Annotated in this window: 47 protein-coding genes, 1 tRNA gene and 1 pseudogene (1 of these 49 running past the window's edge); 8 read left to right on the forward strand and 41 right to left on the reverse strand. The window is 32.5% G+C overall.

Annotation, left to right across the window (positions count from 1 at the left end; genetic code table 11):
* Positions 1–544: 544 nt before the first annotated feature.
* The 3 genes from CHB67_RS17455 to CHB67_RS05090 are packed head-to-tail and all read right to left on the reverse strand — an operon-like array spanning position 545 to position 977.
* Positions 545–664 carry a DUF6943 family protein gene (locus CHB67_RS17455; RefSeq protein ID WP_394335356.1) on the reverse strand — a complete coding sequence of 40 codons (120 nt, stop codon included), beginning with the start codon at positions 662–664 and terminating at the stop codon, positions 545–547.
* 26 nt (positions 665–690) lie between these two features.
* A complete protein-coding gene (locus tag CHB67_RS17460; RefSeq protein ID WP_394335353.1) occupies positions 691–780 on the reverse strand; it encodes a DUF6943 family protein in 90 nt (29 codons plus the stop codon).
* Positions 781–788: 8 nt separating this feature from the next.
* A complete protein-coding gene (locus CHB67_RS05090; RefSeq protein ID WP_089380688.1) occupies positions 789–977 on the reverse strand; it encodes a hypothetical protein in 189 nt (62 codons plus the stop codon).
* 273 nt (positions 978–1,250) lie between these two features.
* Here CHB67_RS05090 and CHB67_RS05095 point away from each other — a divergent pair, with 273 nt between their 5' ends.
* The gene (locus CHB67_RS05095) at positions 1,251–1,592 is read left to right on the forward strand and encodes a helix-turn-helix transcriptional regulator (protein ID WP_089380689.1); all 342 of its coding nucleotides are present in this window, start codon (positions 1,251–1,253) and stop codon (positions 1,590–1,592) included.
* 1,063 nt (positions 1,593–2,655) lie between these two features.
* Here CHB67_RS05095 and CHB67_RS05100 read toward each other — a convergent pair.
* The 3 genes from CHB67_RS05100 to CHB67_RS17305 all read right to left on the reverse strand — a co-directional run bounded on the left by CHB67_RS05100 (position 2,656) and on the right by CHB67_RS17305 (position 6,146).
* A complete protein-coding gene (locus tag CHB67_RS05100; RefSeq protein ID WP_089380690.1) occupies positions 2,656–3,510 on the reverse strand; it encodes a sialate O-acetylesterase in 855 nt (284 codons plus the stop codon).
* Positions 3,511–3,519: 9 nt separating this feature from the next.
* Positions 3,520–5,526 carry a glycoside hydrolase family 97 protein gene (locus CHB67_RS05105; protein ID WP_089380691.1) on the reverse strand — a complete coding sequence of 669 codons (2,007 nt, stop codon included), beginning with the start codon at positions 5,524–5,526 and terminating at the stop codon, positions 3,520–3,522.
* A 428-nt stretch (positions 5,527–5,954) separates the two neighbouring features.
* Positions 5,955–6,146 carry a hypothetical protein gene (locus CHB67_RS17305; protein WP_217900254.1) on the reverse strand — a complete coding sequence of 64 codons (192 nt, stop codon included), beginning with the start codon at positions 6,144–6,146 and terminating at the stop codon, positions 5,955–5,957.
* 1 nt (position 6,147) lies between these two features.
* Between CHB67_RS17305 and CHB67_RS05115 the strand changes: the two are divergent.
* Positions 6,148–6,656: pseudogene (locus CHB67_RS05115) on the forward strand (endo-1,4-beta-xylanase).
* Positions 6,657–7,011: 355 nt separating this feature from the next.
* Here the strand turns inward: CHB67_RS05115 and CHB67_RS05120 are convergent.
* Positions 7,012–7,215 carry a hypothetical protein gene (locus CHB67_RS05120; protein ID WP_089380693.1) on the reverse strand — a complete coding sequence of 68 codons (204 nt, stop codon included), beginning with the start codon at positions 7,213–7,215 and terminating at the stop codon, positions 7,012–7,014.
* A 159-nt stretch (positions 7,216–7,374) separates the two neighbouring features.
* On the opposite strand from CHB67_RS05120, the gene CHB67_RS05125 reads away from it, so the two are divergent.
* From CHB67_RS05125 to CHB67_RS05140, 5 genes are read left to right on the forward strand one after another with little or no spacing between them, the layout of a single operon-like run.
* Positions 7,375–8,130 carry a hypothetical protein gene (locus CHB67_RS05125; protein WP_089380694.1) on the forward strand — a complete coding sequence of 252 codons (756 nt, stop codon included), beginning with the start codon at positions 7,375–7,377 and terminating at the stop codon, positions 8,128–8,130.
* Complete coding sequence (locus tag CHB67_RS05130; protein WP_089380695.1) at positions 8,130–8,525, forward strand: DUF5675 family protein; 396 nt, start codon at positions 8,130–8,132, stop codon at positions 8,523–8,525. Before CHB67_RS05125 ends, CHB67_RS05130 begins: the two co-directional genes overlap by 1 nt.
* A 2-nt stretch (positions 8,526–8,527) precedes the next feature.
* Positions 8,528–8,770 (forward strand): hypothetical protein, encoded by a 243-nt coding sequence (locus CHB67_RS05135; protein ID WP_089380696.1) that lies wholly within the window; start codon positions 8,528–8,530, stop codon positions 8,768–8,770.
* The gene (locus CHB67_RS17170) at positions 8,757–8,933 is read left to right on the forward strand and encodes a hypothetical protein (protein WP_176461221.1); all 177 of its coding nucleotides are present in this window, start codon (positions 8,757–8,759) and stop codon (positions 8,931–8,933) included. The genes CHB67_RS05135 and CHB67_RS17170 overlap by 14 nt, the downstream gene beginning before the upstream one ends.
* A gap of 55 nt (positions 8,934–8,988) precedes the next feature.
* Complete coding sequence (locus CHB67_RS05140; protein WP_176461222.1) at positions 8,989–9,498, forward strand: tRNA (adenine-N(6)-)-methyltransferase; 510 nt, start codon at positions 8,989–8,991, stop codon at positions 9,496–9,498.
* 56 nt (positions 9,499–9,554) lie between these two features.
* Here CHB67_RS05140 and CHB67_RS05145 read toward each other — a convergent pair whose 3' ends face one another.
* The 26 genes from CHB67_RS05145 to CHB67_RS05275 form a co-directional block, all read right to left on the reverse strand.
* Positions 9,555–10,151 (reverse strand): mobile mystery protein B, encoded by a 597-nt coding sequence (locus CHB67_RS05145; RefSeq protein ID WP_089380698.1) that lies wholly within the window; start codon positions 10,149–10,151, stop codon positions 9,555–9,557.
* On the reverse strand, positions 10,142–10,603 hold the full coding sequence (locus CHB67_RS05150; protein ID WP_089380699.1) for a mobile mystery protein A: 462 nt from the start codon (positions 10,601–10,603) through the stop codon (positions 10,142–10,144). Before CHB67_RS05150 ends, CHB67_RS05145 begins: the two co-directional genes overlap by 10 nt.
* A 238-nt stretch (positions 10,604–10,841) precedes the next feature.
* A complete protein-coding gene (locus CHB67_RS05155; protein ID WP_089380700.1) occupies positions 10,842–11,189 on the reverse strand; it encodes a DUF2493 domain-containing protein in 348 nt (115 codons plus the stop codon).
* A gap of 88 nt (positions 11,190–11,277) precedes the next feature.
* Positions 11,278–11,682 (reverse strand): DUF6943 family protein, encoded by a 405-nt coding sequence (locus CHB67_RS05160; protein WP_089380701.1) that lies wholly within the window; start codon positions 11,680–11,682, stop codon positions 11,278–11,280.
* Between the two features lie 1,414 nt (positions 11,683–13,096).
* Positions 13,097–14,299 (reverse strand): mannose-6-phosphate isomerase, class I, encoded by a 1,203-nt coding sequence (gene manA / locus CHB67_RS05170; protein WP_089380703.1) that lies wholly within the window; start codon positions 14,297–14,299, stop codon positions 13,097–13,099.
* 103 nt (positions 14,300–14,402) lie between these two features.
* A complete protein-coding gene (locus CHB67_RS05175; protein WP_089380704.1) occupies positions 14,403–15,512 on the reverse strand; it encodes an ROK family protein in 1,110 nt (369 codons plus the stop codon).
* Positions 15,513–15,519: 7 nt separating this feature from the next.
* Positions 15,520–16,671, reverse strand: coding sequence for an MFS transporter (locus tag CHB67_RS05180; protein ID WP_089380705.1), 1,152 nt, complete (start codon positions 16,669–16,671; stop codon positions 15,520–15,522).
* A gap of 156 nt (positions 16,672–16,827) precedes the next feature.
* The gene (locus CHB67_RS05185; protein ID WP_089380706.1) at positions 16,828–19,155 is read right to left on the reverse strand and encodes a GH92 family glycosyl hydrolase; all 2,328 of its coding nucleotides are present in this window, start codon (positions 19,153–19,155) and stop codon (positions 16,828–16,830) included.
* Positions 19,156–19,164: 9 nt separating this feature from the next.
* Positions 19,165–20,034, reverse strand: a complete 870-nt coding sequence (locus CHB67_RS05190) for an NHL repeat-containing protein (protein WP_089380707.1) — start codon at positions 20,032–20,034, stop codon at positions 19,165–19,167.
* Position 20,035: 1 nt separating this feature from the next.
* Positions 20,036–20,923 carry a sugar phosphate isomerase/epimerase family protein gene (locus CHB67_RS05195; RefSeq protein WP_089380708.1) on the reverse strand — a complete coding sequence of 296 codons (888 nt, stop codon included), beginning with the start codon at positions 20,921–20,923 and terminating at the stop codon, positions 20,036–20,038.
* Positions 20,924–20,944: 21 nt separating this feature from the next.
* Positions 20,945–22,174, reverse strand: coding sequence for a hypothetical protein (locus CHB67_RS05200; RefSeq protein WP_089380709.1), 1,230 nt, complete (start codon positions 22,172–22,174; stop codon positions 20,945–20,947).
* Positions 22,175–22,205: 31 nt separating this feature from the next.
* The gene (locus CHB67_RS05205; RefSeq protein WP_089380710.1) at positions 22,206–23,798 is read right to left on the reverse strand and encodes a sulfatase-like hydrolase/transferase; all 1,593 of its coding nucleotides are present in this window, start codon (positions 23,796–23,798) and stop codon (positions 22,206–22,208) included.
* 22 nt (positions 23,799–23,820) lie between these two features.
* The gene (locus tag CHB67_RS05210) at positions 23,821–25,425 is read right to left on the reverse strand and encodes a sulfatase-like hydrolase/transferase (protein ID WP_089380711.1); all 1,605 of its coding nucleotides are present in this window, start codon (positions 25,423–25,425) and stop codon (positions 23,821–23,823) included.
* A gap of 59 nt (positions 25,426–25,484) precedes the next feature.
* Positions 25,485–26,405, reverse strand: coding sequence for a family 43 glycosylhydrolase (locus CHB67_RS05215; RefSeq protein WP_089380712.1), 921 nt, complete (start codon positions 26,403–26,405; stop codon positions 25,485–25,487).
* Positions 26,406–26,510: 105 nt separating this feature from the next.
* On the reverse strand, positions 26,511–27,497 hold the full coding sequence (locus tag CHB67_RS05220; protein WP_217900255.1) for a family 43 glycosylhydrolase: 987 nt from the start codon (positions 27,495–27,497) through the stop codon (positions 26,511–26,513).
* Positions 27,498–27,522: 25 nt separating this feature from the next.
* Positions 27,523–30,873, reverse strand: coding sequence for a glycoside hydrolase family 2 protein (locus tag CHB67_RS05225; RefSeq protein ID WP_089380713.1), 3,351 nt, complete (start codon positions 30,871–30,873; stop codon positions 27,523–27,525).
* A complete protein-coding gene (locus CHB67_RS05230; RefSeq protein WP_089380714.1) occupies positions 30,866–31,714 on the reverse strand; it encodes an exonuclease/endonuclease/phosphatase family protein in 849 nt (282 codons plus the stop codon). The genes CHB67_RS05225 and CHB67_RS05230 overlap by 8 nt, the downstream gene beginning before the upstream one ends.
* Positions 31,711–33,012 (reverse strand): glycoside hydrolase family 71/99-like protein, encoded by a 1,302-nt coding sequence (locus CHB67_RS05235; RefSeq protein WP_089381103.1) that lies wholly within the window; start codon positions 33,010–33,012, stop codon positions 31,711–31,713. The genes CHB67_RS05230 and CHB67_RS05235 overlap by 4 nt, the downstream gene beginning before the upstream one ends.
* Positions 33,013–33,022: 10 nt before the next feature.
* Complete coding sequence (locus CHB67_RS05240) at positions 33,023–35,332, reverse strand: GH92 family glycosyl hydrolase (RefSeq protein WP_089380715.1); 2,310 nt, start codon at positions 35,330–35,332, stop codon at positions 33,023–33,025.
* Positions 35,333–35,551: 219 nt separating this feature from the next.
* Positions 35,552–36,955, reverse strand: coding sequence for a sulfatase-like hydrolase/transferase (locus tag CHB67_RS05245; protein ID WP_089380716.1), 1,404 nt, complete (start codon positions 36,953–36,955; stop codon positions 35,552–35,554).
* Positions 36,956–37,002: 47 nt separating this feature from the next.
* Positions 37,003–39,243 carry a GH92 family glycosyl hydrolase gene (locus tag CHB67_RS05250; RefSeq protein WP_089380717.1) on the reverse strand — a complete coding sequence of 747 codons (2,241 nt, stop codon included), beginning with the start codon at positions 39,241–39,243 and terminating at the stop codon, positions 37,003–37,005.
* Between the two features lie 180 nt (positions 39,244–39,423).
* Positions 39,424–41,694, reverse strand: a complete 2,271-nt coding sequence (locus CHB67_RS05255; RefSeq protein WP_089380718.1) for a GH92 family glycosyl hydrolase — start codon at positions 41,692–41,694, stop codon at positions 39,424–39,426.
* 109 nt (positions 41,695–41,803) lie between these two features.
* The gene (locus CHB67_RS05260) at positions 41,804–43,135 is read right to left on the reverse strand and encodes a glycoside hydrolase family 71/99-like protein (protein ID WP_089380719.1); all 1,332 of its coding nucleotides are present in this window, start codon (positions 43,133–43,135) and stop codon (positions 41,804–41,806) included.
* Positions 43,136–43,227: 92 nt separating this feature from the next.
* The gene (locus tag CHB67_RS05265; protein WP_217900256.1) at positions 43,228–43,914 is read right to left on the reverse strand and encodes a DUF3823 domain-containing protein; all 687 of its coding nucleotides are present in this window, start codon (positions 43,912–43,914) and stop codon (positions 43,228–43,230) included.
* A 34-nt stretch (positions 43,915–43,948) separates the two neighbouring features.
* Positions 43,949–45,835 carry a RagB/SusD family nutrient uptake outer membrane protein gene (locus tag CHB67_RS05270; RefSeq protein ID WP_089380721.1) on the reverse strand — a complete coding sequence of 629 codons (1,887 nt, stop codon included), beginning with the start codon at positions 45,833–45,835 and terminating at the stop codon, positions 43,949–43,951.
* 12 nt (positions 45,836–45,847) lie between these two features.
* Positions 45,848–49,015, reverse strand: coding sequence for a SusC/RagA family TonB-linked outer membrane protein (locus tag CHB67_RS05275; protein ID WP_089380722.1), 3,168 nt, complete (start codon positions 49,013–49,015; stop codon positions 45,848–45,850).
* A gap of 246 nt (positions 49,016–49,261) precedes the next feature.
* On the opposite strand from CHB67_RS05275, the gene CHB67_RS05280 reads away from it, so the two are divergent.
* The gene (locus CHB67_RS05280; protein ID WP_089380723.1) at positions 49,262–51,787 is read left to right on the forward strand and encodes a hypothetical protein; all 2,526 of its coding nucleotides are present in this window, start codon (positions 49,262–49,264) and stop codon (positions 51,785–51,787) included.
* Positions 51,788–51,972: 185 nt separating this feature from the next.
* On the opposite strand, the gene CHB67_RS05285 is transcribed toward CHB67_RS05280, so the two are convergent.
* From CHB67_RS05285 to CHB67_RS05320, 8 genes are all read right to left on the reverse strand, one after another.
* Positions 51,973–52,653, reverse strand: a complete 681-nt coding sequence (locus tag CHB67_RS05285) for a P-loop NTPase family protein (RefSeq protein ID WP_089380724.1) — start codon at positions 52,651–52,653, stop codon at positions 51,973–51,975.
* A gap of 248 nt (positions 52,654–52,901) precedes the next feature.
* Complete coding sequence (locus CHB67_RS05290) at positions 52,902–53,591, reverse strand: hypothetical protein (RefSeq protein ID WP_089380725.1); 690 nt, start codon at positions 53,589–53,591, stop codon at positions 52,902–52,904.
* Positions 53,588–53,875 carry a helix-turn-helix domain-containing protein gene (locus tag CHB67_RS05295; RefSeq protein ID WP_089380726.1) on the reverse strand — a complete coding sequence of 96 codons (288 nt, stop codon included), beginning with the start codon at positions 53,873–53,875 and terminating at the stop codon, positions 53,588–53,590. The genes CHB67_RS05290 and CHB67_RS05295 overlap by 4 nt, the downstream gene beginning before the upstream one ends.
* Before the next feature lie 484 nt (positions 53,876–54,359).
* A complete protein-coding gene (locus tag CHB67_RS05300; protein ID WP_176461223.1) occupies positions 54,360–55,205 on the reverse strand; it encodes an RteC domain-containing protein in 846 nt (281 codons plus the stop codon).
* Positions 55,206–55,262: 57 nt separating this feature from the next.
* Positions 55,263–56,531, reverse strand: a complete 1,269-nt coding sequence (locus tag CHB67_RS05305) for a site-specific integrase (protein WP_089380728.1) — start codon at positions 56,529–56,531, stop codon at positions 55,263–55,265.
* Positions 56,532–56,867: 336 nt separating this feature from the next.
* Positions 56,868–56,952: transfer RNA gene (locus CHB67_RS05310), tRNA-Ser, on the reverse strand.
* A 13-nt stretch (positions 56,953–56,965) separates the two neighbouring features.
* Positions 56,966–57,496: a ribosome maturation factor RimM gene (gene rimM / locus CHB67_RS05315; protein ID WP_089380729.1), complete on the reverse strand. Its 531-nt coding sequence runs from the start codon at positions 57,494–57,496 to the stop codon at positions 56,966–56,968.
* Between the two features lie 16 nt (positions 57,497–57,512).
* Positions 57,513–57,671, reverse strand: the final stretch of a protein-coding gene (locus tag CHB67_RS05320) for a 30S ribosomal protein S16 (RefSeq protein WP_089380730.1). The gene runs 420 nt beyond the window's last position; the window shows 159 of its 579 coding nt (coding positions 421–579); its start codon lies off the right edge, out of view; the stop codon is at positions 57,513–57,515.

The following is a 57,671-nucleotide window of genomic DNA, read 5'->3' on the forward strand; positions in this document are numbered from 1 at the left end:
TTAGCGGCTGCAAATGTACAACCTTTTTCCTTTCCTAAACAAACTTTTTATCTGGTTTTTATTAAGTTTTTTTGAAGTGAAATATACAGCGCTGAAAACGTGTAACTTATAATACATACTTCTATTTGAATTCTAACATTTAAATTTTTAAAGACTCATAAAACAATCCTTTTTTTTATTTCTTCTAAAAAATAAAAGCAATCCTACATATTTTAAACTCCTGTTAAAGGAATAAAATTTTACAAATACTTAATTCTATCACATCAATTTGGCTTTTAACTAATGACTCTCTTAAATACAAATCAATAAATGGACTACCTATTAAATTTGGGTCTATTTTTTTAGACTACTATTTTATTAACTCCTTTTAATTTTAGTTCCATCTCTAAAGGAACTAGATATTAGAGTATCTACCTTTGTTGTGACCAGATTTCAATTATGGTCCTAATAATTTTAGGACCTCAACAGTGTAATTTTTAATTTTTAAATTGCTACGAGTTGTTGCTGTAGGTTTTCTTCAAAAAGCATTGATTTTTTTAAGTTTTTAAAAGTTGGTTTTCCATTGTTGTTGCTCATAGTTTTGTACGGCTTTATTGAGCACTGCACGTGTATCGTTTATGCATATAAACGGAATTACATTTCCTTTTAAATAATAGTTGAAAATCGACCGGTTTTAAGAGATAGGCATAACTAATACAGGGATTCCCGGGCTTCTTTTGAAGGCGTTGTAATTACAAAACAATTAGGGCAAGGCTGATCTAGCGGCTTGCCACTGTTCAAGCCTTTGTTTAAAATAAAAAAATGCGGTGCGTTGTAGGTTTACCTTTTCTATGAGTTTTAATTTCATAAGTTGGTATTCTTGTACATTTAAAATTAAATGCCTTTGCGCCATCTGGCTCTTTTGCTAAAAGTGTCCAGTGAATACTTTCTTTACGCTCAGTCCTGCTTCTGTGGGTTTTGATTTCATACGTTAACATTGTTCTCCAATTAAAATTATACGCTTCGCGTATATAATTTTCGGAAGAGAAAGAAAAAAGAAAGCACGTATTTTGGTGGCGAGGGCTCTGCTGTCAAGGTTTTTGAGAAAAATACGACCTGTGGTTTTGTATACATTGGAAGCGAACTGAAAGTAAGGTGGATACTTTTTTCAAAACCCATAGTGACCTTGAAAGAATTTTAGCGGCTGGAGATGGGAGTTACCAATTTTTGCTATCTTTTTTGTTTTTATTATTAACTATAAACAACCTTTTATGGAAAATCCTTTTGAAATTATCATTAAAAAACTAACTGTTATTGAAAAACGACTTACATCAATTGAGCACAAATTAGGAACTAAATATAATGATGATGACTATAAAGAAGTTATGAATTTAAAGCAGTTATGTGGCTATTTAGAACTTTCAAAAAGTCATATTTATAAACTAACAAGTACACGAGAAATTCCACATTATAAAAGTGGTGGTAAAAAATTGTATTTTAATAAATATGAAATTGATAAATGGGTATTAAAAAATAAGGTTGATACCAATGATGAAATTAATACAATGGCTGCTAATTATATAATGAATAGTAAGTTTAAATTTAAGAAATAGCGAAGCAACGGCGAAGCTAACTGCGATTTGAACGAAGGGTGCTGGGGCACGTGCAACAACTACGTGTTACAAGCAAAGGGTGGCAGTGTTTTTTACTACTTTTTTTGTTCAGATAGTATGTGTAGGTAATGGCAAGGGCAAGGAATGGATTGGTTTTAAGTAGCTTTTATTCATTTTTTACTCATCCTTTATCTATTTTTTATTGGAAATCATGATGTGCTTCGCAGTTGCTTGTCCAAAAAATGAACCAAAAAAAGATACTTTTTAGTAGGAATTTCTGCTGTGCAGAACCGTCCTTAAAACTTCGCTTCACTGCATTCCTGATTTCGAAGCTTTTAAGCGCATATTCTTAATAAAAAGATTAAAACAACGAGAAAAACGTGAAGTTTTAAGGGGGTTTGGTTAACCCCTCCGCCTTTAGCACCTCCCCTTAAAAGGTTAGGAGTTGTAATTTAATTTATTTACTTAGACACCCTTGTAATTATATTTTATGGAACAAAATGGAGCGTATTGTGAACACCTTATTACCTGCACGGATGTTTCTGGCTTGTCGTATTGTTTCATATGGAAACGGATTAAAAAGAGGGTAAATGCAAAAAGTAAATACTACCTTTTTCGGTGGTTTTTACCGTGCGGAATTGGAAACTTTATGGAATACAAAGTGTTAACAGAATGCAGTACTACTGAGGTTTGAAGGCTTTTCATTATCTAATAAATAAAATTACTAGCCATTTTTATACCCTTTTTTCTAAACAAATATCAACTTAAATATATTTAAAACTAGTGAATCTAATTACTTATATAATACTAATTTAAAATTCATTTTTCAAAACAACTTCTCCTTTACCAAATCATTTAAAAACATTACTTTTTACCAAAAATTTTCTTTTCCATTTCTTCTACAATGACTTAATTTAATATATCAAATGAAACTAATCTAATATGATAACAAGAAGAAAAGTAGATTCCTAAATACTTATAAAATCATCATTAGAAGTAAAAAATCATTTAAAGACAATCTGTATTCTGTTTGAACAAAACCTGCATCTATATATTTAGGTTATCAATTACTTATCATTTTATACTCATTTAATTCAAGCACTTTTAATGCATATCGTTTACCCAATTCTCTTACACCTTCAGAATTAAAATGAATATTATCTTCTCTCGCCTTACAACCACTTGAAGATATTACGTGAGCTGTAGAAACTACTTCTGGAAGTCTGTTTATAATTAGATTCATTTTAGCACATTTCCCCCCTTGATCTTCCCCCACTAACTCACCTGCTAAAAGTGGAACTTCTGTAGCTTTTAGTGAAAGATCTTTTAGTATATTGTTGTAAACCTTCTTTACATATAAAGGCCAATTTTCATCTTCATTATTGGTCTCACCTTGATGTAATATTACTCCTTTAATAACTCCATCTTTTTGAGCTTGCTTTGCTAGATCTATCAATCGATGATAAGGATTTCCGCCATACCCTTTAATTTTATTCAGAAACCATTCTTCAGGGTAAGAAGCCGTATAGTCTTGGTAATTTTCTTTATCAAATAAGCGGATATCACATCCGCCAATAGCTACATTAATTACACCTACTTTTATACTGTCAGGTAATTTTTCAATCATAGTTTTTCCAAAATAATCTGCAGGAGAAAGACCAGCATAGCATTGACTTAAAGGCGGAATAGCAGGATGCCATTCTCCCTTTCTTTTTTCAAGATTTGAGCAATCCATAGATTGCATCATTACAAAACGTTCATTAGCTATTTTATCTTGATCTTCAATTTTAGCGGAACCTTCCATATTTGATTGACCAAAACATAAATAAATATGGAAATTTTTGTCTTGTGAAAACATATTTATTGTAACAAAAAGAAATAGTGATAATGCTATTTTTTTAATTTTATTTTTCAGCATTATTTAATTTTATTTATCTTTTTTCTTAAATCTAATAGCGGCTCCACCTCCTTCAGCTAAGTTAATTTGTAACGTATCTGAGGCTGTTACTTCTTTTGTCGAAATTACAACTTCGGAAGCATTTTTATTCCAGGTAATTCCCTTAGCATCTGCATAAATTTGAGCTTCATAAATTGCGTTTGAGTCGAGGAATGATAACTCAATATCAAATAAACGACTTTTTTCATTGGTTAAACTTCCTAGGTACCAATCATCACTAAATCTATCTTTACGAACGGTAGTTATGTATTCTCCAATTTCAGCATTTAATACTTTGGTATCTTCCCAATCTACGGGAACATCATGTAAAAATTTAAAAGCAGGATTGCTATCATAATTTTCTGGCAAATCTGCTAACATTTGAATTGGAGAATAAAGTACAACATATAATGCTAGTTGTTTTGCAGCCGTAGTATGCACATCTCTTCCTTCAAAACCTTGATTAATTTCAACATCCAACACTCCAGGTGTAAAATCCATAGGACCTGCAAGCATTCTTGTAAAAGGGATTGTTGCTGTATGACTTGGCGGATTACCATCGCTCCAAGCATTGTATTCTTGTCCGCGGGCACCTTCACGAGCCATCATATTTGGGTAGGTTCTGCGTTCACCGGTATCTTTTATTGGTTCGTGAAAGTTTACAGTTAATTGATATTCTAATGCTTTTTCTAAAACAAAACGATAATAATTAACTCCAAATTGTCCGTGATGCCATTCCTTCATATTTAAACGAGAGCCAACCTGACCTATTTTTACATCATGAATACCAACATCTTTATACAGTTGCATTCCCGCATCAATTTGATCTAAATAATTAATAATGTTTGAACCTGTTTCGTGGTATCCAATAATATTTACTTCATTTTTTTTTGCATAATCCGTTACTTTTTTTAGGTCGAAATTATCTGCCTCTTGGGTAAAGCTAAACTTATGCATGGCATTTTCATACCAAGCAGTAGTCCAGCCTTTATTCCACCCTTCAATAAGTAAATGATCTATGCCTAACTTTTTACAATAATCAATATACTTAAAGGCGTTTTTTGTTGTTGCACCTTGTGTTTCACTTTCCCAAAAAGTATATTTTCCAATATGCATTCCCCACCAAATACCTAAATATTTACTTGGTTTTATCCAACTAGTGTCTTCAATTTTATTAGGATCATTTAAGTTTAAAATTAAATATGAAGTAATTAATTCTCCAGGGGTTTCTGCGATTTGTAGTGTTCTCCAAGGAGTTTTAAAAGTTCCATTGGTTTTTACTCTATCTCCATCGGCCCAAGGCACTAAATCTACTTTCAACTCAGTTCCTTTCGTTTTTCCCAAAGTCATACTTGCAAAATCTTTTAAGTTTGCTTCGTGAAAACTTAATGATAATCCGCTGTTACTTTTGATAGTTAACGGTGTATGAACGGTATCTAAATCACTTACAAGGGATTTGGTAGTTAAATATTCATATCGATTATCTTGATAAGCGCCAATCCACCAAGCATCTCCATCGGCACTTAAATTAAACGATGTCAACTCATCCATAATAACAAGATGATCAATACCCTGTTGCGGAAATATATAGCGCAACGCAATTCCGTCATCAAAAGCTCTAAATTGAATTTCTATTTTTCTTTTATTAGCAGTTTTTTCTTGAAGTGTAACTGATAATTGATTGTAATTATTTTGAATGAATTGTTTTTCGCCCCAGACCTGTTCCCAAGTTTTATCAAAAGTACTTTCTTCAATAGTTAGCACTTCAAAGTTTTCACATAGAGAATCATTGTTTTTAAATACAAACCCTAAATTAGAGTTATTTAACACATTTATATCACCGTGTTTAACACTATAAGTAGGATTTCCGTTTGTTAATTCAAATGTAATTTCATTATTAGCTTTTGGTGAGCTTACTTTGTGTGTGCTATTTTTTTCTTCTTGAGAACAAGAAATACATATTATTATTAGTAAAATTATGCTTAACGGTTTTATCATTTTTTTAAAAATTTAAAGCAAATTACACAAAATAATACTTGTAAATATTTATATGTAACTATGTTTACTGATTTGTATGTTTAAATTTAATATTACTTATTCATTTAAAATGATACTATTTCGGCATTCTCCTATACATTTTCTTAGAATAAATCATTTAATTTTAAAATTAAACAATTTATCTCAAAAGATACTTTTATTATAAATAATAAAGGAATTTTAAGTATTTAATTCGCATAGGTTTTAATCCTTTATGAATTCGTTTTAAAACAAGATAAAAGAGGGTGAATTCAATAAAATGTTTTTACCCTCCCATTTTAAAGACTATTGCAACAAATGTACTATCAATTACCGTTTTCGTTTCAGTAAAATAATAGCTATTCAGCTAATTTTACATCATAGTTTTTATTCAGATACATTAAAACTTTTTATAATAAATAACCACCATAAACCAGTAGCATGGTACATACAGCTAAAACCTTTTCACTATTAATTTTAATTACACTTTGTATTAGTTGCAATACAGAGAAAAAAGAAAAGTAAGCAATTAAAGAAACAACTTCACTGAAAGAGAATTTTAAAAATAAATTTCTTATTGGTGCTGCTATAAACGATAACATTATTTTAGAAACAGATACGCTTGCTGTAAACGTTCTTAAAAGTGATTTTAACACCATTACACCTGAAAATATTATGAAATGGATGTATATCCGCAGCCTGATACATTTTATTTTGATATGACTGATAAATATGTGGCTTTTGGAGAAAAGAACAATATGAATATTGTTGGTCACACCTTGGTATGGCATTCTCAAATTGCACCTTTTATGAATGAGGTTAAGGATAGTGCAGTTATGGCGAAACATATAGAAAACCAAATAAACACTATTGTTGGTAGATATAAAGGACGAATTCACACTTGGGATGTGGTTAACGAAGCTTTAAATGAAGATGGAACATTCAGAGAATCTAATTTGTTCAAAGTAATGGGCGAAAATTATATTGAGCAGGCTTTTAAGTTAGCTGCCAAAGCAGATCCAGAAGTAAAATTAGTGTATAACGTAGGTTGTTTTGTGGTGCTAAGTGCAGTAGTAATTGCATTAGTGATGTTTTACCGCATCTACGAGTAGATAGGAGTCACTTAACCAAAATTTTTAACAGACTCCTATTTGGACTCTTTTTTTTTAGTTTTTTTAGTTTTTAATGGTTTTCAGGGAGAATACTGAGTATTAAAAAACCCTATAAACATAGGGTTTATGGGGTTTTGTTGTTTTTCAGTCTCTTTTGACTTTGTTTTCGCAGAGAGGAAGGGATTCGAACCCTCGCTGACTTCCCTTTATATATAAGGACTTCCCTACTCTATTTTATTTTTGTTGACCGATTTGTTGACCTAACCATTGATATCAATTAATTAGATTTGACTTTCAATCTTAACTCAAAGATACGATTTTCAATGTATTAAATAAGTACAATTAAGGTTAAATTCTATGACACTTTTCTCAAATACTCATTCACAATTTCCAGGTTAATACCAGAATACTCTGCAAATTCTTCTGAAGTAATAAACTGGTATGGTTCTTTTCCAAAATGAATTTTAATTCTATTTAAAAGTTTTCTTCCATAGCGTTCACTTCTGCCAGTGATGCATTGAATGTCTTTTGGGTATATACAAGCTCTTACTATTTTCATTTTAATGCATTATCCATACTTTATCCCACCAGTACCTATTGATTGTCCATATACCACAAATTGGTTAAAAAGGATGTTTTCGGAATGGATGGATTGTTGTTTTTGATTTCTTATATAAAGATAGTTTCATTTGTTGAGAATTAAAAATTTTATAACATTATGGCCAAACAAACTGGTATTATTAGATTGAAAGGAACTATTGGAGGTATTTCCTTTTACAAAACTGCAGATGGACACCTTGCCCGTGAAAAAGGTGGTGTAGATGCATCAAGAATTAAAAATGATCCTGCGTTTCAAAGAATACGAGAAAATGGTGCTGAATTCGGTGCTGCTGGAAAAGGTGGTAAAGTATTGCGTAACGCAATTCGGCTTCTTTTACAAAATGCAAAAGACAAAAGAGTGGTTAGTAGATTGACTACTGATTTGTTGAAAATTGTAAAAACTGACACAACAAATGCTCGTGGTGCTAGAACAATTGAAGATGGAAATATTGAACTTTTGGAAGGTTTTGAATTTAACGCTAACGGGAAATTAGGTGCGACTTTATTTGTTGCAACTGTGAATGCATTTGATAGAGTTACTGGAGACGCCACAGTAAGTGTTGCTCCTTTTGCACCAACTGTTAGAATTGCTGCTCCTGCAGGAACTACTCATTTTAAAATGGTAATGGGAGCTGCTGAGGTTGACTTCATCAATGAAACTTCTGTTTTTGAAAGTGATGAAACTGCTGTATTACCTTATGACAATGCTTTAACTGCTCAAATTGATTTGAGCGCTGTTGTAACTGCTAATTCTACGAAACCTGTTGCTCAGGTTTTAGGAATTGAGTTTTATCAAGAGGTGAATGGGCAAATGTATTCATTGAAAAATGGATCTTACAATGCCTTGTCTATTGTTGATATAGACACTGTTTAATGCATTTACTATTACACAGAACTTATTTTAAAGAGGGCACCAATGGTGCTCTCTTTTATAAAGGACACTTTTTAGGTTTTGTTATTGAATTGCCTTGGCTGGATAACAAAAGAATTATTTCTTGTATTCCTGAAGGCGTATACACTTTGAAACCACGGTTTTCAGAAAAGTTTAAACATCATTTACAAGTTGAAAATGTTCCTAACAGAAATTTGATTTTAATTCATCCTGCCAATGATGCAAAACTTGAATTGGAAGGTTGCCTCGCTCCAGTTACGAACTTAATTGGCATTGGAAAAGGATTGTATTCCAGACCATTATTTCAAAAAATAATTGCCCTATGCTATCAGGCATTCGACAGAAAAGAAACCATCACATTAACCATTAAATCTTAATTATGAACTTAACTCAACGCTATACAAAAAAGACCCCTAGATTTTTTAGAACACTAAGAAATATTGGTATTGCTTTAGCTACTGCAGGAGGTGTTATTATTGCAGCTCCAATTTCTTTACCGGCTATTGTAATATCTATTGCCACTTATTTAACAGTTGCGGGAACTGTGGCTACGGCTGTAAGCCAAGCAGTCGTTTCTGACACTAAAAATGATACAGTATCTAAAAAGAATGGCAACAAATAATTTTCAACTGAAATCTGGTGTGTTTGGGGGCACACTTTTATCTACGGTATTCAATATTAGCTTGCACGATATTTTATTTACTATTGTAATGGCTTTTATTGGGGCGGTGGTTAGTTTCTTTGTATCGTTTATGCTTCGGAAATTATTTTCAGATAAAAATTAAAGTTTTAAAAGCACCTGATGGGTGCTTTTTTTCATAAACACATTCACAAAAAATTATGAACAGTAAAGAAATATTGTATAGTAAAGGTAAGAATGATAAGTGTTACACTCCTGCGTATGGAGTTACTCCCATTTTAAAATACATTCCAAAAAATGCCATTGTTTGGTGTCCGTTTGATACCTCAGCAAGTGAATTTGTAAAGCAAATTAGCCAACAAAACAAAGTAGTGTTTAGCCATATTGAAACTGGACAAGATTTTTTTGATTATGAACCTAAACAGTGGGATGTTCTTATAAGTAATCCACCTTTTTCTAACAAACGTAAATACTTTGAAAGGGCTTTGTCGTTTAATAAACCTTTTGCACTGATTATGACAAATACCTGGTTAAATGATGCAGCTCCAAAACAACTTTTTAAACACAAAGAATTGCAACTCTTACTATTTGATAAACGTATGAAGTTTCTTAATAAAGGAATTATTGAACATAAAATTACGTTTAGTAGTAGTTATTATTGCTGGAATTTTTTACCTCAGCAACTAATTATTGAGGAGCTAATAGAATGATTTAATGCAAGAAAATTTGGGGATTTGAAAACGCAATTTTCCTATATTTAATTTTTTTAGTTTTTAGCAAACTCAATTAGTGGGTTTATAACTCCATTGTCAGCTTCTCTTAACGCAGCAATGTAGCTTTTTCTTGTTTCGTCTGCTTTTACCATATTTGACTTGTACCAAGAAAATATTTCTTTCCCAAAAACAGATTCCATAATAATGTCAGCCATCATTCTTGAATGCCTTCCATTTCCATTGGGAAAGCAATGAATTGCTACAATTCTGTGTTTAAATCTAATTGCAATTTCTTCAGGCAAATATGTTTTATTTTCTATCCAATACTTGGTGTCATCAATGAGATTTTTTAACTCTATTCCTATTTGAGTCCAATTTATTCCAATGTTTTTATTAGATCTTCTAAACTCACCTGCCCATTTCCAAACATCACCATACATTTTCTGATGTACATCTTTAATAAATTTTTCAGACATTATTTTTTCAGGTTTCAAATTAGCGTGAATAGTCCATTCTACTGCTTTTTCAATATTTAACTGTTCAAACTCATCTAGTTCCTTTTGTGTTGTTATTGATTTTATTTTTAGCCCTTCTTTTTCGTCTTCATCTAAAGGCGTTTGCCCATCAGTATATTTTAGATTTAATCCCATAATGACTTTCTCATTTCTCTTTTTATTTCATCAGCCAAGTCTATAATTGAATCATTAATTTTCTTATCTCCGATTCCTTGGTCTTCTAATTTCATATTTTGATTGGTCCTCAACACAATTTTTCTGGCCAATTTTTCAGACTTTGAGTTAATTAAGTTATCAATGGTTCCGTCTTTAGGAACGAATCCATACACAAATTTTAAATCCAATACCTCTGCAATATCTTTTAATGAATTAAGAGATATTGTGCCTTTCGCTTCGCTTTCCTCTATACTTTTCACACCTTGTCTAGTGATATTAAGCTTGGCTCCTAGTTGTGCCATAGTCATATTAAGTGCCATACGAATGGTGTTTATCCATCCTTTGTCTGGGACCAGAACCATTTCTGTTTTTTGAAAATGCTTTAGTTTTTGGTCCAATTGTTCAATTAATAGTTTCTTTTTGTTTCTCATTATTTGTAATGATTAAAGTTTACAAATTAATTATAATGTAATCTTATATGTTTACAAATATACAAAAAAGTTAACACGTAGGTTTACAAACTATATAAAATTAACTTATTTTGACAAATTCAGTATTTAAGAAAATCACAAAAAACTTAATTAAGGAATTACTATTTTAATTTTTAATAGAAAAACTTAAATAGCGAAGTGTCTTTATTAAGATTTTTAATTTAGAATAACTATAGAATTAATGATAACAAATCAGAATATCTAAATTACACCTATTTGCTAATTGAATCATATTGTTGGTTCCTTTACTTTTTCCATTCCAAAAGGCAATAAGGGCATCGGCATAATTTGCCATTTGCTGGTTTCGTATTGGTCCAGCTGCTTTTCCGTATTTATTCCAGTCTGCAGGGAATCGGGTTATTTTATAACCTCTCTCTTTTGCGTATTGCTCGCCAAGTTTATCTGCTCCTCTGCATGTACCACTTACAATATCAATATTGTTTTGATCCCGGAGGAATTTGTCACAGGTTTCTTTTAATTTTTGGCAATCGGTAAAGGATCTGGATCCTGCTATTATTATTTTCATTTTCTTTTAGTTTTAAATGATGAGATCCCCCAGTCGAGCTGAGGGTGACATTTTGAGATTCCTGCCTTCGCAGGAATGACAAGAGAGTTTAAGACTTCAACAAAGCAATTTTTAATTTTGAAATTGCTACTAGTTGTTGCTGTAGACTTTCTTCAAAAGCATTAATTTTTTTAAGCTTTTCAACCTTGGTCTTCCACTGTTGTTGCTCATAGTTATGGAGTGCTTTATTGAGTACTTTTTTAGCATCTGAAATACAGATAAATGGAATGACACTTCCTTTTAAATAGTATGCGAAATACTTGCCGATTTTAAGAGATAAGCATAAATAATACAGCGATTCCCGGGTTTCCTCCAAAGGTGTTGTAATGACAAAACAATTTGGGCAAGGCTTCTCCAGTGGCTTACCACTGTTTAATCCTTTATTTAGAATAAAAAAGTGCGGTGTATTATAGGTTCTTCCGCTTCGGTGGGTTTTGATTTCATAAGTTGGCATAGCTACGCATTTAAAAATTTACGCTTCGCGCATATAAATTTTTAAACAAAAAGAAAAAAGAAAGCACCCGTGTTGGTTGTGTGGCAAAGGCTGTCAAGGTTTTTGTAAAAAATACAACCGGTGTTTTTTATAAAAATTTGAAACGAGCTGTAAATGAGGTGGAGATTTTTTTCAAAACCCGAAGGGCTTGACCTTGAAAGGCTACGTGCGGCTGGAGAAGGGAGCAACCGATTTTTGCGACCTTTTTTATTTTTTAAACCTCGATTATTCTTTGAAATGATTATAAGAATGTTCATTTCAGCAGGTAATGGTAAGCCTAATGCGGTAGCATTAACGCGAGCCGCCGCGAGTAGGAACAAGGGTGTTGGGGCAAAAGTACGTTGAGGTTCGAATAAGTACGTGCAACAACTACGTGGTACACGCAAGGGTGGCGGTGTTTTTGATGCTGCTGGAAAGGCAAGGGCAATTTATGGAGTGGTTTAATTGTACTTATTCATTTTTTACTTGTCTAAAAAACGAATCAAAAAAGGACACTTTTTAGCAGGAATTTCTGCTTTGCAGAACCACCCTTAAAACTTCGCGTCACTGTGTTCCAAGTCTCGAAGCTTTTAAGGATCTATTCTTTCTAAAAAGATTTTACAAAACAAAAAGTGAAGTTTTAAAAATAGCAGTGTTCTTTTTTTGTGAGTTGAGGTTTTTAGTATATTTCTACCTTTTGGAGTACAATGTTAACGGAATACATTGCTCTTGTGCGCGTTTGCAATATGTTTTAATTGCGAGTGTTAAGGAGTAATTAAATTATATGCAAAATGGAGGTCTTCAAAAACTGTGACACCCTTTTTTTAGCCCGAAGTGACCAAGCAGGCGAGCCAAATTGTGTAATAGCGGTTTGCCCCTAATAGTAATGAATTCATACTTTATTGGGTTTTAGGGGCAAAAGATAGCTATGCGTGAGGAATACGTGGAATGTGTGCAATAAAGTAAATAAATTGTGCTAAATGAGGACTTTGGACGATTAGTGCAATTTATGGTAAGTACAAGGGATTTATCTACTATAATTTAGGTTAAATGAAAAGATTACTTCACTACGTACGTAATGACGTTTATTTACTTAAATGCCTTTGTAATTGTATTTTATGGAACAAAATGGAGAGTGTGACGAACACCATATTACCCGCACGAAAGTTTGTGGTTTGTTCTAAAGTTTGTTTTGGAAATGGATTTAAAAAGCGCAAAGGCTAAAAGTAAGTGCCACATTTTTTGTGGCTTTTACTGCGCGGAATTGGAAGCTTTATGGAATGGAGTGCTAACGAAATGGAGTAGTGCTGGAGATAAGGACATAAAACAGTTCACATCCGAATATTTTTACAAAATGAAAGATAAATAATTATAGATTTTTAAACATTTTTAATTCTTACGGGGCAGTTGCTTTATATATGATTCCTGATGAAGGAGAGGAAATATAATACTCACTTCCGGCTGCTAAAAAAGCAGATTCTCCTTTGGCAAGATTCAATACTGTATCGCCTTCTACAATTGTGGCTGTACCTTCAATTACAATCATAATTTGAGCCGTTTTTGCTTTCGTTTTATACTTACTTGATACCGTTAATTCAATTTGACTCAATTCAAAATCTGGAGCAGAAGTGGAATATATTCGCTCAACACCATCCTCTTGTAGTGCTCCAGGCATAATCTCTGGTATTGTTTGCTCAAAAGTCACATGCTTTAATAACTCAGGTACATCAACATGTTTTGGTGTTAAACCTCCTCGTAATACATTATCAGAGTTTGCCATCAGCTCCATGTTTTGACCCTCCAAATATGCATGAGGAACTCCAGCGTCTTGAAATACAGCTTCTCCTTTATTCACCTTAACAATATTGAAAAAATAGATAGAATAAATTCCTTTGTCAATAGTTGTTTTATCAATTGCCAAATCCACTGCTTTAGCTGCCCAATAATCTGGACTTGATTTATCTAATTCCCCTCGCAAATATAAAGGCATAATACGGTTCACTAATGGCGTTAACATTTGATTACTTTCTTCATTAGACTGTTCCATGACCTTTTTATAAAGACTATAATATCCTTCTTCTTCAAAAACGGAAAGCAAACCAATAAATTCCGGCGTATTATTAAGTATTTGACTTAATATATTCTTTGACAAAAACCCGTGCAACAACCAAAACTCACTAAGAGCAACCATAATTTCAGGCTTATGGTTATCGTCTTTATAATTTCTATTTGAAGCATTCAAAGGTATCCCCAGTCCATTTTCATATTTAAAGCCTTTTTCAGCTTCAAATTTAGATGGATGTACTTGAATAGACAGCATGTCTTGTACATCTAACACCTTAAATAAAAAAGGTAATCTTCCAAATTTACTAGCGATATCAACTCCCAAATTCTTAGATAGATTAGAATTTAAATAGACATTTAATTCCTTATCTCCATTTAAAGTTCTTATAACTGAAGGAGCGTTCACATGCGCTCCTAGCCAATATTCTGCATATTTTTTACTGCTTTCTTTAATACCTAACAGCTTAGGAATATATTTTGTACCACCCCAAACGTAATGTTGAACAGTTCCTTTTAGTGAAAATAATTTAGTCATTTCTTTTAGTGTGATTATCGAATTTAATTAAAAAGAGAAATCTCATATGTATAAATACATCCCACATCTCTCTTTTTGATTTTAATTTGAGGTTTAAATTAACTTACTCATCAAGCTTATTAATAGCAAAAGCGTATGCTCCCAATCCAATTATATTACTGGTGCTATTTTTTGAAATTCCAACTCCAGTTCTTAAAAATGGGTCATAAGCTATCTTCTTATTGGTCCCTGGAATTTCTAATTCTTTTTGTTGCCCTTCCAATAATCTACTTTTACTTATTGCATCTTCTAAATTAAACACCCTAGGAACAAGTCTATGCAAGGAATTACCATCATGTAGTTTAAAATTTGATTCCATTTGCTCAAACATGGCTGGAGCAAAAAGATCATAAGCACCTGAAACTCCACCACCAAGAATAACAATTCCATCAAAAAGGGTAATAATTATTGAAAGTGCCTCACCCAATGCGGTTCCAAAATCATTGTATGTAGCTATTGCGGCCTGTTTATCTCCTTCTAATTTACCTATGGCAATGTCATGAATTTCTTGAGGCATACCAACATCACTTAACGGTATATTGGTTTTTTTAGCAAAACTTCTTCTTATTCCCTCTCTACTAATGTGTTCTTCAGCATGGTAATCTGGACTCAAAACATCTCTTAATAACCAAGCTTCACCTCCATTTGAGTTGTCACCTGTAATCAACTGATTATTAGCAACCAACCCAACTCCAAATCCTGTTCCAAGTGTAACACCAATTAGGTTTTTAAATCGTTTCGAGCTATTTACTTCTTCAAGATTTTTGTTGATTTCAGGTAAAAAACCGAATAGCGCTTCGCCATAAGCAAATAAATTACCATCATTATTAATAAAAACTGGGATCTCGAAATGATGTTCTAACATTGGACCTAGTGCAACACCACCTCTAAACGCTGGAAGGTTTGGCAAGTCTCCAATGATACCATTTGGATAATCCGCAGGTCCAGGGAAAGCAAAACTTATTGCCACCGGAGCTTCCTTTAATTCTTTTTTTACTATTTCAAAACCAGAAATAATTGTCTCGAGGCATTTATTTAAATCTTCCGAATTGGGATATAGCCTAATTGGAGTGATAATTTGTTTATTCCCTTGAATTGCAGAGAAAACAAAGTTTGTTCCTCCCGCATCCAATGTCATTACAATCCTTTGATCTTTATCTATAGAATATTCCATAATGCTATTATTTTTTTGAGTTTACAAAAGAAATTAAGAACAAGTAAACCATACAAATTACAAGTACCAATAAACTTATTAGAAATCCAAAACTTTCACTTATTGCTCCCATAATAGGTGGAATAAAAGCACCCCCAGAAACAGCCATAATCATCAATCCAGATATTTCATTTGAACGATCTGGCATTTTATCTATAGTTATTGAAAATATTAGAGGAAATAAATTTCCAGAACCAAAACCAACTAAGAAAATAGCAATTAATCCAATCGTTGGATTAGGGGCTACAAACAACAAAATTACACTCAACAAAGCAATAGCTGTAGTAATGATTAAAAATAAACGAGGCTTAACAAAGTTTAGTAATACAGCGCCAAGAAAACGACTTATCATTAAAGCAATAAAGTACACACTTATTCCAAGAGATGCTTTTTCAATATCCCATCCAAATCCGTTCATCATATAATTTTGAATGTTTGAATTCATACCTACATCAGCACCAACTGTTAAGAAAATCCCAACAACCATCATTAAAATAAAAGGGTTTTTAAGTAATGAAAAACAAGATTTAAATGTCGCAGGTTCTTTTTCTACACCACTTTCTTCAATCTTTGTGAAATACAACCATAAAACTGCAATTAATGAAGTAACAGCGTATACGGCAAATACCAATTTCCAATTTCCGAATTGAGTTGCAACAAATGCAGCAATAATTGGTCCTAGTAATGAAACAATTGCCTTTACAAACTGCGTTAAACTCATAAAACTAGAAAACTTTTCACGAGGAGAAACATCCTGTAGCAAAGGATTTGCTGATACCTGAACAATGGTATTACCTATTCCTAAAAAAACAAAAGCAGCTAACATTATTGGAAAAGAATACCCAATAAACGGAATTAACATTCCCACTCCAGACAATGCCATACCTAAAACCAGCATATTCTTTTTACCCCATTTATCTTGAAAAATACCTACTGGAACAGATAAAAAGAAAAACCAAATAAATGCCATTGAAGGTATCAATTGAGCAAGGTTATCAGGCAAGTCGAAATCTTTTTGAATATAGCCTGTCGATACACCTACTATATCTACAAATCCCATTACTATAAAAGACATGAATACTGGAAGTAACTTATTCCATTTAATTTTTGAAGTCATCATTTTTAATTATTTAATTTATATTTGATTAGAAGTTATTTAATGACTCAAATATATTTGCGAGGTGTTAATTAAAAAATAATATATACTTAATTAAGGATTAAAATTCAACTTAATCCTATTAATTAGGGTTCTTTTACTGATTTAACTATATTTTTTTTATTTTTCAAGGCTTAATGAATAAGGAGCATTAACTGGTTGATTACCCCAATTTTTATTTGGGTAACTTCCTAGCTCAAAAATAATTTCCCCTCCATTTTGGATCGTTTCATACTGAAGAAAGTTATTGTTATATTTTTCACCGTTTAATCTGATTGATTGTATATAAAAATTCTTGTTTGAGTTATTTTCAGAGGATATTGTAAATACATTTCCGTTTTCTAGTTGTAATGTTGCTTTTTTGAATAATGGACTACCAATTACGTATTGATTTACTCCTGGAGTTACTGGGTAAAAACCTAATGCACTAAAAACATACCAAGCAGAAGTTTGTCCATTATCTTCATCTCCACAATACCCATCTGGAGTGGCAGAATATAAATTCATTAAAACTTCTCGAATCAATTTTTGTGTTTTATAAGGTACACCTGCATAATTATACAAATAAATCATGTGCTGAATTGGTTGGTTTCCATGAGCATAATTACCCATATTTACAATCTGCATTTCACGTATTTCATGAATGGTTGTTCCGTAATAAGAATCATCAAAATCTGGTGGCATTGTAAATACATTGTCTAGTTGTTCCATAAACTTTTCATTTCCTCCCATTAAATCAATCAATCCGTTCACATCATGAAAAACTGACCATGTATAATGCAAACTATTTCCTTCTGTAAACGCATCTCCCCACTTCAATGGATTAAAAGGCGCTTGAAAAGAACCATCTTCATTTTTACCCCTCATTAAATTGGTAGATGGATCGAAAACATTTTTATAGTTCAACGATTTCTTAAAATATTTATCAGCAATTTCTGCTTTACCCAATTTTTCTGCCATTTTTGCAATGGTAAAATCAGCATAAGCATACTCCAATGTTCTTGCAGCATTTTCATTAATACTAACATCATAAGGTACATACCCCAATTTATTATAATAATTTAAACCTTCTCTTCCTACCGATTTAAAAGGTCTGCCCTCTTCTACAGTTGCATTTTTCAATATTGCTTCAAAAAGAACATCAGTATCTTTATGAACATTTCCCTTTAAAAAAGCATCTACAATTATTGGGGCTGAATTAGATCCAATCATACAATCTCTATGTCCAGGACTTGCCCATTCTGGTAACCATCCAGATTCTTTGTAAGTATTTGCCAATCCTTCCATGATTTTTCCATTCAGATCTGGATACATCATATTGAAAAATGGAAAAACAGCTCTAAAAGTATCCCAAAAACCATTGTCTGTAAACATATAACCAGGCAGCACCTTTCCGCTATACGGACTATAATGGATGACTTCATTTTTTTCATTGAACTCATAAAATTTTCTTGGAAAAAGGAGTACTCTATACAAACAAGAATAGAAGGTCCTAATATTATCTGTATTGTTGTCTTCAATAACAATTCTGCTTAATTCTGTTTCCCAAGCACTTTTAGCTTTTTCTTTAGTAGTTTCAAATGAATCTTGTCCTATTTCTCGAGATAAATTTAATTCAGCCTGTTCTGAGCTAATAAATGATGATGCCACTTTTGCGTGTACTACTTCACCCTTTTTTGTTTTGAAACCAATGATAGCTCCAACATGTTCACCTTCGCTATTCTTCGAATTTTCTTGTAACTCCCAATTGTCAGCCCAAGTATGCGTAAGTTCAAAGTCTTTATCAAATTCAACAACAAAATGATTATAAAAATTCTCTGGAACACCCCCATTATTATTCCGACAATAACCGATAATTTTTCTTTTCTCTGGAATAATTTTAACCATAGATCCTTTAAAAAAACCATCAACCATAATATATGATTTATCAGAATCTGGGAATGTAAATTTAAAGTGTGCAGCACGCTCTGTGGGAGCTACTTCAGCTACAACATCATAATCTGCCAAATAAACTTTATAGTGATAAGGTTTTACAGTTTCAGCTTTATGTGAAAACCATGAGGCTCGTTCTTCTTCATTGTATTTTAATTCACCTGTTACAGCCATTAATGAAAACGCAGCATAATCATTAATCCAAGGACTAGGTTGGTGCGTTTGTTTAATCCCCCTAATTTTATTCTCGTTGTAATTGTAAGTCCATCCGTTACCCATTTCAGCTGTCATAGGTGTCCAAAAATTCATTCCCCAAGGTGTTGCGATAGCTGGGTACGTATTCCCATTTGACAAACTATGCTTAGAATCGGTTCCCATCAAAGGGTTTACATAATCTACAAGGTCAAGCTGTTTATTCTCTTCTACATTCTTTTCGATTTTATCAGTTGTGCATGAGAAAAACATTACTACTAGTACTAAACTGATTACACTTTTATTTTTTATTTGGATATTCATTTGAAGGTCTTAATCTTGTAGTTTAATAAAGAGCACTTGATTTGTTCCATGTTGTGGAAATGCTAATATCTGTAATTCTTCTGAAAAATCCGGGTCCGTTGGGTGGTTAAGCCCTATAATAAAGTCTATCGCACTTCCTTTTTTTGAGTTCACTTTCAATAACTTACCAGAAGCCCAATCTGTAATATAATAATAATTTCCTGCTTTTGTAATACCTTCTAAATTTCCAACTTCTTTTGCCAATGCCGTTATTTTTTTTGTTTTTAAATTTATATTTAAAATATCTCCTAGTTTAGATGTTTCAAATGTTCCAGCCTTACTTAAAACACCCCAAGAAGCAACTATTAAACTACCTTGATCTATGTACAGACCATCAGGAGCTTCTAATCTATCTGTCTTTAACCAAACCTTGACTTCTTTGCTATTTGCTACTATCTTATAAATTTTATTTCCAAAAAAATCGGAAATATATAAATCTCCATTTTCAGCTCTCACAATATCATTCAAAAATTCTCCATCAGGAATTTCAATGAATGTTTCAATTTTTTGATTGGCAATATCAATCTGATACACTCCATCTCTATCTACTACGTATAAATAATCATCTGTAATAGTCATTCCTGAAGGTGCATGCATACCCTCTTCTTTCCCAATCCAAAATGGTGCAATAAAATTTCCTTTTTGGTCTATTCTTGAAATCCAACCATTACTGTCCTTTTCTAATGAAATTCCTCCTCCTAAATTAGAAACAAACCAAGTTTTAGAAGATGCGTGCCATACAACCTGATCTGGTGCATCGTATTTATAATTATCATATTGTGCTTGAATTGATAAAATATTTAACAAAAAAACAAACAAAAAAACCACTTTAAAATTCATATTAATAATTTAAATAATTAGATTTTATTACTCCCCATTCTTCCAATGATTCGGGAAGGTATTGTTCAGGTTCTTTTTCAAAACCAAAATTTATATAACCAACTGGCTTCTTATAATTAATTGTTTTAAGTGCTTTAAAAAAAGGAGCATAATCAAAGTCACCATCTTCTAAGGGCATAATCGTACTATTGTCCATACTACGTCGGCTTGTTGTATCCATTTTTTTTGATGCGCCCGCAATTGTAACGAAACTTAAATAATCTTTTACATTGATCACTACTTCATCTAATCTATTTCCATTTCCCGCTTTTAGTTCATGACAGGTATGAAGTGCCAATTTTAAATTAGGATGATTAATTTTTTCAACCATTGGTAAGGATTGTTCGGCTGAATAGAAATAACACCAGCTATGCGGATAAAGTGTTACTGGCACCTTTTTGGATGCCGAATAGTTCACCACATTTCTCAAAATATTTTCAACCTGTTCATCATTTATTCCAACTTCTTTCTTTCCAAAAATAAACCAAAGAGCTATATTTTTATCTGTGATACTATCAACCACTTTCTTCCATCTATTCCTATCTTGTTCTGAATCATTAAAATTATATCGTACAAAAACTGAATAAATTTTAAAATCAGAAGTGTTGTCAGCAAGTTGAATAAACTCATTAAGTTGTGCTATATGTTCCTCTTTTGCCATTCGTAAAGAAATGCCATCATATCCAATGCTCTTTAGTGTATTTATTTGTGCCTGTGGAGTTAAATTTTCAAGTCCCCCAAAATTGTAAACAAAAAAAGGATTGGTAAGTTCATTTTTTTTTATATTTTTTTGGCAACTATTTACACCAATAGCTATTAAAAAAACAAGCGCTAAGATTAATTTATTCATTTCACTCAATTTTTATTGTTTCTAGTTATTAAATATTTTGTTGTATAAATTTTCATGCTTGTCAATACAACCCGAAAATTGGATGATTGCATTCATATTTTCTAATGAAATTGGAGATTCACTTTTATAATTACGCATACGACTTCCCCAAATAGAAACTGTCAATTTTTCACTTCCTTTAACCAATAAGAAATCCCAAGACATTTGTTCTGAAACCGGTGTTAATGCGTTATTCCCACCCGAAAAAGCTTCAACATTACTCAATGAAGTATGCCCCTGTCCTTCTATAATAATAGGGTGTATATTTTCTACCGTCTCTCCTGTATTTGCAATAATTGAACCTTGTGATATTTGCCAATTTCTGTTTTTGGTATTGCTTCCACGTTTTAAAATACCAACTGCTACACAGTCAAAATTAAAATTTGTTAATTGCCCATATGATTGATTATCTAATAGAATCCCTCCATAGGTGCCGAAAGTAAATAAATCCATTATTTGAGCATTGTCGGTATTATTAATTGTATAAGCAAATGTTTTTTTTGCAATTACCGCATCAACTACAGCTTTACTATATTGCCCACCTATGAACCTTTGCGCTGCAGGATTCACATGGCAATGTAGAATACGTGGCACATCATAAACATAATTCATTCTAATAAATTCACCACTCAAAGGGTATCCATAACAATGTTCAAATGTCATCAATTCACAAGGGAAATTTTTACTTGCGTTAAAATCAAAAGCTAAATATTCTCCATAAAATGTGAGACATGATAAATAAACACCTTGCGTCTTACTTGTTTTAGATACTTGAATAGTTGCCTTATACTCGATAATTTCAAAAGGGTTTTTTATTGTTTGTTCAGCATACCAAAATTGAATTCCCTTTAGTTGAGTAGCCGATTCCACCGTCATAAAAACACTTTTTGTATCGGTAATTTTAAACACACTTCCAACTGGCTGTTTTTTAGATTGATGAAATGTTCCTCGATGCGTTGGACCGTTAACACCAATTAATGAAACATTTTTTCTTAAAATAAGCCCTCCATTTATATGATAAGGCTCTTCCGAAGGTTCTACCCACAAAGCTGCTCCACTAATTGATGCCCAATTTATGGCTTTTTGAAGGTTTGTTTTATTCAAGATGGGACTGTTCTCTGGCTTTACACCAAATTCCTGAATACTTTTCATTCCTTGTGAGAATGAAAAATGAACACTTAAAATAGTTAATACTAAAAACAACTTTCTCATGATTTAATATTTTGTTAATTTAATAATTATGTTAAATAAGGTCTCTTTCTTTAACTCCGTTATAATGATCTGAATTGTTCTTTTTCAACCATTCTAATAGGCTACTCCGTAATTCTTCTACTTTTTCCTTGTAATCTGCACTATCTGGGTTTTGGCCTATTAGATTGTTTATCTCATGTGGATCTGTGTTTAAATCATATAATGCATTAATCACTGTTGATTCCTTCGTATATGGCATCATGAGTTTCCAACCATCCTTTACAATCATATAATTAGGAGCAACTGGTCCTCGGTAGTCCCATTCTGTAACCACATACTCTCCATGTCTTGTTTTTTTTCCCTCTATTAATTTTCTTAAACTTGTTCCATCTGACGAATGCTCTTTAATGTTTAAATAATCTAAAATAGTTGGAAACAAATCTATGTTGGATATATAACCATCAACAACTGTTTTCTTTTTTATTACTTCAGGCAAGTGAATCATTAATGGAATATGAGAAGATTCTTCATAAAACACATTCTTTTCTCTAAGACCGTGTGCTCCTAACATTTCACCGTGATCACTTGTAAAAATAATTAAGGTATCATCTGTTAAGCCATTTTTATCAAGAGTATTCAAAATTTTCCCAACCCAATCATCAATCTCTTTTATAATTCCGTAGTAATTGGAAATCATATATTTTATTTTTTCAGGATCCGAATATTCTGGCATTCCCATTCTACCATTGGCAGTTTTATACGGTGAGTTATTCATATCATCATTTATACTCTCAGGCGCTACCATATCTTTAGCTGGATACATCCCGTAATATGGCGCAGTAGGAGTCATTGGTGCATGAGGCATATGTATAGACAACGTAATACTAAAAGTAGTGTCCTTTAACCTCTCAATCGCAGCTATGGTTTCTTTGGCTTGATAAGCCGTAAAACTATGTTCTGCTGGAATCATTAACTCCCCATGTAAATTTGGCTGGGATCTTCTTTTATTTGGGTCTTTTTTTACTATATCATACGATTGTCCATAGTAACTATCCAATGGATCTGGTTTATAAGGTCTTTTTACAAAAGTGTCATAGAATTCTCCTTCTTTTAACTCCTGCTTAGGAAATTGTTCATTAATATAGTCCATATATACATGGTTTTGCCCACCATGTTCAAAGATAGATTTACCATTTTTCGCATTCCTTTTTGGGTTTTTATAAATTTCAGAATGTGAAGTCATTGAATGCCATTTTCCATAGTACTCACAATGATATCCGTTTTCCGTTAGAACCTCATCAAATGTTGGGCTTGTCATTACCGGTTCTTCATCATAAAAATAGGTTTTGGCATTTGTATTCACCCCTGTATTTTCCACAGTCATACCTGTAAGTATAGCTGATCTTGCAGGGCCACAAACGGCCATTGGCGTGTAAGCATTCTTAAAATAAGCACCATCGGTGGCTAGTTTATCTAAATTAGGTGTTTTTAAAACGGAATTTCCGGCAATACTCAAAGCTTTACTCTGCTGCTGGTCAGTTATAATAAACAACAGATTTTTCTTTTTTTTATGCTGTGCATTAATTGTTTGACCTATCAACATACAACTTACTATGATAACCAATACTTTTAAGTTCTTATTCATTTGATTCTGTTTATTACAATTTTTATTCTTTTGTGGAAAAATCTTTTACAACTTCCTGTTTTCCGATATCAGGATAATTTTGTTCGAATTCTTTATAATATGATTTAAGCTGATTAATTTGATCAAAACAACTCTCATTATTGATTTGATTTTGTAACTCCAATGAATCATTCAATCGATCAAAAAACATATCTCCATATTCTCTATAATCAAACTGCTTTCTGAAGTCTGTTGGATCCAACATTATTCCTAATTTGAAGTTTTCAGAAATCACAGTCGCTTGTGACCAACTTTCTGAGACGATATAATCTCTATTAAGAGATGTGTTGTTTTGCATTAAGTTATGTAAAGATTTTCCTTGAACCTTATGTTTTAACATTGGCATTTCAACACCGGCCATTTCTAAAATAGTGGGAAGAATATCTACCTGACTAACTAACTCATAATTCTTACCTCCTTTCGATTGTCCTGGGTAATGAATTATTAATGGGATATTTAAAATATCTTCATAAATATTATGGCCCATTGCTGCTTTTTCAACCATTCCATGATTTCCAACAAAATCGCCATGGTCTGTAGAATAAATAATGACTGTTTCATCTTTCATTCCTGCTTTTTCCAATGAATTAATAATCTCACCTACATAAAAATCTAATTCTGTAACTAAAGCATAATATGCTCCAATATAATTTCTCCATAATTGTTCATCTTCAAATGCCTTATCCATATTCCAAACTTTATTTCCGCCATTTCGTTGACTTTGCAAAAATGGAGGTAGTTTTTCTGTAGGTTCGTAAAAACTTATTGGTTTTTTTATACTACTATAATTATTAGTGCCTGTTCCCCAATCAGAAACATCATACATATCCATATATTTCTTTAATGGCGTATAGGGTTGGTGTGGTCTATAAAACGTTGCCCAACAGAAAAATGGCTGATCAGAATCTTTATGTTCTTTTATCATCTCAATTGTATTCATTGCTGTATAAGCTTCCATTGTATAACCTTCCGGTAATTCCGAAATACGTGTTCCTAAATCAGCAATTGAAATTTCACCCATTTCATGTGAACATGATGATGGTTTCCCAAATTCAGCAGCCCAGTCTATTGCAAATTCTTTACTATAGCCTTGTGCTTCGATCCAAGTAACATAATTATCCTCACTTTCACTACATAAATGACTTTTTTTAACATCCCAACCTTCATCTATGGACGATTTTGTATGTCTCTTCCCAAAGGCATATGTTTTGTACCCTTGAGTCTTTAAAATTGAAGGCAAGGAAACAACTTCTTTCATAACATTGGTATCTTCACTATTAGATAAAATACCTAAAGTTCTAGGGTAAATGCCTGTCAAAAATGAAGATCTAGCAGGGGCACAAATTCCAGTTGTACAATACGCTCTATCAAATACAAATGACTCACTAGCCAACTTATCTAAATTTGGTGTTTGCACATCTGGGTGTCCTTCGTATCCTGTCACCTTTTTGTTATGTTGATCGGAAAAAAGGATTAAGATATTTGGTGGTTTCTTATTGTTCTTTTCTAATACCTCCTTTTCTTTACAACTGAATGTAAAAAGAGTTAGCGCTAATAATACATAGGTTAGATTTTTCCTTTTGTTCATTTCTTCATTTTATACTTCTGTTCTGATTCAATTATATTAACCTAGATTTTCGGCCATTTTCAATCAGTTAAAACAAGTTTAACGCCAGCTCTAGTTGGTGTAATGGGCTTAATGGTACCATCTACATTAAAGCACATATAATCAATACAAGTTGTACGTTGGTATGCCCCATCTGGAAAAACATCGTAATGATAAGCCAAGTAATATTGATCTTCTATTTCTAGCACTGAGCCATGAGCGGTTTTAGATATTGTAAAAGTTTCATTCCCTGTGAAGAAGTCGCCCATATATTCATAGGGACCAAAAAGATCATCAGCCATCCAATAACGTAGGGAAGCATAACCACCACCAATCATATACACTTTCCCTTTTCGTTCAAACATAAATGGGCCTTCATGAAAACCTTCCATAGGAGGAAGTTCAACTTTAGAATCAGGAACAATCTGATCCATACTTTCCGTTAGGGTAAAAACCACAGGGTAAAAAGGCAGGTCTAAACTTTTACGCTCAGAAATTACAAGATAATCTTTCCCTTTATAGTTAAATACGCAGGGATCATAAGCTTGTGCATATCCTTCAGGCATTTTATAAAGACTACGAGGGTTGTTAAACGGTCCTGTTGGAGAATCACTATCTGCAACACCTATATGGTCACCTTCAGGAAAATAGAAATAATAATGCTCGTTTTTTTCAGCAGCATCTGGTGCCCAAAACGGTCCTCCCCATGGGGTTTCAGAATTGCTTAATACAACACCATGATCTTTCCAATCCACTAGGTTTTCTGAAGAAAAAGCATGATAATCTTCCATGTCCCAAACGCCTGCATCGTCTTTGTCGTGAGAACCATACAAATAATATTTTCCATCACTCCATTTATGAATAGCGGGATCTGCAGTGAATGGATGTTTTATAACTGGATTTTGTGCTTTTACTCCAATACAGCCAATAAATACTATAAATAATATTACACTCTTTTTCATTTTATTAAGTTTTAAATTTCAATTATTAATTCATGTTATTTGTCGTTATCCAGTTGGGTTTTTACTATTTGTGCTTCTTAATTAAGAAGCAAATTCCCCAAGTAATTATTTAGTTTGCACCACCTTTTGAATAGTCCCATCTTCATTAAAAAACAATTTATCGAAACATACCGATCGTAAATTACCTTCATTAGAAAGAGCTTGATTATGATAAAACATATACCACTGATCTTTATACTCAACCACAGACCCATGCGTTGTACCACAACCCACTTCATCCATAAATACACCTCGATTTTCCCATGGTCCTAATGGATTTTCACTGGTGGCATATACCATATTATTTAATGGTTTCGCATTATCTGAATGGATTAAATAATACAAACCTTTATTCTTAAATACCCATGGTGCTTCATGAAAATCGGCTAGTCCTTCCTGTAGTCTTAATTCGCCATCAATCTCCATCATATTATCATTTAGTTTTCCTGCAGCACATTTTCCTCCACCACCATAGTAGAAATAAGACTGTCCATCATCATCAATAAATACGCTAGGGTCAATCATGGCAAATCCGCCCACACCTGTCATGTAACCTTTATCCTTAAAATTTTTATCAGGGTGCTTGCTAACAGCAACTCCAATTTTCCAAGTATTATTCCAATCGCTGCCACTAGGGTGTGGGTAATAGAAATAATACTTTCCATCTTTATAAGCACAATCAGGTGCCCACATAAAGCCTCCTTCTGGTCTGCCCCATTTCACATCTCTAGAATGTAAGATTTCTCCATGATCTTTCCAATTGATCATATCATCGGTTGAAAAAACATGGTAGCCATCCATCAAATCGCAACCACGTGCTGGTGCAACATCGTGCGAGGGATATACATATAATCTGCCGTCTTCCCAAACATGTGCAGATGGGTCTGCAGTGTACATATGCTTGATAAAAGGATTCTCTTTGAAAACAACTACTAATTCATCAATCGCAAATTGATTCTGTGGGCTATCGTTTGACGCACAACCAATAAACAATACCATTTGAAGTATAAGTACTTGAGATATTACATACCTATTATTTCTTTTATGTCTCATCCTTTATAACTATTATAAATCTAAATTATCTATCTACTACTGTTTTAATCTCTTTCATAAAAGCTGGTTTGGTAGAAGAGAATCGTACTTTTGACTTCCATTCCCCTGTTCCATTCGCTACTTTGATTAATATATGATTCCACCCTTTTTCTAGAGGGATCCCTTCATATTTGAATTCATCTTCAACAAATCCACCAATTCTAATAGTTTCTGATATTGCTTTTCCGTTAACGCTAAAAGCCAAAGCATCATCCATTCCAAAATGCATATCCAAACGTGGCATATCCGGTTCAATTAATAAATCGGTTAGCGAACGTGGACTGTACATCCAAAAACTTAGGTAGACTGAAGCATATTCCTTATGTTTAAGGTCTTCCTTTTTAAAATCGAATATTCCATTGTCATCAGATGATAAAACATCCCAATAATGTCCTTTGGTAACCGTGCCTAATTTCACTTTAGTAAACTCATCTTCTGTAAGTGGTGCATATGCAAAAACCTGTTCAATGTCATGGCTGTCATTCTTAACCGATCCATAAAAATTGGTGTTTTCCAATACGCCATTAGAATTTAACGCCTGAGGTACGTCTCTTACTTTTCCTTTAAAAACACCTCCCAAATTAGTAATCATTGTATTTATTAAATGTTTGGATTGATTCCCTAGAACAAATAAATCGATAGTAGAAACAATAATTTCACCATCACCTTTTGCTTGACGTACAATAACATGTCCTGACGCCTTTGTTTCTCGTTCATTACGATAGACTTTTGCCGTTTTAATATCTTCACCTTGATAGTTCCATTTTAACCAATCGGTATTGCAGGCTTCTAAAACTAACTGAGATTCATTTACCCAATCTCCTCCAATTGAAACTGTAGAAACAGGTTCTTTTGTCAATTCTGAAAAATAAAAACTAGCATTACGCTGTCCATTTACTATGGCATGTTCCCCATTAATTATATAGCTGGTTGCATTTCGATTGTAGAATTCAACTTTTCTACTTGTCAAAGCTTCAATAAATGCATTTGAATTAACGGTTGCTCCCCAAAAAATTAGGGTGCTCCCATTTTGTAAGGCTACTTTTAAATTTTTAACCAATTTTGAATTCAACATCGGCGGATGCGCTCCATCCACTATAATCAATTGATTTTGATAAATAGATAATGACTCAAATTTAATGGCTAAATTTTCAAACTTGGTTTTTAGACTACCATCCAAATCTCCTGAAAGCCATACCATGCTTTTCTTTTCTTTTGAAGGATTAACTTTTACAGTATTATCTTCATATTGTTTCCAAACATTGTTCAGCTGCGCATAATTATCAGAGTAAGCCGCTTTAATAGCATCAAAAAGTGGCCAGGTTTCATATAATGGTAATGTTGGGTCATATCCCGGATTAAAAGTTGAAGAATAAGATCCTAATCTTTCTGGTTGATAACCTGGTTTGCCTTCAACAAACTCATTAAAAAAGATTCCATCTTCCAAGGTGGGAGCTTTACTGATATCTTTTAAACCAAGTGATAAAGGCTTTAGCCCATACCAAGCTAAATTAAAAACCGAAGCATAAGATGCATTGTATTTTCTTTGTAAAGAAATTAATTCAAAAGCTTCACCAGCTAAGCCTTCCATTCTTCCCAATTGTGACTCATAAGCTCTGTCTCCATTAATTTTAGAGATCTGAGATGGCGTTCCATAATATCCCATACCTGTTTCTCCAATACCCCAAGGCTTTCCTTGACTCGACCATCTTTTAAGCTCCTCTATTCCTCCATAGTGACCAATTACAGTTGGTAAATCTGTTTTTTCCTGAGTCTCTCCATCGCCTGAAATCCAAGTTCTGGTTGGGTCTGTTTCTTTTACTATAGCAACCCATTTGTTGATTTCTGAAATATTTTTATCAATCAATTCCTGAGGAGCATTAAATACATGTTTTGTAACTGGGAGCGTTTCATTACAAACACTCCATCCCATAACTGAGGGGTAATTTCTATCCCGTAAGATCAACCCTTCTACATGCGCTCTACAAGCTTTCCAGTAAATTTCTGAATCTATTTTTGGACCGCCATCACTTGACCAAATTGCGGTTTCGTCTAATACACATATTCCCATTTCATCAGCCATTTCTAAATAAAAACGGGGAAATACCTGGGCGTGCAAACGTAATCCATTGGCATTGGCATCTAAAAGCATTTGATACCACGCATACGCGTAACGTCTTGTCATTTGGGGAATTCCCATAAAGTGCCAAGAATCTCCTTTTATTTGAATTGGATCCCCATTTAATCTTAACTGAGTTTCTTTAATATCAAATTGTCGCCAACCAAAACGAGTATAATCTTTATCAAGTATTATTTTTTTTTGATTTAAAGAAATAACCAATCCATATAAATTTGGACTTTCTGTTGACCATAAATCAAGTGCTCCATTAACTTTAGCTGACAACGTAAATACTTTAGTTTCAGCAGGCCGAATTTGTAACTTAGATCGTTTAATATTCAAATCACTTTCTCCCAATGTCCAATTTACTTCAGGAATATTTTGAACAGATTTGCCATTCAGATTAATCCATCGTTTTACATCAGCATTTAAATTAACATTAACAGGTTTAGAAGTAGTATTTTTAATTGAAACCTCAACCACTAATTCATCCTTATCAACCAAGGGCTTTATGTAGGTATCGGTGACATGAACAACTGGTAACTTTTGTAAAAAAACATCTTGCCATATTCCCGCTATATAGATACCCCAAAAAGAACCAGCCACATAATTTCTTCTACCGTATTTACCTGGGTCGTTCAATAAACTACCATGTGCTATCCAAACTACAACATCTATATTTTCTCCTGCTTTCGCATGTTCAGTAACGTCAAAACTAAACGGTAAAAACGAATCAAAATGCTCTCCTATTTCATGACCATTTACAAAAACTTTAGCATATCCTGCAACAGCTTCAAAATGTAGTAAAATTCTGTTTTCAGCCCAATCCACAGGTACTTTTATTGTTTTTTTTAACCAACCTGATTTTACGTCATTCCAATATTCAGGATAGCTAGGGAACGATTTAAAATCTCCTCCCTCTTCATTTGTAAATCCATTTACATTCCATGGAGATGGAATTTTTATGGGTATTTTATCCCAACCAGAAGTTGGCAACTTTTGCGTCTTAATTTCTTCTAAGGTTATCTCTTTACTAAGTTCTATTGGCATAAACTGCCAATATCCATTTAAACAAATTTCATCCCTTGTGGGTTTTTCAACATGTTTTATCAATCCTTCTTGTGGTGCAAATTCAGCGTTAAACTGCATTCTCTGTGCTGATGATTTATGTAAACCAACAGCAAAAAACATGAATACTAAAACTATTTTTTTATGCATTTTTTCTTAAATATTTAAATATGTGTGTTCTTATTTCACAATTAGTAATTTCACAAAAATCGGTTCCTTCACCTCCATTTTTGCAATCTTTGAACAAGTTTGGGCCTCCTAAATTTTCATTGCCAACAAATTCTTTATAAACATCACTACTTGGTAGTGCATTAAAATCTCCCATAAGGAATAGAGGTCGTTCTTTTGTCCATTCTCCGAATCTATTAAATGGTTTAATTTTTTCGTTGATTAATTTAGCAGCATTTAATCTCTCCAATCCTTCAGATTTCCCGTTAAAAAAATGTGTATTGAAAACGTAAAATTCCTGTGTATTATCCCAATGGTCTCTATAATCAGAAGGATGAACCTCTTCTTCTCCATCAATTAACTTATTAATAAATGCAAAACGTGCCCAAGTCATTATTCTAGGGTTTACACTTGGCCCACTCCCTAATATTTCAGGTGTTTTTGAGAGGGCAAAACTGTTTAATTCTCTGAGTCTAAATTTACTTCGCTTGAAAAAGATAGCCATATGTTCATCGTCATCACCTCCCTGTCTCCCTTCACCTACTACGGTATATTCAGGTAATTGTTCTGCCAAGTAATCTATTTGTTCTTTTAATCCTTCTTGCGTACCAATAACATCTGGATTATATTTACGAATCATATCTACCTGCATTTTACGCCTTACTTCCCAGGAAGGTTTATAAGTAGGACTCGCAAACTTTAAATTGTAGGTCATTAAAGTAATTTGTCTGCCTTTTTCATTTTTTTTAGCTGCTGTTTGCGAATTCGCTACAGAAACAAAACACATCAAACAAATGAATAGTAAATACATTGTTTTCTTCATAAAATAATTTTTTTTGAGGGCATACTTTTCTCTAAAGGGATTTCTTTACGCAACATTTGACCCGCTTTACCGGTTAAATACAAATAATGATCTGGAGCAACTCCATCATTTCCAACAAATTGCACATCTTTTCCATTTGGCGGATTGTCTAAAATTGGAATTATGGCGGTTCCTTCATCAATTTCATCAAACATTCCAACATAAAGCATCTCTCCTCCAGCGGAAATTGCATTATAGATAAGATCCCAGTAAAACTTCCCACCAACCCGTGGTATAGCTCCATAACGTGTATGCCTTGCCAACCCAGGATTGCTTTTAGATAAATTATGCCAACTAAACCCTGCATAAACTAAAGGAACATAATCCACATTATTCTCTTTACACCATTTAATATCGGCCATTACGTGGTCTCTGTAACGTAATTCATCTTGATGCAATAAAGGAGTAAATCGTTGCACCATCCACGGTAAAACAATATCAGCTGATTTTATAATTTCATGCAAATAAGGATCAGGTAAACAATCTTTATCCAATTCTCTAAAATAAGTTGGTACACCTAGCATAACTGAGCATCCACCATATTCTGGATCATTCTTTAAAAAGTCTATTAAACGGTTCACACCTATTTCCCTGATATTATATGAACGATCAGGAAATCCTAATCCCCAAATTGTAACCAATGGTTTCCCGTTGTGATGTAAATAATTCTCACTATTGGTTACTTTCATATTATCTACCAATTTTTTCCAATCTTCAATAACTGAAGAACAATCTTCACCATTAGCCTTTAAACCAGAAAGATCATACATTACAGCTATGGCTCTATTATTTTCTTCCGCGGCTGTGACTGCATTTTTTAAGATAATGTCATTTGATTTATTTGGATTACTATGATTTCTTGCTACACCAAAAAAACGTTGCATAAAAACACCATCAACTCCATATTCTTTCATCCATTTAAAATGAAGATCTGTGGTGCTTTTATCTACTGAACTAAAAACTCTAGCTACACTTCCATCAGGAAGGTTAAAATTTGTTTTATAAGTTTTCTCATATTCTGATACATCTGGCCAAAAATCAATTGTATTGTGATCTTTATCAAACTTTCCATCTTTTCCATAATGCCCCCAACTTTTTCCAGAACCATCTCCAGGAGCCCTGAACCAACCTTGATAACCTGCCATTACCAATCCTTTATATGAAGGATATTTACTGTTTTTTCCGTGTTTATTTTGTGCATTTAAATTAACTGTTAAAAAAAATACCACTAATAATACTATTGAATTTTTTAAATTCATTTTTACTGTTTTAATTGTTAAATAATTGTTTGTTTTCTGTAGAACCCATTTCAAATTCCAAAACAGCACCCTCTTGAATATCTTGATGATTGAAAAAAGGAGTTTCCATTATTTTTCCATTCAATTTAAATGATTGAACATATAAATTTTTGGGGCTATTATTTTTTGTTATAACTCTTAATTGCTTACCGTTTTGTAACTTAATTTCAACTTTATCAAATATTGGACGACCAATTGTGTATTCTGGGCTACCTGGACTAAAAGAATAAAATCCCATAGCATTCAAAATATACCAAGCAGACATTTGTCCACAGTCCTCATTTCCTGACAACCCGTTTGGATTATTGAAATACAATGAACTCATAATACTATCAGTTAATTTTTGTGTTTTCCAAGATTCCCCAACAAAATTGTACATGTGGGTGATATGATGACTTGGTTCATTACCATGTGCATATTGCCCTATAAGACCTGAAATATCGGCGGAACTCCTTTCTCCTTTAACATCTGAACTTGTTGAAAAAAGCTCATCAAGTTTAGAAATAAATTTTTCTTTCCCTCCCATTACGTCAACAAGGCCATTTACATCATGTGGTACAAACCAAGTCCATTGCCAAGCATTTCCTTCAACATAATCATCAACTCTATGGTTTGAATATTTTGGATCAAATGGAACTCTAAATTTTCCATCTTGATTTAAACCTCGCATAAACCCTGTTTCTTTATCGAAGTACTTTTTATATCTTTTTGAACGCTCCATAAAACGCTCATAGTCTTCCATTTTGCCAAGATCCTTAGCCATTTGAGCAATACACCAATCATTATATGCATATTCTAAAGCTTTTGAAACCGATTCGTTTTCAATATCTGCTGGAATATATCCTAGTTCATCATTCGCTCTCTTTGCAGTAGGGGACAGTTTTCCTTTCACCCTTTCGGAAGGAAAATTAATACCTTCTTCATTATATGTGGAAGCATGTACAATTGCTTCATATGCTTTGTCAATGTCAAAATCTTTAACCCCTTTAAAGTAAGCATCCACAATTACAGGTACAGCATGGTATCCAATCATGGTTCCAGTATAATTTGCAGAAAGTTCCCATTTTGGTAAAATTCCTCCTTGATCATACATAGTTAATAATGAATTTACATACTCATTATTTTTAGAGGGCTCTGTTATGTTTAGTAAAGGATGAAAGGCTCTGAAGGTATCCCACAAGGAGAACACTGTATACATATTACCTGTACCTATAGTATGTATATTTTGGTCCATTCCTCTATATCTACCATCTAGATCATTAAATATATATGGGCTCATAGCTGTATGATATAAACTAGTATAAAAAATTGTCTTTTCATCTTCTGTCCCCCCTTCTACTGAAATATTATCTAATTGTTTTACCCAAGAATTATGTGCATCCTGTTTAACTTGTTCAAAGTTCCAATGAGGAACTTCTTCCAATAGATTTTTTTTAGCGCCTTCATAGTCAACAGAAGATATTCCAACTTTTGTCAAAAGATGTTTTGAATTGTCTCCTTCAAAACTCAATACTGCTACTAAGTTTTTACCATTTAATTCATTTATACCTATTACTTCTACACTATCATTAAAAAATTTGGTTGCAAACGGTTGATTAAACTTTGCATGAAAATAAATATGTCGATTTTGCGCCCATCCCTTTATATGTTTATAGCCTATAATTTCTGTATTGCTAATTACTTTAAATTCACTTTTCACAACCTGACGATCATGAATAGTATGGTTTAAATCAATCACTAATCTTTTTGTTTCATCTTTAGGGTAGTTATATCGATGAAAGCCGACTCTTGTACTAGCAGTCAGTTCAGCTTTAATTTTATAATCTAATAAATCAACCGAATAATATCCAGGGATAGCAACCTCATCCTCATGATTAAAACGACTTCTATATCCTAAATCAGGATTTTCAGGTGTACCAGGTTTTGTTTTTACATCTCCAACAAAAGGCATAAACAATATATCTCCAAGATCTCCAATACCAGTCCCACTTAAATGGGTATGACTAAAACCTCTTATGGAATTATCTGAATAATGATACCCGCCACAAGCATCCCAACCACTGGTACGTGTATCAGGACTTAATTGCACCATCCCATTAGGTGTTGTTGCTCCTGGAAAAGTGTGCCCATGACCACCTGTGCCAATAAATGGATTTACATAAACCGTATTCTCTTTGTTTTTTTTGAGAGGTTCCGTCTTTTTATTAGAACAAGCGCTAAAAACTATAATTAATGATGCAAACAAAATATTTTTTGTATTGCATAAATTTGGGTACTTCATATGTTTGTAGTTAATTGATAAATTTTATATCAAAAATAAAAGCGACCTCTTAATTAACTCTGAATAATTAATTAATTATTGCTTAAAATCAAATTAATTTGATTTTTCTTTCATTGTAGAGTATAATCTAACCATAATTACTTTTTGCATTTTAGAATAAGTTCAAATTATTGTTAACGTATACCTGCTCAAGACCATTTTGCTAAAATTAGCAATAAGCTACTTGCTACTTTTTAATAGCTTCTCAAATTGTTTGAATTCTCGTAATAAGTCTTGTACAACCTCTGGTCTTTCATTTTCCAAATCATTTGATTCACTTGGATCATTCTTTAAATCAAATAATTGAATCTTTTTATTATCGTCTAAAGGAATAATACCGGGATATTGAGCTGGAGTTGCTTGTTCAAATTGTGCAATAATCGTAGTACCATCGGGAGCGCGAGGATCAGACCAATTACTTAGGTCAATATCTTTATAAGGCTTAGGGCTTTTAACGAAAAGTTTAAAATCACCTTTTCTAATTGACATAATATCTGCATTATGCATACTAAAAACAGGACTATGTTCTCTTTCCTTACCTTGAAGAATGGTCGTTATATCCTTCCCGTCCAGAATATTGCCTTTGTTAGGTGTTATTTTCGCCAATGAAAAAATTGTTGGAAAGATATCTGGAGACCAAAGAGGCACCTCTATTTTTGTATTTTTAGGAAAAACCTTCGGGTATCTTATCATAAAAGGGACTCTAATACCACCTTCCCAAGTCGTTGCTTTCATTCCTTTAAAACCTCCTGAATCACCTCCATACCATGGACCATTATCAGACATAAAAATCACGATTGTATTTTCTAAAATTTTTAATTCTTTTAAGGTATTCATTACTTCTCCTACTGACCAATCCAATTCACGAATAACATCAGCATATAAATCGTTTGGTGTATCTGGTGTATAAAATCTATCAGATGCTGCCAATGGTTTATGTGGCATTGCGTGTGCTAAGTAGAGGAAGAAAGGTTTTTCCTTTTTTCGCTTTATAAATTCTATAGCTTGGTTGGTATAATCATTCGTTAGGTATCTTTGATCAACAGGGTATTGAATTGTATCCTTGTCCTCAACAATTTGAACAGGGCGCATGTCATTTGAATATAAAATTCCATAATATTCATCAAATCCATGTTCTACAGGGAAAAATTCCTCCTTATGCCCCATATGCCATTTACCAATAGCCTTTGTTGCATAACCCGCTTCTTGAAACACCTCCCCCATTGTAATTTCATCAGAAGAAATTCCAATATCATTTATTCCAGCATCTGGTGTTGGATTCTTAATTAACCCATGTCTTAGAGGAAATCTTCCTGTAAGTAACGTTGCTCTTGAAGGAGCACAATACGGTGTTGGAACATAAAAACTAGTACTACTTACTCCTTGTCTAGCTATTTTATCTATGTTTGGAGTTTCGTAATTTATCTGTCCATAAGATGAAATATCTCCATATCCCAGATCATCTGTAAGAATAATTAATACATTCGGTTTCAAATCATTTTTTTCAACATTTTCAGATTTATCACACCCTGTAAATGTCAAAACCAACGAAAGGATGATTATAGAAGTTATATAATATTTCATATTTAATAAATTTTATTCTATGTGTTTTTTTAATGAATACCTCAGTTTTAATATTTAGGAATTAATACATCTTTACCCCATTCTTTATTCGGATATTCATCCAATATAAGTTTCAGTGTTCCACCCGCCATTATTTGGCTATGTAGAATAAACGGGCTTTTAATTTCTTCACCATTTATAAATGCCTTTTGTATGTACTTTTTTGTTTTACTTGCTCCTTCAGCAAGCACAGTGAATTTTTTTCCGTTTGTAAGATTTATAGTGGTCTTTTCAAAGATTGGACTTGTAATATCATAATATGGTAAACCTGGTGTGGTTGGGTACAATCCCATCGAAGAAAACACTACAAAGGCTGTCATTCCACCACCATCTTCATCTCCTGGTATTCCAAAAATATTATCTTTAAACCACACATCTAACAAAAACCGTGTTCGCTTTTGAGTTTTCCAAGGAGCTCCAAAATAGTTGTATAAATAGGGTATATGAAAAGAAGGTTCATTACCCATTGAAAACTGGCCAACAAGGCCTGTGGAATTCGAACCATTAATATAAAATTCATTTTTTTTCATTCCTAAGGGCTCTCTGAATAATTGATCCAATCTTTCTTCAGCTGAATCTTTTCCGCCAAGTAAAGTTATTAGCCCTTCAATATCATGCTGAACATCCCATGCGTACGTCCAACCATTATTTTCATCATAATAATCTCGATACCCTTTTCCTCCGGCAGATTTCGGATCAATATCTATCCAATTCCCCTTATCATCTTTAGGCATAAATAAACGATATTCTTTATTCCATAAGTTTTTATAATCCTTGCCTTTTACTGAAAATTCCTTGTAATCGTCTTTATAATTTAATTCTTTAGAAAGTTCTCCCAAAACCCAAAAATCATAACTAATTCCTAATGAAACCGCTACAGTTTGCCGTTTTTCAAATCCATCCATCATAGCTATTGTCTCTTTTTCACCAGGATGCAAAGCAGGAAAATACCCATGCTCATGATAAAAATCATCAATTTCCAATTTTGGAGTTCCTTGTCTCCAAGGTATAAAGGTCGCTTCCATCATATTTTTTTTAATGCCTTCATAAGCTTTTTCTACATTATAATCTTTCAATCCTTTTCGATAACCATCAATAAATAATGCTCCTGAATGATAAGAATTCATACACATGTGATTCCCGTGAACCTGTGGGAAAGTTGGCATCCACCCGCTTTGTTCATACATTAATGTATATGAATTTAACATGTCGTTTTCCATTTGGGGTGATAGAATCGTTCTTAAAGGATGTTGAGCACGATAGGTGTCCCACACCCAATCATCAACGTAGAATGGACGATCACTTTTATGAACTTCACCATCATAACCACTGTAATATTTTCCTCCTTCATTAATATTAACCATACGTTCGTAGGTACGATACAATGACGTATAAAATGTTCGTTTTTGAGCGTCTGTACCTCCTTCTACTTCAACCTGATTAATAACCTTTCCCCACTGCTTCTTTCCTTCCTCTACCAATTCATTAAAACTAACAGATTCTAATTCCTTCTTAAAGTTTATCATGGCTTGCTCATGACTGATATATGAAACTGAGTATTTTAAAGAGACTGTAGAAGTTGTTCTTTTTGATAAGGAAATTGAAAATTTTCCTTTGGTTGATTCTATTTCTGCGCCTTCAACCTTTTCATTATTACTATCCAATAAAACAGCATAAACAAACGCTGACATCACTCGAGTTATTGGGTTTGTTCCACGTGTTTTATATGATATTTTTTCTTCAAAAGAAAATGAATTATCATTATTCAACACAAAATTCATGTCACCTGAACCCTTAATAAGGAGGTTCTTTATTACAGTATTAGGGAACTCAAATTTATAAATTGCAACTTTGGACCCTGGGGTAAAACTAACTCTGACATCGTCATCAATCAAATAAGTACTATACAACCAAGGTTTTACTATTTCTAAATCGTGATCTATATTCATTTTCTTATCCCAAGTAATGTCAGAAACACCTCCCAAAGAAACCTTCATTTGAAGAATGCCACGACTTCTGTGCGAAGTTACTTGAAGTGGAAAAGCATCTACTTGATCAGATATGTAGTCCTTTTTAATTGGAAACATTCTTAGCATTTGATTTGGCAATTGTATTGTTGGGTACGTTGGAACAAGAAATCGTGCAACATTTCCAATTGTAGGGTCAATATATTTTGTAAAATCTTTTTGCCCAAAAGAGGAAGTGATGGAATAAATAGATAGCATAACTATCGTTATAAATTTTTTCATAAAACAGTTTTTTTTTAATTAAAAAAAGAGGAGGTATTTCAACCTCCTCAACTCAAAACATAAATAAACAAACTACTATACTCAATATTTTCAAATGGATACTAACTTGTAATTTCAAAACTAATATTGTATCAATATTTTAATTCATCCCAAAATGTTTTTCACCTGTTAAGCTATTAACTAATCAACAGATGAAGGGGCATCTTTTGAATTAATTCCCCAAGTTTTATTTGCAACATTACTCATAACCAACTCCAATGTTGCACCATTTTTAATATCATTATGAGAAAACCATGGCTTATTCCATTCTTTTCCATTCAATGTTGCAGATTGGATATATTTGTTATCTGGATTGTAATTATCAACTACAATATTAAAATCATTTCCATTTTCTAAATGAACTGTTGCTCTTTCAAAAACTGGACTTCCAATATTGTATTCAGGTATTCCTGGAGTAACAGGATAAAAACCTAATTGAGAAAACACAACAAATGCAGACATTCCGCCTCCATCTTCATCACCAGGAACCCCCATTAAGTCATTTCGAAACCATTGGTCTAATAATGTTCTTATTCGTTTTTGTGTTTTCCACGGTTGTCCTGCATAATTATATAGATAAGGTATATGCAATGATGGTTCATTTGCCATAGTAAATTGCCCTACATTTCCAGTTTGATCAGGTAATTGAGCATAGAATTCATATTTACTTCTTCCTAATGGTTCAGAAAACATACTATTTAAATTATTGATGAAAGATTCTTCTCCTCCCATTAACTTGATTAAATCTTTAATGTTATGCTGTACATCCCATCGATACGTCCAAGCATTATTTTCACTATAAAATTTTCTTGCTCCCATTCCTCCTGAAAATTTATAATCAAAAGGTGTAATAAATTCGCCTTTACTATTCTTTGGGTGAAAGAATTTTGTTTCTGAATTGAATAAATTTTGATAATTAAAAGAGTTTTTTAAAAAAGAATTGTATTCCTCAACTTCATTCAATTCTTTTGCTATTTGGGCTAAACACCATTCATCATAAGAAGTTCCAAGGGTAACCGCTACCGGTTGACGACTTTCAAAACCATGAACTTCAGGTATTGTTTCTTTTTCCCCATGATTTAATGCTGGAAAATAACCTTTTTCTTTATAAAAAATCTCTAATTCTCCCGCTGGCATACCAGACCAAGGAGCTAATGTTTTTTGCGTAATTCCGTTTTTACAAGCATCATAGGCCTTTCTTAAATCAAACCCTCTTAAACCTTTTCTATAACCGTCAATTACAGAGGCTACACCGTGATTTGAATTCATTCTACGACTATCACCTGTAACTTCTGGAAAAGTTGGCATCCAAAAGTTATCCATCTGTTCAGCCATTAAAACAAAAGAATTAATTATGTCTTCTTCTTTTTTTACATCTATTAAAGCTCTTAAAGGATGGTGAGCTCTATATGAATCCCAAATCCAATCATCAGTATAAAATGGACGCCCATCGTCATTATGAACGGAGTTATCAAAAGCACTGTAATAACGACCATCTTCAGAAAGACAAACTGGACGTTCATAAGTACGATATAGAGAAGTGTAAAAAACAGTTTTATCTGTATCATCTCCTCCTTCAATTTCAATTTTATTTAATGCTTCGTTCCATATTTGACGCGCTATATCATTTAAGGTTTCAATATCTTTACCTAACACTTCTCTTTTGTAATTACTTTCTGCCTGCTTTTCATCAATAAAAGAAATTCCATAACGTACATTTAATTGTTTTGTGTTTTCAGGGTATTTTAAAACAATACTAGCGTTGATACCTTTTGCTTTATTCCCTTCTACTAAAACATCATTTTTTAGAACATTAACAGTTTCTGGTTTCTCTTCCAGATTCATGTAGAGGTATACTTTTGTGTTGTTTTCAATAATTTGGTAACCCGAAAGTGAACTTCCATTCCAATTTATCTCACCATTTCTTGAATTTAATATCAAATAGACATCTTCATCTTTTTTGAAGTCGATTTGGTACATTGCTGATTGATGCGATAATCCAAAATTTACAGTGGTTTGTTGTTCATCTAAATAAGCTTTATATGAGTAGGGTGTTAACTTTTCATTATCATAACTATAATCAATAACTGGTTTTATTTCACTTTCCAAACCTTGAAATGGGCTCAAATTAAATGCTGAACTTCCTCGGTGACTTGTTACTATTAATGGCAATCCCTTTAATAAATCAGCTGTAAAATCCCTGCGCTCTGGATAAACACGCATTATGCTATTAGGTAAATGCATTGTTGGAAAAGTTGGCACCAACAAATGGCTTATATTGCCCATATATGGATTTACAAAATCAATGGGGTCATTAGATATAGTATCATGTTTTATTTTTTCATTACATGAAATTATAACAAAAGCTATAATTAAACTAGTAACTACTTTTATTTTATTAAAACTGTTCATTTTTTATTTTCTCTTTATTTATTCTTTTTCAAAAAGCTTTATTTAAAATAAACAGGCAAGATGAATTTACTCACCTGTTTATTATCAAAAAACAACTAATTAACTTTTATTATCTTGTAGGTTTTGTACTTGAATAACTTCCTTCTCCATGAAACCAGTTTGCTGCTTGACCAGTTAACCATAGGTAATAGTCAGACTCTAAATCATCTTCAATACCTACAAATTTATACCCATCAGTTCCATTTAGTGGCACTTCGCTTTCTCGTTTCACTTTAAAAATGGCCGTTCCTTCGTCCACTTCGTCAAACATAGCGACATATAAACTTTTTGCTCCTCCAGCCTTTGCTCCAGCTATTTGCGCCCATAAGAAGTCACCTTTCAACCTTGGAATTTGATTGAATTTACTTGGATCTTTTTTCAAATTCCCCCAAGTAAACCCTGGAAATACTAACGGCACATAATCAACGCCATTATTCTTTGTCCATTTAACATCTTGATACACATTATCAGGATTGTAATTACTTGGTGCATTATATCGCCCAACTGCCCATGGCATAATAACATCAACCTTTTTAATTAAAGTATGAAAGGCAGGGTTATTCTCTGTATCATTTCCAAAAGTTCTCCAATAATATGGAACTCCTAACATAATTGATACTTTGTTTGTAGGTCCTTTTAATCTACCTACTAGTTTATCTACATCAGCCGTACTATAATTTCTCCCATCACTGAACCCAACGCCCCAAATTGACAACATAGGTTTACCATTATGTCTTAGATAAGTTGGATGCTCTATATTAGAGAACAAGTTAAATTGGCTAACTAGTTCATTCCAGTCATTTTCCAAAAAAGCTACCTCTTCACTATCACTTCCACTTAGGTCATACATAACGCTAATAGCTCGTCCGTATTTTTTGGCTGCTTTTAATGCGTTTTCTAGTACCTTATTAAAATGTCTTTTACCAGATTCACCTTTAACTTCACTAATAAACCGCTGCATATGAACACCATCTATTCCATGTTCCTTCATCCATTTGAAATGAAGGTCTACGGACTGTTCATCATAAGGGCTATACAAGTAAGCGCTTGAACCATCAGAATATGTAAAAGGTGTGACATATTTATTCTCGTACTCAGTCATATCTGGCCACATATCAATAGAAGAACAACCAGGAGTAAATCCACAACTGTTCTTATAGTGATGCCAACCTCGATTCGACTCATCTCCTTCTGCTGCAAACCATCCCTGATATCCTGCCATGACCAAATTTGTATAAGATGTATATAAACATCCTGTTTCATCATAAACTACCTCCTCAACTGTAGGAGGTGGATTTACAACAACTGGTTCTTCAATTTCCTCAACTTCAACTTTTGAACATGAAGAAGCTAAAAAAACTGTTGAAACTATTGAGATTAGTAATATTTTGAATACTTTCATGAATTATCTAATTTTAAATTCTTTAATTCGTGTAACTGAAGGCTTTCTATGAAATAAAAGCCTCCATTACACAAAAAATCAAACCAAATTTATTAAAGTTGAATACTTACAGCTTGCGCATAATTAAATTTTGAATTAGAAGCATTATACAATGCTCCAATTCTGAAAAAATAAACCTTACCCGCTTTTAAATCTATTTCATTATCTGTATCAATTGATAATGTATAGACCGTATTTGGATCTGTAACAGCGTCAATATTTTGATCAGCCTTTGTAAGCCTCATTGGTTCACCTACATTTCCATCAGAACCTGCATACAACCCAATTGTTTTTACATTACTTAAACCGGTTTGTTCCAAAGAAAAAGTAGCTGTAACAATACTTCCAGATTTAGAAACATTTGCATTTTTTATTCTAATATATGGAGTCACGATTAAATCAAGTTTTGTACTTCCACTAATATTCATTTTGATAGTATCAATTGGATGAAAATTAGTTTTTATTGGAAATATATCATAATCATTTCCAAACAATTGACTATCTCGGTATGTACCATCTACACTGTAATTCATATGTTGTGGAGATACATTTTCCCATCCATGTTCTCTAAGTTCTAATTCACCTCCCCGGATGATGTCCTGCTGAACTAGTTCACCAGTTACATCATCAATTATACTTCCGTATAATTCAGAATCTGGTCCGTCCATTTCGTCTAGCTCACAAGAAGCCAAACAACCAATAGAAACTATCAGTATTGCTATATATTTAATTTTATTCATCATACATTAATTTTAATTTTATAAATTATTCTACTTACTGAGGGTTTTGAACTAATCCGTTTAAACCAACTCCTGGAATAGCTCTATAGTAATGCTTGATATCAAATGTTTGAGGGCTATTCCCTCTTACTCTATTTCGAACAAAAATATATTTATAAGGAGCACTTCCTCTTAAATCTAATACTGGCATTAAAGAATGCTTTCTTGTATTATTAAATGTAGTATGATAGGTTCTTCTTCTCATTAAATCCCATATACCTTTGTTTTCAAAAGCTAGTTCAACAGCTCTTTCTCGTAAAACGTTATTAACAGTTAATGGAATATCTGTTTGATGAAAAGCTCTTCTACGAGTTGCATTCATTGCTTCAGCTGCTTTTGATTCATCTCCTAAACCACTTTCAGCTACTGCTTCAGCGTAATTCAATAAAATTTCTGCATATCTAAATTCCGCGAAATCTGTATTGCTTCTGTTCCACCCTGGAATAACAGGAGTGGTTTGTAAAAACTTTTTGAATCCAAAACCTGTTTTAGTCATATTTCCTCCATGAGGATCAAAACCAGAATGCTCTTCAGGACTTAAAGTACCATAAGTATAATAGGTAGTTCCATTTACATCAATTTGTGCTTTTGTTTCAATCTTTGCATTTCCATCTGGTTGAACATACCCTGCTTGAATAATCATATTATCACCTTTCCATTCTGAATTTGGAAGAATAACTTGAGCTCTTAAACGGGCATCTTTGTCTGCAAAAATATCAACAGGATTATCATAATGAACGTAATCTCTAGAGGAGTCAAAACCATTGTAGTTTTCTGTATCACCATCAGTTGTTGTAACGATTGTACCATTTTCACCTGGCTTGCTGTAATTTTCAAATAAATCAGCAAAATCTAATGTTGGGTTATATCTTCCAGGGTGAGGCCATCCGTTTCTTTTCTGAGCTGGACCAAACCAAATATCATAATTATTTCCGTAATTATCTCCTGGTATCGTACGACCTTTTATAAGAATTGCTTCGTTTCCAGCAATATTTGGATTTTCAAACATTGCTCTAAAATTTTCTGCAGCTGCCTCAGCGCTAGCAGGATTTGGCTGATACAAAGAGTATGGTCCATACTCCATAAGTTCATTAGATGCATCAATACATTCTTGGTAATATCTGTTCGCATCACCAGTAGAAAGTCCCACAAGTCCTTGTGTTACTGCATCACCAGTTAAATCAACGTTTCCTCCAAATTTGGCAATAGAAGCAGCATGTAAGGCTACCCTAGATTTAAGTGCTAATGCTGCCCATTTAGAAGCTCTTCTACCATTTGTTTCACCCAAAGCGTTAATGGCAATATCACATTCAGCCAAAACAAAATCCCATGTTTCTTTTTCTGTGTTTCTTGGAACTTTTAAAGATTCTGGGTCTCCATCATATTCTTGAGGCTCCGTAATAATAGGAACTCCTCCGTATCTTTTTACCAATCCGAAATAAGCAAAACTTCTAATAAATGCTGCTTCAGCAGTGTACGCTGCTCTGTCATCCTCATTAATATCTAATGTTGGAATAATGTCTATAAACAAGTTTACATCTCTTATTAAACTATAGGCAGGTTCCCACCATTTTAAATAGCTACCACTCACAAAACTATTTCGTTCACTATGGTGACCCATCATTGTTAACATAGAGTTTGAAAAACCACCATTATTTGGTCCGCCTCTATTAAAATTAAATCCCTCTTTCGGAAAGTATGTTAAATCTTCGATAGGTAATCTATCGTATAAATCTGCCAAATACAATTTGGTTCCTTCTGGATCACCAAATAACTCATCTGCTGTAATTTTGTCCGTTGGCTCTAAATCTAATCCATCGTTACATGAAGAAACTAGAACGACAAATGCCAAGAGAAAAAATATATTTTTTATTGTTTTCATATTATTATCTGTTTAAAAATTAATATTAAGACCCAAATTGAATGTTCTAGTAACTGGGTAAGTGAATCCTGCAGAATAAGCTCCTTCAATCTTTTCTGGATCAAAAGGTTTTACAAAATCATCTGCCCAAGTATATAAATTGAATCCATTTGCATAAAGTCTAATGTTTGTAATACCTAACACAGTTTTTAATTCCTCATATTTAAAGTCATATCCAAACTCTACAGTTTTCAACCTTACATAAGAAGCATCTCTTCTCCAAACAGAACTTTCCTTATACATCGCACCAACGTCTCCGTTAGTTCTATTTGCTGGCCATTTTCCTGGAATCCACTCACTGTTAATATCATAAGGATCTGCTTTTGTCCATCTATCATAAAAATAAGCAGGTGTGTTTCCTTTAAAAGCAAACATCTCAGCATATACTTCTCTAAAACGAACTGTATATTTAGCCGCTCCTTGAAATAACATATTAAAATAGAAACCTTTGTATTCAGCATTCAAATTTAATCCGTAATACATTTTAGGCTTACCGCTATAAAATAGAGGTTGAACGTCCTGGCCATCTACAATACCATCGTTATTCCAGTCAGCATATTGAAAATCACCAGGTAATTCACGATCTACATTACTACGGTCACCGTTTTGCATTGGAGCATCAACTAGTTCTTGTTCATTTTGGAACTGTCCAATGTAGTCATATCCCCATGCAATATCATTCCATCTATCACCTTGTTGACTTCTCCATCTATCCATACTATTTGTATAAGATTCACCTTCAACATAATCTCTTTTGGTACGAGCATACGTGAAATTTGCAGAAACACCATATTTAAAATCGCTCCCTACATTATCTCTATATGAAACTGAAAATTCCATACCTTTTGTAATTTCACTATTCAAATTTTCTTGAGGTAAAACGCCTCCATATGTGTTTGGCAAAGCAATACTTGGTCTCGCTGGAATCCCATCTAATAATCTTTGGAAATAATCCGTAGTAAAATTAAACCTGTTGTTAAATAAACCAATATCAATACCAATATCTGTTGTTGTAGCATCCATCCAAGTAAGGTTTCCATTTGCTGCTGGTGGTGTACTGATTCCCTCTGTTAACTCACCATCATTAAATTCATATGAACCTCCACTTCCAATACTAAATCCAGGGACATATTGAAAAGCACCACCTTCTGGCATTCCTGAAATACCATAAGACCCTCTTAATTTCAAATTAGAAATCCAACTTACATTATCCTTAATAAATGGTTCTTCTGACATTCGCCAACCTATAGAAGCAGTTGGATAAAAACCATATCTATTCTCTTTAGAGTATCTATATGTTCCCATATAACGACCTGCAAATTCGAACAAATACTTTCCTTTGTAACCATAATTTAAACGACCAACATAAGAAAAATCAGCTGTTTGTTTTTCAATACCATCACTTTCTTGACCTTGCGCATCTGCAAACCTTAATTGATCTTTTGTATAAAAATTAGCATAGTATCTTTTAATAGTCGAATATCTTTCAGACCAAGAATTTTTTTCTATAACTAACGTAGCTCCAAGATCATGATCTTCATTAAACGTTCTGTCATAATTTACAAACCCCTGAAACGATAGTCCATCACTATTTGTATTTCCATTGCTAATACTTGCTGTACCATCTCTTTGCTTTACGGCGTTATATGCATCATTCTCCTCATCATAATTGTATAAATTATAAGTAGGGTATAAGCTTTTATTTTGATAATTCACCATATCATAAGCTGCAACAAGTTTTAAATTTAAACCTTCAGCAAATGGCGCATCATATTCAATAGCCATTGTAGAGGTGAAATTTCTAGTTACACTTTCATTATAACCTGTAAGATCTTTTTCCATAAACGCAACTGGGTTAAGCCCTGAAGAAACTGGAGATATATAATCTGGGTTACCGTTAGCATAAGGATATTCAGTCGGAAGCGTTATACGTGACCCTTTAAAAATATTAAAGAAGTTAGTTCCTGGTTGCCAATTTTTATCCCATCTTCCACTAATTAAAAGAGATGCTGTTAAATTATTTGCCAATTCAGTAGTAATGTTGGATCTAAGGTTGTATCGTTTGTAGCCCATATCGCCACTCTTAATCAAACCATCTTCTTTTACATATCCAAAACTCATAAAGTAATTTGTTTTTTCAGTACCTCCTGATGCTGAAAAATTTTGTTGCATTGTAAAAGCACTATCACTTATTGAAGCTTCATTCCAATCTGTTCCTTCATAGCCAGGACCACCATTCTTCCAATTTTGAATTTCTTCTGGTGAATAATAAGGAGTTCCTCCACCACCAGGTAAAAACAATTGTGTATCATTCCACATTTGTGTGTATTGTGAAGCCGACGCCATTTCAGGAATATCTGTTGGCTGAATAGAACCATACAATGAATTATATGTAAATGTTGGTTTTCTATTAGTTCCTTTTTTCGTCGTCACCAATATTACACCATTAGCAGCTCCCAAACCATAAATGGCTGCTGACGCATCTTTAAGAACAGAAATAGTTTCAATATCTTCTGAATTTAACTGTTGAAAGTCTTTTGAACCTCCTCTACGAATTCCATCAATTACGTAAATCGGCGCACCAAATCCACGAATATTAATGTCATTATCAAAAGAACCTGGTTGACCAGACTGTTGACGAACCTGAACCCCTGCAATCTTTCCAGATAATTTTTGAGCGACACTTGCATTTGCAGTTGTTTGAATTTCCTCATTGTCTATAACTGCAACAGCAGCCGTTAAACTTTCTTTCTTTTGAGAACCATACCCTACAACAACAACTTCATCAAGAGATGAAACATCCGTTGTCATACTTACGTTAATAACAGGTTCAGTACCTATTGCAACAGTTTGAGTTTCAAACCCAATATAGCTAAATATTAAATTTCCTTGTCCAGAAACCGCTATACTATAGTTTCCATCAAAATCTGTAGAAACTCCAATATTTGAATTTTCTAGTACTACAGAAACTCCAGGTAGTGGCATATTTGTTTCGTCAACTACCTTACCTGTAATTGTTTTATTTTGTCCTAAAACATTTTGTGCATTAATAATTAGCACAAGAAATAATAGGTACATTAAAAAGCGTTTGGTCTTTTTAATATCGCCTTGAGGCATTTTTAAACGTTTATTTTTTATCATAATTAATGTTTGGTTAAATTAAAATTTGTTCGTTTTTACTCTTTAGTTTTTTAGGTTCATCATATTGTTATATTTTTTAATTATTTATGAATCAAATGTATGTGGCCGTTATTAATTAACAAATAATTAAGACTTAATACGAGCTTAATTTTTAATTAATTTTAAAAAAAAAGATTTTTTCTTGAACTTTTCTTTTTATTGAAAATATTCCAAGAGAATTATTCAAAAATAATATATCTTGCGTTCATGTTTAGACAATTATTGCTTTTATTAAGCTTTCTTTTTTCCAGTATATTCTACGGTCAAGGCTATTTAGATGAAGGTCTTTTCTTCTCTTCACACGAAGTAAATCAAGACAAAAGGACTTCATTAAATCTTACACCTGAAGACCCTTTTCATTTTGATAACGCATTTAGTATAGAATTTGAAGCTAATTTTCGAAAAGGAGATGGTTATTACGGAAATATCTTCAAAATAATAGGTAATGAAGGATTGAACATAGATCTTATCGCTAATTTAGATGATGAAAATGAAAATTTTTGGCTTGTTGTTCAGGACACGATTCTATTCAAATATAAATGGTCTGACATATTAGAAGGAGACTTTTATAAATGGATAAAATTTAATCTTTTTATAGATATTGAAAATTCTTCGCTTACCCTATCAATAAATGGCGATAAAATAATTAAGAAAATTGCTCTCCACAAAGATTTAGAGGATTTTGAAATAAATTTTGGAAAAAACCTTAATAAAAATTTTGCAACTACTGATGTTTGCCCTATGAGTATCAAAAACATTAAAGTTTTTGATAATAATAAACTTGTAAGAAACTGGATTTTAGGAAAACATACTAGTTCCAATATTGTTTATGATGAAACTAATAACCATATCGCGGTTGTATCAAATCCAACATGGTTAATGGACGAACATTTGTTTTGGAAAAAAACTAGAGATTTCAATTTTGAGAACCTCCTAGGAAGCGCCCAAGATGAATTTGGTCAACGAATTTTCTTTATCGACAAAAAAGCAGTCTATGTATACTCCGTTGAAATGCAGACCTTAGATACTTTAACCTACAAAGGGTCTCCATACATATTGGAATCAAACACATTTATTTACAATCCAAATCAAGATGAGATATGGTCCTATTCTTTTGAAGATAATTCAATTAGCAAATTTGACTTCAAAAGTTCAACATGGAGTTTTGAAGATGTTAAAATAAATGATGTAGTTAATTATTGGCATCACAACAATATCATTTCTCCTATAGATAGCTCCTTAATAACATTTGGTGGATATGGGTACTACAAGTACAAAAGCGATTTAAAACAATTTAACCTTAAAAATTCAAGTTGGAAAACTTTTGATAAAAGCACCTCTATTGAACCGAGATACCTAAGTTCTTCTGGAATATTAAATAAGGATAAATTCCTAATTTTTGGAGGGTATGGTAATTCTAATGGAAATCAGAATTTAGGCAGCCAACATTTTTACGATCTTTTCACTGTAGATTTTAAGAGTTTGGAAGTGAAAAAACTTTGGGATTTAACCAACGTTAAGCACGCTCCATTTGTTCCAGTAGAGTCTATGGTAGTTGATTCTAATTCTGATAGTTTTTTCACCCTCATATATGACAATACTACATTTAATACAAACTTAAGACTTGCTCAGTTTAAAATTGATCAAAATGAAATGGTAGTATTTCCTGATTCGATTCCCTATAAGTTTTTGGATATAAAGTCTCGAAGCTCCTTATTTTTAAATCCTTCTCAGTCCAAACTTTATGCGCTCAATGCTAATGAAAGTAATGTTAATCTATATTCACTTTCGTACCCTCCTCTTTTAATATCGGATATTTTTCAAGAAGAAATTAAACCTAATAAATCATTCTGGGATCATTCATGGATTATTGCAATTTTGTCCGGACTAGTTGTTTTAATCATCCTTTTAATTTGGTTTAAGAAAAAAGCGAAATTAGTTATAACCAATGAAAAGGAAGAAATTGAATTAAAGAAAGAGGCCCAACGATTGGCACCTTCTATATCAAAAAAAATTAAGCAATCCGCTATATATTTACATGGTGGCTTTCAAGTATATGATATAGATGGAAATGATATGACAGCAATGTTTACGCCTACTTTAAAACATTTGTTTATTATAATTCTATTGTCAGCATCAAAAAATGAGAAAGGAGTTTCATCTATTAAATTAACAGATATTTTATGGTATGACAAATCCGAGAACAGTGCAAGAAATAATAGAAATGTTAACATCAGTAAACTAAGAATTTTACTGGATAAAATTGGTGATATAGAAATTACAAATGACAATTCGTATTGGAAAATGAACATTGGAGATAATGTTTTTTGTGACTATTCATTTGTAATTAACCTATTGAATAACTCATCCGGAGAACCTATTAAGGATAACGATATTCATAAACTTCTAACAATTGTATCACGTGGTCAAATTTGCCCAGATATTCAAACCGACTGGATTGATGATTTCAAAAACTATGTTTCAAACCTTCTAATTGATAATCTAGAACTAATATCAAAAACGCAGACAGATCTACACTTGAATATATTGATTGCAGAAACAATATTAAAATATGATCCCTTGAGTGAAGTTGCCTTATCTCTTCAGTGTAAATCTTTATATAATCTTGGAAAAAAAGGATTGGCAAAAAAATGTTACAATCATTATTGCAAGGAATATCTTGAATTGTTGGATTCAAAATTCGACAAAACATTTAAAAATATAATAGAATAATTTATTTCAACCCTGATAACCTTAATTAGGTAAGGGTTAAAAAAAGTAAATGTTTTAAAATGAGTATTAGCCTATTATTGAATTTAATTAAAAAACGACAACATTAGGGCTAATCCATTTAATTAATTCAAACACCATCCATAGTAATTAAAAATGTCAAACTCTTTTGAATTGGACTTTTTTAATTACCTTTTGTCTATAGAATTTTCATCAAAACTAATCAGGTTAAACATTGCTCTAATGCGACTACGAACTCTATTTCCATATCTTTTTTCTATTTCTTCAGCGTTGAGGTTTGTTGTAATATGGGTTATGCTTCGACTCCGCTCAGCAACCGATTTATTGTTACCTACAAATAAATCATATCGGGAAAGTAAGATTTCCCCAAGAACATTGCATTCTTTTGCATAATGTGAGCCTTTTGGTTCTACGCCCAAATCGTCAAAACAAAAGCTCTTTGTTTGGCTGTATTTTTCTAGCACTTCAAATCCAGATGCATTGAAATTAAAAACGATATTTCGTGTTGGAATGATTTCATAGTTGGTTTTATGTGGAGCTAAATGAGCTAAGAGCTTCATTAATGATGTTTTTCCACAACCAACAGGTCCCGATAATAATAATCCTTTGTTGGTATCGATTCCAATTCTTGAGCAACTGTAGTGGTCTTGAATGAAGTAACAGCATAGTTTAAAAAGTAGCGGCTCGTCTTCTTTGTAGATTTTGAAGTTTTTTCCAAAGAGTATATGGCCTTTGATGTTGAGGTAGGTTTTTATTTTTTCGAAATCATAATGTACTGTATTGTTTATAATTTCTCCTATTTGGAAGTTAGAGGTTCCTTCGGTTTTAATGTGTGGTGTTGGGTTCATAGTTATTTTATTGCTTGATAGTTGTGAATTTGACTTAGGGACTGATCTCTAAATTTTAGAATCTTTGATGTTCTTTTCATTTTGCCTTGATGCAAAACGAAACAAAAAATCAAGACTTGGATTTTCAGCTGTCAAATTAGTTTTCGAATCCTAAAAGAAATGAACTCGCCGTTCCCAAACAGCATTTCTTTTTACGGATACTTCTAACATTTGACACTCGCTTCCAAATCCTAGGTCGGTTTAATTTGTTAGAGTGGTTCATCGTATCTTTTGTTTTGGTTGACGTGGAGGTTGTCTTGAAAATGGTCAAGTGGTAAATCATAGCTTGAATTGTTTGTTCTTTTCGACTTGCTTCTAGATGAAAATTTCATTTCTTCAGCTTTTAGCATCCAACTTTTGGCTGTTGCTTGCCAATCAGTAATTTTTGATTTCCCACCTACTTTCCAACCAATTCCCTGGTAGTGATTGAAAAATTTTTCAGCTTCCAAATCAGGGTAATTTTCTTTTTTAAAAAAATCTAAAATCAATTTTTCTTTTGCGATTGCCTCTAGTTTAATAAAGTTTATATTATGTTTATTAATGTTTATATTAGATACCAGCGCTTGTCCATTTTTGGGATAGTCTAAATACAACTCTTGCTTATCACTTGTACAGAAACTAAACAACCTCACTTTACTTCCTTTAAACGGATTATGAGAGGGACTGTAAAGAATATACTTCCAATGACTTAACTCTTTTATACATCTATGATACGTTGTATTGGAACCTATTTTTGAAAACTTCATTACCTCTTCCCTATTTATATAAAATTCTTCTGGAAAACGATTGTAATTCCATAATTGAAATAAGGCAACATACAGGCTTATATGTGTTGGATTTAAGCGACTATCTTTAGAGAATTGATGAAAGATACCGTTGAGGTGTTTTATGTAGTTCATAAACCTGCTTTTAAATTATGAACTCTATTTTCTTTCATCACTTTTGAAATTTCATCAGCATCATAGAAAATGATTCCTCCAATTTTTGTGTATGGTAAAGTTCCATTGATTCGAAGTGTTTGAAGTGTTCCTGGACTCACTTTTAATAATTCCATTAACTCACCAGATTTTAGATATTTTTTCACTCCTGCAGAAGTTGTACTAGCTAATAGTTTTTTGATGTCTTCTAATAATTCGATTTTAAATTCTCTTAGATCATCTGAAGTAATAATTTGTGTTGGCATTTTTTCAGCTTTTTTTAATTAATAATTTCTTATAGCGATTTGACTTTCGTGCTACAAAGCTGAATTGTTTGAATGAGACTTTTTAGTATACACTAAGAATACTAAAAAATTTAACATTTTTTAAATCGTATCTAACTGATATTAAACCCTATAATATTTAAGAAGATGTTAAATAGGGTGTTTTTTTAGTATTTTGAGCTTCTTTTCATCTTAAAAACCCTCCTTATTTTCTTCAAAAAAATCGTGGTTTTTACTGAAAAAAGGTTTTTTTTTCACTTTTAGTACTTTTTAGAAACACTAAAAATAATTTACTTAAAATATTGTATTTCAACACCTAAACAAAGTGTATTTTTCTTTTTTTTTGAAAAAATACACTTTTAGTATAAAGTTGTTGGAAAAAGTGTCAAAAATGCTGATTTTTGAAATACTAAAAACTTTTTGAAAAGCGATCTAAATCTTTAACGCCTACAAATACAATCAAATTTTATGCTTCAAAAGTTATTTCTTTGGATAGAGACACTACTAATTTATCTAAGAATTTAGTTGAATCTTTTTTTCTCGCTTTAATTTGATTAAAAGTTTTGTGGATGTTCCCTAGGTCTAAATTAAAAAGTTCTTCACACACTTTTACTATTTTTTTTATATCTGCATTACCATTTCTAAAGCAGCCAGAAACATTTAATGCAAAAATTAGTTCTATCAATTCTGTTTTTGTTCCAGTCCATTGCAAATCATTAAATATATCTGGTTTTACCTCTTCAATAATTGTCTTAAAATTTTTATTTTTAAGTAACTCCAGTTCTTTTTCATAAAATTTAATTAATAAATCGTGAGCAATAATTTTGGATACTAGAAAGTCGTGGCTAGTTGTAAACAGCGGATCTTTAAAATGATGAGATGTATCAACAAATAATTCTAATTGATCAATTCCTCTTAAAAAGTAAAGGTGATCTAGTTTATCTTCATTTAACCTATAATACTTAACAAATTCAAGTTGTTTACATTTTTTACTATCTAACTTATTAAGTTCATTATTAATGTACTTCTGTTGCTTTGAAATTCCAGAAACTGGTTTCTCAAGTAGATAATTATGAACCTTTTTAAAGTATTGAAGCCTTCCTTCAACATAAGGCTTTTGATATTTAAAGAATGTTATTTCTTCTTTTTTTGATGGAAAGCTTTTAGATCTAACAAGTGAGCTAAACTCATTTAAATACTCTCTTGAGATTGTAATTCCTTGTTTTAAAGTTTTTACGTTTTTTAAATTTGATTTTTCAATTATTGCAATAGTTTTTTTATACCTATTAAAGGTAGAAGTAGTTTTTTTCATATAGGGGTTTTTCAATTTTTTTAGCATCTAAAAATAATAAAAAAAACCAAATAATAACTAACTGCTTGATTTTCTCCTGTTATCTACTGAATTTTGTGTTGATTTGTTATCCAATAGAACTTTTAAAGCATTCATATCATCGCTCACTTTTCGCTCAATTACTTTCGCATATATTTGAGTTGTAGCCAATTTAGTATGACCCAAAAGCTTTGAAACCGTTTCTATTGGCACTCCATTTGTTAAAGTTACTGTAGTTGCAAATGTGTGTCGTGCCATATGGAATGTAAGGTTTTTTTTGATTTTGCATACATCAGAAATTTCTTTAAGATAACTGTTTAATTTTTGGTTGGATAGTACTGGTAGCAATGTACCTGTTGTTTGGACCCTTAGATTATTTTTATACTTGTTAATAATCAGCTGTGTTTGCTTTAAAACTGGAACTTTGACTTGTGTATTTGTTTTTTGTCTTTTAGTAACAATCCATTGACCTCCATCAATCCCTAACAAAATATTATTTTTTGAGAGCTTCATAATATCAACATATGCAATTCCTGTGTAGCAACTAAAAATAAATAAATCTTTTACAATTCTTAATCGCTCAATATCAGTAGTAAAGTTTTCAATAGCTTCTAATTCTTTGGCCGATAAAAATCCTCGTTCAGTCTTATCAAATACTGGTTTATATTTTACAAATGGATCCCTATTTATCCATTCAATATGAAATGCCATTGTTACCATTTTGCGCAAACGTTGAATGTGTTTTATAATGGTGTTATTACCAATTAATTTTTTATTTCTTGACATTTTATAGGCTCGTAAAAAATTATCAAATTTTAAAACAAATGAATAATTGAGATCTCTGAGATAAATATCATTCGTTTTAAACTCTTTAAGCACAAATTCCATTAAATACCTTTGCGTTGTTTTATAAAGACCTATAGTATCTTTATGAAGTTTATGGGAGGTATTTTCATTGTGATAATCAATTATATCTTGAAGGGAATAATGTTGTTCATCTAATCCTAAAAACCTAGATTTAATTGCTTGTGAAGTAATTACTTTTCTTTCAGCTTTTAGATCCTGATATGCTTGAAATAAGGCTGTTTGAGTTTGATCAATGTATGCATTTATGATACGTGCTTCTTGATTGGTTCCTTTAACCCTTGATTTAGCTTTGTCCCAGGAATCAATATTCACTTTTCTCTTTAAGCTAATATTAACTCTCTTTTGGTTGACAGTAATTCTTGCGAAAAGTTCTGCTTCATTGTTTTTAGCACGTGAAGCATTAATCCAAATTAGGATTGCAAATGTGGTTGTTGTTTTCATAGTTGTCGTCTTTTTAAGTTAAACTTTATTTAAGACGAAAGTCAAATCAACTATAGTAAAATCATTTCACATAAAAGTATGATCTTTTTGTGAACCTCTAAAACAAATTAAGAGCCTAAATAAACTATATTTTCCACTGATTTTAAGAAAGTGAATTTCTAGTATTTACAGGGCTTACCGCGATAAATCGGTCAACAAATTAAAATTTTTTATTTGTTGACCGATTTGTTGACCTAATATATGAAATTAAATCAAACAATATGATGGTTTTAAAATAAAAAAAAATCGCAAACCCTATATTTTAAAGGGTTTTGCTCAAATTTGTTTTCTTTTTAGCAGAGAGGAAGGGATTCGAACCCTCGATACGTTGCCGTATACACACTTTCCAGGCGTGCGCCTTCGACCACTCGGCCACCTCTCTAAAAATTATGTTATTATTGGTTTAAATAAAGATCTATTAAACCTTCAGGAGCTTCAACAATAATTTTGTTATTGTCTCTATCTACCTTCTTTATAAAATCATCAATCATAGGTATAAAAATTTCTATACCATTTGCGTTTATTTCAAACAAAGGTTGAGCAGAACTATCGTTTACACCGGTAATTTCACCAACATAACCGTTGTGTACATCTTCAATGTCAAAACCTATAATTTCGTGAAAGTAAAATTTGTTCCCTGTTAATTTTGGTAAGAATTCTAAAGGTAAATACAACTCTGATCCTAAAATAGCATCAGCATCAGCTTCAGTTAAAATATCTTCAAATTGAATACGAAGTTGATTCCCTTTTTGTAACAAGCTTTTTTCAATAAAAAAAGGAACCAGATTATTACCTAAAGCAATAAAAACTGATTCCAAATTTTGATAAAGTTCAGGTTCGTCTGTATCTAGCTTAGCTACAACCTCTCCTTTAAAACTATGTTTTCTTACGATTTTGCCTAAATAAAAACAATCTTCTTTATGCATTATCGTATAAAATTAATTAAGCTTCTTCGCTTGCAGCGTTTTGAGCATCGTCGATAGATTCTGGACCTTTCTCTTCTACTGGCTCTGCATTTGCAGCAGCTTCTGCAGCTTTTGCATCAGCCTCAGCTTTAATCGCAGCTTCTTCTACTTCTTTAGCAGCAGCAGCACGCTCTTC

This window comes from Lutibacter agarilyticus (genome assembly GCF_900188235.1).
GTDB classification, from domain to species: Bacteria; Bacteroidota; Bacteroidia; order Flavobacteriales; family Flavobacteriaceae; genus Lutibacter; species Lutibacter agarilyticus.

Coding starts and splice junctions, on each gene's coding strand:
- CHB67_RS05285 (WP_089380724.1), bottom strand. CDS start 52,653: ATGAACCCAACACCACACATTAAAACCGAAGGAACCTCTAACTTCCAA.
- CHB67_RS05090 (WP_089380688.1), bottom strand. CDS start 977: ATGTTAACGTATGAAATCAAAACCCACAGAAGCAGGACTGAGCGTAAA.
- CHB67_RS05095 (WP_089380689.1), top strand. CDS start 1,251: ATGGAAAATCCTTTTGAAATTATCATTAAAAAACTAACTGTTATTGAA.
- CHB67_RS05220 (WP_217900255.1), bottom strand. CDS start 27,497: ATGAGACATAAAAGAAATAATAGGTATGTAATATCTCAAGTACTTATA.
- CHB67_RS05120 (WP_089380693.1), bottom strand. CDS start 7,215: ATGAAAATAGTAAGAGCTTGTATATACCCAAAAGACATTCAATGCATC.
- CHB67_RS05260 (WP_089380719.1), bottom strand. CDS start 43,135: ATGAAAGTATTCAAAATATTACTAATCTCAATAGTTTCAACAGTTTTT.
- CHB67_RS05225 (WP_089380713.1), bottom strand. CDS start 30,873: ATGCATAAAAAAATAGTTTTAGTATTCATGTTTTTTGCTGTTGGTTTA.
- rimM (WP_089380729.1), bottom strand. CDS start 57,496: ATGCATAAAGAAGATTGTTTTTATTTAGGCAAAATCGTAAGAAAACAT.
- CHB67_RS05185 (WP_089380706.1), bottom strand. CDS start 19,155: ATGAATATCCAAATAAAAAATAAAAGTGTAATCAGTTTAGTACTAGTA.
- CHB67_RS05275 (WP_089380722.1), bottom strand. CDS start 49,015: ATGATAAAAAATAAACGTTTAAAAATGCCTCAAGGCGATATTAAAAAG.
- CHB67_RS05215 (WP_089380712.1), bottom strand. CDS start 26,405: ATGAAAAAGAGTGTAATATTATTTATAGTATTTATTGGCTGTATTGGA.
- CHB67_RS05305 (WP_089380728.1), bottom strand. CDS start 56,531: ATGAAAACAACAACCACATTTGCAATCCTAATTTGGATTAATGCTTCA.
- CHB67_RS05200 (WP_089380709.1), bottom strand. CDS start 22,174: ATGAGAAAGTTGTTTTTAGTATTAACTATTTTAAGTGTTCATTTTTCA.
- CHB67_RS05210 (WP_089380711.1), bottom strand. CDS start 25,425: ATGAACAAAAGGAAAAATCTAACCTATGTATTATTAGCGCTAACTCTT.
- CHB67_RS05205 (WP_089380710.1), bottom strand. CDS start 23,798: ATGAATAAGAACTTAAAAGTATTGGTTATCATAGTAAGTTGTATGTTG.
- CHB67_RS05175 (WP_089380704.1), bottom strand. CDS start 15,512: ATGGAATATTCTATAGATAAAGATCAAAGGATTGTAATGACATTGGAT.
- CHB67_RS05240 (WP_089380715.1), bottom strand. CDS start 35,332: ATGAAGTACCCAAATTTATGCAATACAAAAAATATTTTGTTTGCATCA.
- CHB67_RS17305 (WP_217900254.1), bottom strand. CDS start 6,146: ATGTTATCGTTTATAGCAGCACCAATAAGAAATTTATTTTTAAAATTC.
- CHB67_RS05140 (WP_176461222.1), top strand. CDS start 8,989: ATGAACAGTAAAGAAATATTGTATAGTAAAGGTAAGAATGATAAGTGT.
- CHB67_RS05300 (WP_176461223.1), bottom strand. CDS start 55,205: ATGAAAAAAACTACTTCTACCTTTAATAGGTATAAAAAAACTATTGCA.
- CHB67_RS05245 (WP_089380716.1), bottom strand. CDS start 36,955: ATGAAATATTATATAACTTCTATAATCATCCTTTCGTTGGTTTTGACA.
- CHB67_RS05230 (WP_089380714.1), bottom strand. CDS start 31,714: ATGAAGAAAACAATGTATTTACTATTCATTTGTTTGATGTGTTTTGTT.
- CHB67_RS05190 (WP_089380707.1), bottom strand. CDS start 20,034: ATGAATTTTAAAGTGGTTTTTTTGTTTGTTTTTTTGTTAAATATTTTA.
- CHB67_RS05270 (WP_089380721.1), bottom strand. CDS start 45,835: ATGAAAACAATAAAAAATATATTTTTTCTCTTGGCATTTGTCGTTCTA.
- CHB67_RS05155 (WP_089380700.1), bottom strand. CDS start 11,189: ATGAAAATAATAATAGCAGGATCCAGATCCTTTACCGATTGCCAAAAA.
- CHB67_RS05130 (WP_089380695.1), top strand. CDS start 8,130: ATGCATTTACTATTACACAGAACTTATTTTAAAGAGGGCACCAATGGT.
- CHB67_RS05145 (WP_089380698.1), bottom strand. CDS start 10,151: ATGGGATTAAATCTAAAATATACTGATGGGCAAACGCCTTTAGATGAA.
- CHB67_RS05255 (WP_089380718.1), bottom strand. CDS start 41,694: ATGAACAGTTTTAATAAAATAAAAGTAGTTACTAGTTTAATTATAGCT.
- CHB67_RS05125 (WP_089380694.1), top strand. CDS start 7,375: ATGGCCAAACAAACTGGTATTATTAGATTGAAAGGAACTATTGGAGGT.
- CHB67_RS05160 (WP_089380701.1), bottom strand. CDS start 11,682: ATGCCAACTTATGAAATCAAAACCCACCGAAGCGGAAGAACCTATAAT.
- CHB67_RS05290 (WP_089380725.1), bottom strand. CDS start 53,591: ATGAACTACATAAAACACCTCAACGGTATCTTTCATCAATTCTCTAAA.
- CHB67_RS05235 (WP_089381103.1), bottom strand. CDS start 33,012: ATGAATTTAAAAAATTCAATAGTATTATTAGTGGTATTTTTTTTAACA.
- CHB67_RS05295 (WP_089380726.1), bottom strand. CDS start 53,875: ATGCCAACACAAATTATTACTTCAGATGATCTAAGAGAATTTAAAATC.
- CHB67_RS05280 (WP_089380723.1), top strand. CDS start 49,262: ATGTTTAGACAATTATTGCTTTTATTAAGCTTTCTTTTTTCCAGTATA.
- CHB67_RS05150 (WP_089380699.1), bottom strand. CDS start 10,603: ATGAGAAACAAAAAGAAACTATTAATTGAACAATTGGACCAAAAACTA.
- CHB67_RS05135 (WP_089380696.1), top strand. CDS start 8,528: ATGAACTTAACTCAACGCTATACAAAAAAGACCCCTAGATTTTTTAGA.
- CHB67_RS05105 (WP_089380691.1), bottom strand. CDS start 5,526: ATGATAAAACCGTTAAGCATAATTTTACTAATAATAATATGTATTTCT.
- CHB67_RS05250 (WP_089380717.1), bottom strand. CDS start 39,243: ATGAAAAAATTTATAACGATAGTTATGCTATCTATTTATTCCATCACT.
- CHB67_RS05180 (WP_089380705.1), bottom strand. CDS start 16,671: ATGATGACTTCAAAAATTAAATGGAATAAGTTACTTCCAGTATTCATG.
- CHB67_RS05195 (WP_089380708.1), bottom strand. CDS start 20,923: ATGAATAAATTAATCTTAGCGCTTGTTTTTTTAATAGCTATTGGTGTA.
- CHB67_RS05100 (WP_089380690.1), bottom strand. CDS start 3,510: ATGCTGAAAAATAAAATTAAAAAAATAGCATTATCACTATTTCTTTTT.
- CHB67_RS05265 (WP_217900256.1), bottom strand. CDS start 43,914: ATGAATAAAATTAAATATATAGCAATACTGATAGTTTCTATTGGTTGT.
- manA (WP_089380703.1), bottom strand. CDS start 14,299: ATGACTAAATTATTTTCACTAAAAGGAACTGTTCAACATTACGTTTGG.
- CHB67_RS17170 (WP_176461221.1), top strand. CDS start 8,757: ATGGCAACAAATAATTTTCAACTGAAATCTGGTGTGTTTGGGGGCACA.